Annotated in this window: 38 protein-coding genes and 3 pseudogenes; 24 read left to right on the top strand and 17 right to left on the bottom strand. The window is 45.4% G+C overall.

Annotation, left to right across the window (positions count from 1 at the left end):
- The 9 genes and pseudogenes from ACERC7_RS05945 to ACERC7_RS05905 all read right to left on the bottom strand — a co-directional run.
- Window positions 1–125, bottom strand: a pseudogene (locus ACERC7_RS05945) (sugar ABC transporter ATP-binding protein); the annotation flags it as partial.
- Between the two features lie 18 nt (window positions 126–143).
- Window positions 144–842, bottom strand: a complete 699-nt coding sequence (locus tag ACERC7_RS05940) for an N-acetylmannosamine-6-phosphate 2-epimerase (RefSeq protein ID WP_018368159.1) — start codon at window positions 840–842, stop codon at window positions 144–146.
- Between the two features lie 350 nt (window positions 843–1,192).
- Window positions 1,193–4,816, bottom strand: a complete 3,624-nt coding sequence (locus tag ACERC7_RS05935) for an alpha-N-acetylglucosaminidase (protein ID WP_373666402.1) — start codon at window positions 4,814–4,816, stop codon at window positions 1,193–1,195.
- Between the two features lie 140 nt (window positions 4,817–4,956).
- Window positions 4,957–5,199: a hypothetical protein gene (locus tag ACERC7_RS05930; protein ID WP_373666401.1), complete on the bottom strand. Its 243-nt coding sequence runs from the start codon at window positions 5,197–5,199 to the stop codon at window positions 4,957–4,959.
- Window positions 5,150–5,482 carry a hypothetical protein gene (locus ACERC7_RS05925; RefSeq protein WP_373666400.1) on the bottom strand — a complete coding sequence of 111 codons (333 nt, stop codon included), beginning with the start codon at window positions 5,480–5,482 and terminating at the stop codon, window positions 5,150–5,152. Before ACERC7_RS05925 ends, ACERC7_RS05930 begins: the two co-directional genes overlap by 50 nt.
- A 36-nt stretch (window positions 5,483–5,518) precedes the next feature.
- Window positions 5,519–5,785, bottom strand: coding sequence for a hypothetical protein (locus tag ACERC7_RS05920; protein WP_373660095.1), 267 nt, complete (start codon window positions 5,783–5,785; stop codon window positions 5,519–5,521).
- A 33-nt stretch (window positions 5,786–5,818) separates the two neighbouring features.
- A pseudogene (locus tag ACERC7_RS05915) lies at window positions 5,819–5,920 on the bottom strand (YSIRK-type signal peptide-containing protein); the annotation flags it as partial.
- A 243-nt stretch (window positions 5,921–6,163) separates the two neighbouring features.
- Window positions 6,164–6,823, bottom strand: coding sequence for a DUF1129 domain-containing protein (locus ACERC7_RS05910; protein ID WP_373658007.1), 660 nt, complete (start codon window positions 6,821–6,823; stop codon window positions 6,164–6,166).
- Window positions 6,824–6,930: 107 nt separating this feature from the next.
- Window positions 6,931–7,875 (bottom strand): magnesium transporter CorA family protein, encoded by a 945-nt coding sequence (locus tag ACERC7_RS05905; RefSeq protein WP_373660096.1) that lies wholly within the window; start codon window positions 7,873–7,875, stop codon window positions 6,931–6,933.
- A 125-nt stretch (window positions 7,876–8,000) separates the two neighbouring features.
- Between ACERC7_RS05905 and uvrA the strand changes: the two genes are divergently transcribed.
- The 14 genes from uvrA to ACERC7_RS05835 all read left to right on the top strand — a co-directional run bounded on the left by uvrA (window position 8,001) and on the right by ACERC7_RS05835 (window position 27,496).
- Entirely contained in the window at window positions 8,001–10,823 is a 2,823-nt protein-coding gene (uvrA, locus tag ACERC7_RS05900; RefSeq protein ID WP_373666399.1) for an excinuclease ABC subunit UvrA, read from the top strand.
- A gap of 85 nt (window positions 10,824–10,908) precedes the next feature.
- Complete coding sequence (locus tag ACERC7_RS05895; protein ID WP_373658004.1) at window positions 10,909–11,091, top strand: DUF1905 domain-containing protein; 183 nt, start codon at window positions 10,909–10,911, stop codon at window positions 11,089–11,091.
- Window positions 11,092–11,305: 214 nt separating this feature from the next.
- Window positions 11,306–13,324, top strand: coding sequence for an ATP-dependent DNA helicase RecG (recG, locus tag ACERC7_RS05890; RefSeq protein ID WP_373660098.1), 2,019 nt, complete (start codon window positions 11,306–11,308; stop codon window positions 13,322–13,324).
- 324 nt (window positions 13,325–13,648) lie between these two features.
- Window positions 13,649–15,196 (top strand): MFS transporter, encoded by a 1,548-nt coding sequence (locus ACERC7_RS05885; RefSeq protein WP_373658002.1) that lies wholly within the window; start codon window positions 13,649–13,651, stop codon window positions 15,194–15,196.
- A gap of 74 nt (window positions 15,197–15,270) precedes the next feature.
- The gene (locus ACERC7_RS05880) at window positions 15,271–16,293 is read left to right on the top strand and encodes a PfkB family carbohydrate kinase (RefSeq protein ID WP_373666398.1); all 1,023 of its coding nucleotides are present in this window, start codon (window positions 15,271–15,273) and stop codon (window positions 16,291–16,293) included.
- Window positions 16,294–16,304: 11 nt separating this feature from the next.
- Entirely contained in the window at window positions 16,305–18,116 is a 1,812-nt protein-coding gene (uidA, locus tag ACERC7_RS05875; RefSeq protein WP_373660102.1) for a beta-glucuronidase, read from the top strand.
- Between the two features lie 169 nt (window positions 18,117–18,285).
- A complete protein-coding gene (locus ACERC7_RS05870; RefSeq protein WP_373657998.1) occupies window positions 18,286–18,960 on the top strand; it encodes a FadR/GntR family transcriptional regulator in 675 nt (224 codons plus the stop codon).
- A gap of 266 nt (window positions 18,961–19,226) precedes the next feature.
- Entirely contained in the window at window positions 19,227–19,847 is a 621-nt protein-coding gene (eda, locus tag ACERC7_RS05865) for a bifunctional 4-hydroxy-2-oxoglutarate aldolase/2-dehydro-3-deoxy-phosphogluconate aldolase (RefSeq protein WP_373660104.1), read from the top strand.
- 1 nt (window position 19,848) lies between these two features.
- Window positions 19,849–21,249 (top strand): glucuronate isomerase, encoded by a 1,401-nt coding sequence (uxaC, locus tag ACERC7_RS05860; RefSeq protein WP_373666397.1) that lies wholly within the window; start codon window positions 19,849–19,851, stop codon window positions 21,247–21,249.
- 18 nt (window positions 21,250–21,267) lie between these two features.
- On the top strand, window positions 21,268–22,362 hold the full coding sequence (locus tag ACERC7_RS05855; RefSeq protein WP_373666396.1) for a mannonate dehydratase: 1,095 nt from the start codon (window positions 21,268–21,270) through the stop codon (window positions 22,360–22,362).
- A gap of 16 nt (window positions 22,363–22,378) precedes the next feature.
- Window positions 22,379–23,218: an SDR family oxidoreductase gene (locus tag ACERC7_RS05850; protein ID WP_373666395.1), complete on the top strand. Its 840-nt coding sequence runs from the start codon at window positions 22,379–22,381 to the stop codon at window positions 23,216–23,218.
- Window positions 23,219–23,335: 117 nt separating this feature from the next.
- A complete protein-coding gene (locus tag ACERC7_RS05845; RefSeq protein ID WP_373660110.1) occupies window positions 23,336–24,871 on the top strand; it encodes a beta-glucuronidase in 1,536 nt (511 codons plus the stop codon).
- Window positions 24,872–24,949: 78 nt separating this feature from the next.
- The gene (locus tag ACERC7_RS05840) at window positions 24,950–25,690 is read left to right on the top strand and encodes an HAD family hydrolase (RefSeq protein ID WP_373658011.1); all 741 of its coding nucleotides are present in this window, start codon (window positions 24,950–24,952) and stop codon (window positions 25,688–25,690) included.
- Between the two features lie 9 nt (window positions 25,691–25,699).
- Complete coding sequence (locus tag ACERC7_RS05835) at window positions 25,700–27,496, top strand: glycoside hydrolase family 3 protein (RefSeq protein WP_373660111.1); 1,797 nt, start codon at window positions 25,700–25,702, stop codon at window positions 27,494–27,496.
- A 445-nt stretch (window positions 27,497–27,941) separates the two neighbouring features.
- Here ACERC7_RS05835 and ACERC7_RS05830 read toward each other — a convergent pair whose 3' ends face one another.
- Together ACERC7_RS05830 and ACERC7_RS05825 are read right to left on the bottom strand one after the other, a co-directional pair.
- Complete coding sequence (locus ACERC7_RS05830) at window positions 27,942–28,904, bottom strand: LacI family DNA-binding transcriptional regulator (protein WP_373666394.1); 963 nt, start codon at window positions 28,902–28,904, stop codon at window positions 27,942–27,944.
- Window positions 28,904–30,343, bottom strand: a complete 1,440-nt coding sequence (locus tag ACERC7_RS05825; protein ID WP_373657992.1) for a sucrose-6-phosphate hydrolase — start codon at window positions 30,341–30,343, stop codon at window positions 28,904–28,906. Before ACERC7_RS05825 ends, ACERC7_RS05830 begins: the two co-directional genes overlap by 1 nt.
- A 191-nt stretch (window positions 30,344–30,534) precedes the next feature.
- On the opposite strand from ACERC7_RS05825, the gene ACERC7_RS05820 reads away from it, so the two are divergent.
- The 6 genes and pseudogenes from ACERC7_RS05820 to ACERC7_RS05795 form a co-directional block, all read left to right on the top strand.
- Complete coding sequence (locus ACERC7_RS05820) at window positions 30,535–32,412, top strand: glucose PTS transporter subunit IIA (protein WP_373666393.1); 1,878 nt, start codon at window positions 30,535–30,537, stop codon at window positions 32,410–32,412.
- A 178-nt stretch (window positions 32,413–32,590) separates the two neighbouring features.
- Window positions 32,591–33,481, top strand: a complete 891-nt coding sequence (gene scrK / locus ACERC7_RS05815; RefSeq protein ID WP_373666392.1) for a fructokinase ScrK — start codon at window positions 32,591–32,593, stop codon at window positions 33,479–33,481.
- 194 nt (window positions 33,482–33,675) lie between these two features.
- Window positions 33,676–34,632 (top strand): mannose-6-phosphate isomerase, class I, encoded by a 957-nt coding sequence (gene manA, locus ACERC7_RS05810; protein WP_373666391.1) that lies wholly within the window; start codon window positions 33,676–33,678, stop codon window positions 34,630–34,632.
- A 2-nt stretch (window positions 34,633–34,634) separates the two neighbouring features.
- Window positions 34,635–35,228 carry a DUF1361 domain-containing protein gene (locus tag ACERC7_RS05805; RefSeq protein ID WP_373657987.1) on the top strand — a complete coding sequence of 198 codons (594 nt, stop codon included), beginning with the start codon at window positions 34,635–34,637 and terminating at the stop codon, window positions 35,226–35,228.
- 113 nt (window positions 35,229–35,341) lie between these two features.
- Complete coding sequence (locus ACERC7_RS05800) at window positions 35,342–36,802, top strand: NCS2 family permease (RefSeq protein ID WP_373660115.1); 1,461 nt, start codon at window positions 35,342–35,344, stop codon at window positions 36,800–36,802.
- Between the two features lie 360 nt (window positions 36,803–37,162).
- Window positions 37,163–37,234, top strand: a pseudogene (locus tag ACERC7_RS05795) (IS3 family transposase); the annotation flags it as partial.
- Between the two features lie 92 nt (window positions 37,235–37,326).
- On the opposite strand, the gene ACERC7_RS05790 reads toward ACERC7_RS05795, so the two are convergent.
- The 6 genes from ACERC7_RS05790 to ACERC7_RS05765 form a co-directional block, all read right to left on the bottom strand.
- Entirely contained in the window at window positions 37,327–38,985 is a 1,659-nt protein-coding gene (locus tag ACERC7_RS05790) for a DAK2 domain-containing protein (protein ID WP_373666390.1), read from the bottom strand.
- Window positions 38,986–39,351: an Asp23/Gls24 family envelope stress response protein gene (locus tag ACERC7_RS05785; RefSeq protein WP_018368174.1), complete on the bottom strand. Its 366-nt coding sequence runs from the start codon at window positions 39,349–39,351 to the stop codon at window positions 38,986–38,988.
- Window positions 39,352–39,772: 421 nt separating this feature from the next.
- Complete coding sequence (locus tag ACERC7_RS05780; RefSeq protein ID WP_373657982.1) at window positions 39,773–40,951, bottom strand: glycosyltransferase family 4 protein; 1,179 nt, start codon at window positions 40,949–40,951, stop codon at window positions 39,773–39,775.
- Window positions 40,952–40,958: 7 nt separating this feature from the next.
- Window positions 40,959–41,672 carry an adaptor protein MecA gene (locus tag ACERC7_RS05775; RefSeq protein ID WP_373657981.1) on the bottom strand — a complete coding sequence of 238 codons (714 nt, stop codon included), beginning with the start codon at window positions 41,670–41,672 and terminating at the stop codon, window positions 40,959–40,961.
- A gap of 555 nt (window positions 41,673–42,227) precedes the next feature.
- Window positions 42,228–42,365: a 50S ribosomal protein L34 gene (rpmH, locus tag ACERC7_RS05770; protein ID WP_018368178.1), complete on the bottom strand. Its 138-nt coding sequence runs from the start codon at window positions 42,363–42,365 to the stop codon at window positions 42,228–42,230.
- A 789-nt stretch (window positions 42,366–43,154) separates the two neighbouring features.
- Entirely contained in the window at window positions 43,155–43,796 is a 642-nt protein-coding gene (locus ACERC7_RS05765; protein WP_373657980.1) for a hypothetical protein, read from the bottom strand.
- A 170-nt stretch (window positions 43,797–43,966) separates the two neighbouring features.
- Here ACERC7_RS05765 and ACERC7_RS05760 point away from each other — a divergent pair, with 170 nt between their 5' ends.
- The 4 genes from ACERC7_RS05760 to ACERC7_RS05745 all read left to right on the top strand — a co-directional run bounded on the left by ACERC7_RS05760 (window position 43,967) and on the right by ACERC7_RS05745 (window position 45,922).
- A complete protein-coding gene (locus ACERC7_RS05760) occupies window positions 43,967–44,380 on the top strand; it encodes a hypothetical protein (protein WP_105209103.1) in 414 nt (137 codons plus the stop codon).
- A 195-nt stretch (window positions 44,381–44,575) separates the two neighbouring features.
- A complete protein-coding gene (locus tag ACERC7_RS05755) occupies window positions 44,576–44,818 on the top strand; it encodes a hypothetical protein (protein WP_373666389.1) in 243 nt (80 codons plus the stop codon).
- A gap of 33 nt (window positions 44,819–44,851) precedes the next feature.
- On the top strand, window positions 44,852–45,439 hold the full coding sequence (locus ACERC7_RS05750; RefSeq protein WP_373666388.1) for a hypothetical protein: 588 nt from the start codon (window positions 44,852–44,854) through the stop codon (window positions 45,437–45,439).
- Window positions 45,440–45,451: 12 nt separating this feature from the next.
- The gene (locus ACERC7_RS05745; protein ID WP_373657977.1) at window positions 45,452–45,922 is read left to right on the top strand and encodes a hypothetical protein; all 471 of its coding nucleotides are present in this window, start codon (window positions 45,452–45,454) and stop codon (window positions 45,920–45,922) included.
- Window positions 45,923–46,214 lie beyond the last annotated feature (292 nt).

Raw genomic sequence — 46,214 nt, 5'->3', positions numbered from 1 at the left:
CAACCTGATGGTCCAACAAAGACGATGAACTCCTTGTCCTTGATGTCCAAATCAAAGTCCTCAACAGAGTAGAAGTCACTGTTTGGGTACTTCTTGTAAAGGCTGTTCAGTTTTAATGTTGTCATTAGAAACCTTCCTTTTTCTTATTTTAGTGCGGCGATAAAGCGCTCAGCAATTTCTTTTGGTCGAGTAATGGCACCGCCAACAACGATACCAGCAACACCTAGGTCTTTGACGGCTTTTGCTTCGTGAGGATAATGAATTTTACCTTCTGCGATAACATCTACCCCAGCTTCTGTCAACTGTTTCATCAACTCCAAATCCGGACCTGACTCTTGACGACTATAAGAGGTGTAGCCAGATAAGGTTGTCCCAACAAAGTCAACACCAGCTTCATATGCCGCCATACCTTCATCATAGGTTGAAATATCTGCCATCAACAGTTGACTTGGATATTTAGCCTTAATCTGACCAATAAATTCGCTAATTGTCAGCCCATCATAACGCTCACGTTTTGTGCAATCAAGGGCGATGACGGCAATACCTAGTTCGGCTAGCTCATCTACTTCTTTCATGGTTGCCGTGATAAAAGGTTCCTGTGGCGGATAGTCTCGCTTAATAATGCCAATAATCGGCAAGTCCGTTACCGCTTGAATTTCTTTGATATCACGGACGCTGTTAGCACGAATCCCAACAGCACCAGCTTGCTCAGCAGCCTTAGCGAGAAGCGGTATCACACCACCTGTTTCACTGTATAACGGCTCATGCGGTAAGGCTTGACAAGAAACGATGAGACCATCTTTGACTTGACCTAAAAATGCTTCTTTGGTCATTTGGCCCATAGACCTTGCCTCCTTTTCTAATCTATAACAACTTACGTTTACAAGTTTTATTATACATTATTCCCATTTTTTTGCAAGCGTTTTTTTTGTTTCGGTTTCATTTTCACGCTTCTGTATCTGCTTTCATAACCTTAAAACTACTTTCAGCACTCTGAAAATAGAATCAGTCTTCAAATAAAATAGGCTTTACTGTAGAGGACAGCATTAAACTCAAGCCGATGATTACGATTAAAATCTCACAAAATAAAAAGTAATGAGGACAAAAAACGCCCGATGTTCGGACGTTTCTTGGTTAGGATAGGCTTCTCTGAATAGGAGCAACAGATTAGCTTTTAACCATTTGATTAACCTTATCTGCGTGAGACTCTAGGTCTTTTTAAGCTAGTGGTTGCTAGCCCAAGAGCCGCGAGAAATGAAATAGTTCCCGTAACTGCAAGCCTTGAATCTTCTTCGCCAGTGTTTGGCAAAATGGCAGTTGGCTTGGCGACATTCGTCATCTGACTTAATGGTGCACTGGCAGATGACCTCATAACAGCTGTGATATTTTCAGAAATATTCACTAAGCGTTCAGATTCTAGATCGTTTGCCAATAAAGTTGTTGCGGTAACCTGTTGTTGAGGAGGGACAGTCGCTACTGGTTTGTAGACAATCCCATATTCACTGAAGTGATTAGCGGTGAAGACAACATAGCGCTGACCGTTTTGTTCGATTTCAGTAAATGGCAAGACCTCACGCTCATTGCTATTGGGCAAATAAACAACATGTGCAACAGATTTCTCGGCATCAATTGGAAGAGAGACCGTTGCTGGAAACTTCAGCTTGAGGATGTGACCATCTTTATCAAGCGTTTCGATATAGGCATCAACCTGTTCTTGCTCGGTAATCAGTTTGTTATAGTCAATCCGCTGCATCACACGGTCGAGATTGAGCACAGTGGTTAATGTGTAGTTCGTCAAGTCCTCTGGAACAGTTGACAATATGCTTCTAATGGCGCTGTAATCGGAAGCCTTGTAGGTTAATCGCTCCAGATAGCTTGTTAAATTGCTCTGCCAATCGTTAACAATCTCCTGCTCATGACGTTCCCGGTTGGGACTGATTGCCGCAAGCAATGCTTGAAGTGGCTGAGCGACTTCTTCTTTATATAAAGACAGGTTAGAAGGAACTCGCTCGAGGACCTTGTTCAGCTCTGCATAATCTGCCAATAGATAGTCCTCAGCTTTCAAGTGCCCCATAAGATTAAATTCAGCAAGAGCTGGACCAGCTGCATAAAAGGTACCTTTTCCAGTGATACCGTAGTAATCTATCTTAGCACTGCGAATCGCTCGTTTAACGGGAATTACAAAATCTTTTTCAGCAAGTGTCCCTGTGTGATTGCGGTAGCGGTCATAGACCACTGTTTCTCGTCCATCAAGTTCGGTGACTTTCACCACAAACTTAAAGGGACGACCAGCAGATTCAAACACCACATCAATCGTATCAACTAGGGCTGTTTCAGCTACTGGTACAGTAACTGTAGCTGGGTAAGCTCTTGTTCCCCAGTCCATTGTTTTCCAGAGATTGTCCTCATTATCATCGGTAATGTTGGTCAGCGGGAAACCATTGTCTGTATTTCCTTTATTGGTTGTTGGCGTTACCCCTTTGACAAGATTTACCCTTTCTTCACCAAGGGCATGACCGATAATCTCGATATCATTGAGACGTATAGGAGACGTCGTCTCCCGTGACGTCATTTTTAATCTAAACTTGCTGGCAATAGCTGTCGTCGTAAAGCTCTCGTTAGCATCCAGTTGGCGATTGTAGCGACGTTCCACTAATGTCCAATCGTTGAGGAAGGGATTGAACACTTCGACATCAATATCATATGGGAAGGTTGTGGCTAACTGCGGGAAGGCCAAGTTAATGCTATCCAGACGATAAGTGCCGTCTAAATCAACCTCTAACTGATGACGCCCGCCGCCTTTTGGTTGCCAAGTAAAGTCCGTTAAGCCATCGCTGAGCAGGCTTATTTTGCCTTCCGCTGTTTCAGAAGCTGTGACAAAGGTTTTACCCAGCACCAGATTACTTTTAGGAATAAGTTGTTCCCCTTGCCGTTTAATGGTTCTGTAAGAATGCTGGTTGAGCACTGTACGAGCTAAGCTACCGAGGCTTGTTGTATCTGGTTGAGTGACCAGATCGGCGGTGTCAGATTTGAGAGCTGTCCACCGTGATTCCCAACGGTACCAGTTGCTCTCAGCTTTGACATCCTCAAGTCGTTTGCTGGTGCCAGCTAACTCAGCTTGACGATTGCGAATCCAGATTTCCCAACGCTTTTTATAAAAGTCAGCCGTCAGTCCAGACCATTTCCGGTTAGAGTAATCTTTTAATGAACCAGAGCGCTCTGTCCCCCATGTGGTGACAATCGTTCTGGCATTGGCTTCAAACAGGTCGCTCGTCCAATCATCAGCATCAGGCAGCAGCTTACGAGCCATCAAAATCCAATTATCCAGCATGAATTTTTGCGTTGTTGCAGCCAGCTGGTCTGTCAAATCAATGGTTTTCAGAAATTCGCCAGCATAATGGTTGAATTTATTGAGGTTTCGTTCCTGTTTAGCCGCAATCATGCGGTCGTAGTATTCTTTAGCCCCATTGCTTAAAACTTGATTGGCTAATTCAGCGACATCATAGCGATAAGCGGCTGAATCTTTGAAGGTGTCGTAGCCTGATAGCATCAACTTCAGGGCTTGGTCGATCTTTTCACGGTCGTAGTAAATGCTACTATGTCCCCAAGTGGAAGCAGCTTTGAAGTTTTCCGTTGGTCGGGCATTGATAACGGACTCCGGTGCACCTTGATAATATTGTCCCTTATCGCGATAAGAGGTCTCTAACAAGAGTTTCCACGCTTCTTTAATCGGTGCATGGTCGCTGCCGATACGGCGCTCTGCGTATTTATCCAGCCATTGGTTGATGTCAATCGGCCCATCTGCCCAGTTAGTGTCAAATAATAACCCATAAACGACAGGATTGTTTTCCAATGCTTCAGCTGTCAGACCGATACCCACCATGTGCTTACGTTGCTTGAGCATTTTTAGGGGATCAACAGCAACTTTAGTGAGGTTCCCATCAGAGCCCATGCGTCCACCGAAGTTATGGAGAACGTTGTAAATCCAAGGCGTGCCATTATTCTCAAAAAGCCCATGCTCGTGCCGCATATCGGTCTGCAAGTCAAGAGCCAAAAGTTTAGACTTGTCCAAATCCAGCATTTGTGGCGCTTTTAGATTACCTTGCCACTGTTGCATAACCCAAATGGCTTGTGGGTCGTGTTCTAGCATTTTTTGCTGCACAGAGCGGTAAATCTGACGGACATCTAAGCCACCTGTATTGCCCCCTTCGTGGAATGGGTCAGTAGAATAATAATGTGATACTGAGCCGAAAACATTACGTTGCTTGGCATAGAAAACATCAGCTACCCGAGAGAAGAAATCCTCCTTACCTGCCTGGCGCTCCTCTTGCGTCAGATAGGTCTTGATAATTGATAGCCGAATAAAGCTCGGCCAGTGGTCTTTCGGTGTCAGGACAGCACCAGGATTTTTCTGAGCAAAGGTTTCAGGCACTTGACCAGCAAAGCCTTGAATAACAGGTTTGATGCCAAACGTCTGCATGCGGTCATGAATCCGACGCCCCAACTCCACCCTTTGGGCAAACCAGTTATCAGGCAGAGAACCTCCGATGCTATAAAGGTTTTGCATGTAGAACCAAGCATAGTAGGCAGGTCCTGGAATGTAATCCTTAATCTCTTGGTCACTGTAATTAAATTCCCTCAGGGTCTGGCGGAGAACTTCCTCTTGCCCAACGATGTCTAGCATGAGGTTAATACCATTCATAGCTGACCAGTCGAGAAGCTTCTCGTACTCATCCCAGTCCCAAAAGGCCATGGTGTAGGAGTAGGTCGTGTAGTTCAAGGCGTAACGGTGGTCAAAGTTAGCCTGCTTAATCACTGGACCTTCTACTGGTGTGACCTCGGAAAAAGCGGTGTTGGAGGCGAAAACAGGGTCATAATCAACCTTTGCATCAGGTAATAGTTAAAACCTGATGCAAAGGCGATCCCGTTATTGGCCTTGATGACAATACCGCCATCTTAGCGGTTATCAATTTCAAAAGTATCCTTATCATTGATGGCTTCTTTGAACTCAAAAGTGAACTTGTCCTGCCATTCTTGACCGATAACTCGCCCAACCAGCTCTCCCATTTGTTTGATGACCGTATCTTTGGCATAGGTCTTATCTTCTTCAAACCGATCCCATTTCTCTTTCCACTCGCTTTTTTCCCAATCAGTGACAGTGTTCTTTTGCTGGAATATGGTCAGAAACCTTGTGACCACGGATATCAAGCTCAGCTAAATTGGTGATAAAACGCTCAGAGTTATAAGCCATATTGACATGGATGTAAGCTGCACGCGTGTTTTCAAGGGCATAGGTCTCACCCTGAGCTGTCGCAGGAGTTTCGTCTACTTTAGCAGCGATGCGCTTGTAGTCGTTGCCATCTTCGGAGGCGTAAATGTAATAATTGCTGAATGAATTGTCAACTCTTGTTTTAACAGTAATCTTGGTCAGGTCGTATGTGCCGTCCAAGGTTAAATCCAAGACGCGATTATGGTCATACATGCCCTCATAGCTGTTTGGTTGACTGGGGACAGACTCTCAGACCGTGCTAGAGTTCCCGTCAAGAACTGCTTCAGGGCTGGTGTTATTACCAGATTTAGCGCTGATATTGGTGACGCCGACGGTAACTTCTGGACTGCTGGTTGGCTCAGCTGCTCGATCCATTACTATCGTCGGCTGACTGCTAGCATTGTCAGTCTGATTCGTCGGTTGAGCGGCTTCTTCTGCTTGCTCCGAAACCTTTGTAAGACTTGAAGCAGGTGTGTTCTCGATAGGCTGGACGACCTCCTTGACGACAGGTGCCATTTCTGGTTTAAGCTCTTCTGTCTCTGCCGCAGCGACCTGCGTACTGGTTAGGAAACTTAATCCGATAATGGCAGAGCAAACACCGACGGAAAATTTCCTAATGCTATAGCGGTTCTGTTTGTCAGATAAAAATATGGCTAACTCCTTTTGGTTGCGTTTTCAATATATTTATAGTATAGCTCAACGACTACAGAAAATCAACACTTATTAAGTAAAATTTAGTAAAAAGATGTTAAATTTACCATTGTTAGTTCAGTGTGAGTTAGCTATAAGTGACCTGTGGTTCTAACTGTCATAGATGCTTGGTTGAGTAGCAAACTTTTTGATGAAAATATAAAAAAACTCCCAGAAACTGAGAGTTTAGATGTCTTAGCCATCTTATTTTCCAGCAGGTGCCATAGCATTTTGAATATTATATTTGCGTTTGAGGTAATAGCGTGCGCCAAAACCGATAGCAGCAAGAACGAGCAAAACAGGCAGAGGAAGGGTAATGTTGATACTATCTGGCAATAGTGCTGTCGCCGAGCTGATGGTAATCCAAAGTGCCATCGAGGTAACTAAAATCAACAGACTCTTGAACATCGGCGGACGTTGGCTACGGTCGAGCCCCATGTAACGGTAGATGAAGTGGTAGTTGAGGTACATCGCAACCCCACCCAGCATCGCAAGAACCAGCAGAGACACTAGTTTGGTCGGCAGAGCTTCCTTGCTAAACAGCGTAGTCGCCGCATTCAAAAGAGCGATAACGGCAATCAAAAGTAAGGTCATGTCAAGCCACATGAGATAAGGATTGGTATTTTTTTCAGCGATGGCTGACTGGCTTATTTCCGGCTGACTAAAGCCAACTGCCCAAACCGTCGGAGCCCCCAGCAGATGACGAGCGGTCTCGCCTGTCTGTTGCGCCTCAATAATCGTTGGCAAAATGTCTTCCAGAATCGCTTTAATCTCATCGTCTGACTTACCATCTTTAATCAATTGCTTAGTAGCGATGTGGATAAATTCCTGATTTTTCTTAGTGAGTTGTTCGAGTTGTGACATGATTGTCCTTTCTAGTTTGGGATAAGTTAGGGAGTGGTCAATGGCAGAGCTGAGCTATTCTGATTTATAGAGCTACTGTTAGAAGCCTTGGCACAGAACATGTTTTTTTAGAACCATTTATTTTTGATAAAGTAGACAACAACGCTGAGGCTAAAGCCAAGCGAAATCAAGACAACAATCGTGAAAGCTTGTGGATACTGACTAAAGGGCATACCAGCTTCGCCGACGTTCATGCCGTAAGCTGAGAAAATCACCGTAGGGATATCTAAGGCAATCGTCATCAGCGCTAAGGTTTTCATAATGGTGTTCTGATTGTTGGAGATAATGGCTGCAGACGTCTCTGTCAGAGCTGATAAGACCGTCCCATAGATATCCGCCATCTCCAAGGCCTGCTGGGTCTCAATCAGGGTATCCTCTAGCAAATCTTCGTCTTCGGGGTACTTTTTCAGGCTACTACTATGAGACGATAGCTTTTTAACCACGCGCTCATTGAGTTTCAGGGAAGCCTTCAGGTAAACGACAGACTTTTCCAGCTCCATCATATCGATGACTTGCTCATTTCGGGTGGCACGTTCCAGATGGGCACTAATTCGGTCTGTTTGGCGGTCAATGCTGCGCAACGCTGTCAGAAAGAGCTCAGCATTGCGATAAAGCAGTTGAAAGACGAAACGCGTTTTCATAAAGGTGTAAAAATTCTTCACTCGCTTTTTGAGGAAATTATCAAAGAGAGATAAGGGCTCAAGACAAGTGGTAATAATAGCCTCCTTTGTAACAATGATGCCCAAAGGAATGGTGGCATAGTAATTTTTGTGATTACGCTCTTCCTGGGTCGGAACGTCAACGATAATCAAGGTATAGTTATCCTCGATAGCAACACGTGACGTTTCTTCCACATCGAGCGGTGCACGTAAGTCAGTGATGTCGATATTAAATTGCTCGGCTAATTTGACAGACTCTTCTTGTGAGGGGTTGACTAAATTAATCCAAGAGCCCGGCTGGAAAGTTTCAATTTCGTCAAACTGTCCAACGGATGATAAGAATATCTGTTTCATGATAGCCCTCCTTGATTAATGGTCATACCTTTCTATTATACACTAATTATGAAACTTTTGGGACGAAGTTGTTCTAAAAAATTTGGTATAATGGAAAGATAATGAAGAAAGACTGATAACTAACTATGCAAGATAAACTCATCGTTCGTGGGGCGCGTGCCCACAATTTGAAAGATATCACGGTGGAGATTCCTCGTGACAAACTGGTCGTGGTGACTGGTCTCTCCGGGTCTGGCAAGTCCAGTCTGGCCTTTGATACCATCTATGCCGAAGGGCAACGCCGTTATGTGGAGAGCCTGTCCGCCTACGCCAGACAGTTTTTGGGCAACATGGAAAAGCCTGATGTGGATAGCATCGAGGGGCTCAGCCCTGCCATTTCCATCGACCAAAAAACCACCAGTAAGAACCCACGCTCAACCGTAGGGACAGCGACGGAAATCAACGATTACCTGCGCCTGCTCTACGCGCGGGTCGGCAAGCCCTACTGCGTCAATGGGCACGGTGAGATTGCGGCCAGTTCAGTAGAGCAAATCGTGGATAAGGTTCTAGAGCTGCCCGAACGGACACGGATGCAGATTCTAGCGCCTGTCGTTCGGCGCAAGAAAGGCCAGCACAAACCCTTATTTGAAAAGATTGCCAAGGATGGCTATGTACGGGTGCGGGTCAATGGCGAGGTTTACGATGTGACTGAAGTGCCTGAACTGTCCAAGAGCAAGCTCCATCACATCGAGGTTGTGGTCGACCGTCTGGTCAATAAGGACAGCATTCGGTCGAGACTCTTTGATTCGATCGAGGCGGCCTTGCGACTGGCAGATGGTTACGTCATCATCGACACCATGGACGGCAACGAATTGCTCTTTTCTGAGCACTATGCCTGCCCTGTCTGCGAATTTACCGTGCCTGAGCTGGAGCCGCGACTCTTCTCTTTCAACGCACCGTTTGGTTCTTGTCCGACCTGCGATGGTCTGGGCATACGGCTTGAGGTCGATTTGGACTTGGTTATTCCTGACCCTAGCCTGACCCTGCGTGAGGGGGCGCTTGCACCTTGGAACCCGATTTCTTCTACTTACTACCCTCAAATGCTGGAGCAGGCCATGGGTCAGTTGGGGGTTGATATGGACAAGCCTTGGGCTGACCTGTCTGACACTGATAAGGAGTTGGTGCTCTACGGCTCTGGGGAGCAGGAGTTCCATTTCCACTACGAAAACGAGTTTGGCGGTATTCGTGACATCGACCTACCTTTTGAGGGCGTTGCGGTCAACATCAACCGCCGCTACCACGAGAGCACCAGTGACTATACGCGAAATGTCATGCGTTCCTATATGAACGAGCTGACCTGTGCGACCTGCCACGGCTACCGCCTCAATAGCCAAGCTCTGTCTGTTCGGGTCGGTGGTGAACAGGGAATCCATCTAGGGCAGTTGTCCGACCTGTCCATCGAAAAGCACCTGGCGGTTCTCAACGAGCTGGAACTAGGCGACAACGATGCCATCATTGCTAGACCCATCATCAAGGAAATCCATGATCGCCTGACCTTCCTCAACAACGTCGGGCTCAACTACCTAACCCTGTCTCGCTCCGCAGGCACCCTATCAGGAGGCGAGAGTCAGCGAATTCGCCTAGCGACCCAAATAGGCTCCAACCTATCTGGCGTCCTCTATGTGCTGGATGAGCCTTCTATCGGTCTCCATCAGCGGGACAACGACCGCCTGATTGACAGCTTGAAAAAGATGCGTGACCTAGGCAATACCCTGATTGTCGTGGAACACGACGAGGATACCATGATGGCGGCAGACTGGCTCATTGATGTGGGACCTGGTGCTGGTCAGTTTGGTGGCAAAATTGTCGCCTCTGGCACACCCAAACAAGTCGCCAAGGATAAACAGTCCATCACAGGCGCCTACTTGTCTGGTAAGAAGAACATTCCTGTCCCAACTGAACGACGAGCAGGCAACGGTCGCTTTATCGAGGTCATTGGCGCTACTGAGAACAATCTCAAAAACGTCTCTGCCAAGTTCCCGCTGGGCAAATTCATCGCCGTGACTGGGGTCTCAGGCTCTGGCAAATCAACCCTGATCAACAGTATCCTCAAAAAAGCCATTGCTCAAAAACTTTACAAAAACAGTGACAAACCTGGCAAGCACAAAGCAATCACTGGTATCGAGTACATCGAGCGGTTGATTGACATCGACCAGAGCCCTATTGGGCGGACACCGCGGTCAAACCCTGCGACCTATACCGGGGTCTTCGATGATATTCGTGACCTCTTTGCCCAGACCAACGAAGCCAAAATCCGTGGCTACAAAAAAGGGCGTTTCTCCTTTAATGTCAAAGGGGGACGTTGTGAGGCCTGCTCAGGCGATGGGATTATCAAGATTGAGATGCATTTCCTGCCAGACGTTTATGTGCCCTGCGAGGTCTGCCACGGTCGCCGCTACAATAGTGAGACGCTAGAAGTCCGTTACAAGGACAAGAACATCGCTGAAATTCTTGACATGACGGTCAACGATGCCTTGGAGTTCTTTGCGGCTATTCCCAAAATCGCTCGGAAAATCCAAACCATCAAGGATGTCGGTCTGGGCTATGTCACTCTAGGACAGCCAGCCACTACCCTATCAGGCGGTGAAGCCCAGCGGATGAAACTAGCCAGCGAGCTCCACAAGCGCTCCACAGGCAAGTCCTTCTATATTTTGGACGAGCCGACCACAGGCCTCCACACCGACGACATCGCTCGCCTCCTCAATGTCTTGGAACGCTTCGTCGACGATGGCAATACAGTACTGGTTATCGAGCATAATCTAGATGTCATCAAAACCGCTGACCATATCATCGACCTCGGGCCAGAAGGGGGGGACGGCGGTGGGCAAATCATTGCCACTGGCACACCAGAAGCCGTTGCAGCGGTGGAAGCTAGCTACACAGGCCAGTATTTAAAGGCGAAGCTCTAGTGAAGCTCCTATTACTGGATTAGGTTAATTTGCCTCTCCGCTACAAGCCAGGTAACAGCGCATGGACCTACTATCTTGAAATCCCTTGACCAAGCAACCGACCTTTGGCTGGGGCAAGGTTAAGGTCTATGGTTTGCTAGACGGCATCGAGCTACCCGAACGCTTCTTAGCTCCAAGAAAAGAGAATTTCCCTATCATCTCCATCAACAAGACCTTGCGTGAGGCGCTTCAAAAGACAGATGGTGATATGATTACCGTTACACTTTAGTATGATGGAAGATTAGAAGTCTACACAATCTGTCAGTCATTAAGTGAACTGATAACTACTGAAAAAATTGTGACAACAAAATCATAACCACTCGTCTAAAGAATGGTTATGGTTTTTATTATCTACTGAACATCCCCGTTCTCAATGTGGCAACGCGACACACTTCCAAATAATCAATCATCCTGCTGAAGACGTTTTATGTTATAATAGTCCCATGATAAGCTTACATGACAAGCTGGCTGTGCTCCCAGGCATCGGGCCTAAGTCAGCGGAAAAATTTGCCCAGCTGGGTCTAGTCACTATCGAGGATCTACTGGTTCACTACCCCTTTCGCTACGAGGATTTCAGCAGTCGTCAGGTCCTGGACTTGCTCGACGGCGAAAAGGCTGTGGTAGCAGGCGAGGTCGCCACACCTGCTCATGTTCAGTATTATGGGTTTAAGAAAAATAGGCTGAGCTTCAAACTGCGTCAGGGTGAGGTGGTTGTTGGGGTCAGCTTTTTTAACCAGCCTTACTTGCAGGAAAAGATTCAGGTTGGGCAGCAGGTCGCTATCTTTGGGAAATGGGATACCGCTAAAGGGCACTTGACAGGCATGAAGGTACTGGCACAGTTAAATGAGGACCTGCAACCAGTCTATCACACGACCCAAGGCGTCACCCAAACTAATCTGGTCAAGGCCATCACAGCTGCCATTGATTTGGGGTATCTGACGCTCTTACAAGAAAACCTCCCCCAGTACTTACTAGATAAATATCGCCTGCTCAGTCGACAAGAGGCCTGTTATGCCATGCATTTTCCAACTGATCTGGCCCATTATAAGCAGGCGTTACGACGGGTCAAGTTCGAGGAACTCCTCTATTTTCAGCTGGACTTGCAAGTTTTGAAGCATGAGAACAAACAGGAAACCAGTGGCCTAGCCTTGACCTACGATAAAAAGCGGTTGGACAAACAGGTGGCAGCTCTGCCATTTGCCCTAACCCCAGCCCAAGAAAAGAGCTTAACAGAAATTTTGGCGGATATGGCGTCAGGCAGGCACATGAACCGCCTCTTGCAGGGGGATGTGGGGAGCGGTAAGACCGTGGTGGCAGCGCTAGCCATGTATGCCGCGCTGACGGCCGGCTACCAGTCAGCGCTGATGGTGCCGACAGAGATTTTGGCGGAACAACATGTGGCAAGTCTGCGCCAGCTCTTGCCAGATGTCTCAATCGCTCTCTTGACCTCGGGAATGAAGGCTGCTGCTAAGCGTGCGACCCTAGCTGCCATTGCTGACGGAAGTGTCGATATGGTCGTTGGCACCCACGCTCTGATTCAAGAGGGCGTGACCTACCGCAAGCTGGGACTGGTCATTACCGACGAGCAGCATCGCTTTGGGGTTAAGCAACGGCGGATTTTTCGTGAAAAGGGGGATAATCCCGATGTCCTCATGATGACGGCAACGCCCATTCCAAGGACGTTAGCCATCACAGCCTTTGGGGACATGGATGTGTCCATCATCGACCAGTTGCCTGCTGGACGCAAACCCATCATCACCCGCTGGGTCAAACACAGCCAGTTGGAGCAGGTCTTGGGGTGGCTCAAGGGTGAGCTGTTAAAGGGGGCTCAGGCCTATGTGATTTCTCCTTTGATTGAGGAGAGTGAGAGCTTGGATTTGAAAAATGCCATCGTCCTGCACGAGGAACTATCTGCCTATTTTACGGATGTGACCGCGGTCGGGCTACTCCACGGTCGCCTGAAAAATGAAGAAAAAGATGCCATCATGCAGGACTTCAAATCTCAGAAGACATCGCTGTTAGTATCGACAACGGTCATCGAGGTTGGGGTCAATGTTCCTAATGCCACGGTCATGCTGATTATGGATGCGGACCGTTTCGGACTCAGCCAGCTTCATCAGCTCCGCGGTCGAGTTGGTCGTGGAAATAAACAATCTTATGCCATTTTAGTCGCTAATCCAAAGACTGATTTAGGCAAGGAACGCATGACCATTATGACCGAGACCACAGACGGCTTTGTTCTAGCAGAGACCGACCTCAAGATGCGAGGGTCTGGTGAGATTTTTGGCACCCGTCAATCAGGTCTTCCTGAGTTTAAGGTAGCTGATTTGGTCGAGGATTACCCCATCTTAGAAGAAGCCAGAAAGGTAGCCAGTCAGATAGTGTCTAACCCAGACTGGAAAACTCAACCAGAAAATGCTGTGCTCCTCCCTTATCTCAATAAAAAAGAACACTTTGACTGACGGAGGAAGACCTATCCTCTACCTCAGAAGAAGCCAGAGAAAAAATGATGACCTTGATTAACATCGGGTGATCATTTTTTTATTGAACAAATGGTGCTGGTGCTTAAATGGTTAGTGGCTCTTTTTCTGCTTGATCGAGTAGAAATTGGTATGATGTTTTGTAAAATAAATCTTTTTTCACACAAAAAACATCTTATGTATTTCAATAAAAAGCGATAATTTTAAATAAAAAACACAAAAACACTTGACAATTCATCAGATGAATGATAGAATGACCTTGTAAAAACGTTTCCACCATTTTATTTCAATAAAAGGAGGCTCGTCATGGGTCAACAAACTGTCGATAGAAGCGAGAACGTCGCTTACAACCGTGCTAAGTTGTGGCAAATCATTCTTTTTGCTGCTAACAATACCTCAACCAATATCTATCTGGTTGCCTTTAGTTTTGTTACTTATTTCTCTACTGGGATTTTAGGTTTGGCTGCTATTTTTGTCAGCCAACTCATGGGTTATATCCGTATTTTTGATGGGATTATCGACCCATCAATTGGGGTCTTAATTGATAAGACCGATACCAAATTTGGGAAATACCGTCCGATTTTGATTTTGGGTAATCTTATCACAGCCTTGTCTTTTATCTTTCTCTTCAATATCGATCACTTTGGCAAAGCTTTGACCATGCCACTCTTTATTGTAGCCCTGATTATTCATAAAATAGGCTACTCCATGCAACAAACTATTACCAAGGCAGGTCAGACAGCTTTGACCAATGACCCTAAACAGCGCCCGATTTTCAACATCGCAGACGGTGTCATGTCAGCTATTCTCTTCTCTGGCAGCCAGATTGTTGTGTCTGGGTACTTGATGAAGAAGCATGGGGGCTTTACCGATTCTTTCTTCAATGAACTCATGTGGGGTGTCATCATCATTTCGGCTATCCTAGGAGCTCTGGCTGTTGTCGGTATCTGGGAGAAGGATAATAAGAAATACTTTGGCCTCGGAGAAGAGAAAACTCAAAAGACCGAAATGAAAGATTATATCAAGGTCATCAAGGGCAACAAGCCCCTGCAGGTACTCTCCATCTCTGCTGCTTTAATTAAATTTAGCGCTCAGCTTTTTGGAGATGCGGTAGTGACCGTGATGCTTTTTGGGATTCTCTTTGGTGATTATGCCTTATCTGGTGTGATTTCAGGCTTGATGGTCATTCCAAACGTTTTAGTTACAACCTTTGCCGCTAGCGTTGCTCGTAAGAAAGGGTTGCGTCGAGCTTACATCATGTGTTTACAAGTTGGGATTGCTGCCCTTGCGGGTGTGGCTGGTTTACTCTTTGTAGCTGAACCTGGTAGTTTAAACCTTACTAGCTGGGGTGGGGTTAGTTTAGCCTTTGTTGTTCTCTACGCGCTTGGACGTTACTTTGCCTCAGCGCCGTCAGGTTTGGTATTGACCATGGGCGCTGATATTTCTGACTATGAAACCTCCGTCTCTGGGCGTTATGTGTCAGGGATGATTGGGACCATCTTCTCTTTCACAGATTCTATTGCATCATCCTTTGCTCCGATGGTGGTGGGCTGGGTGCTAGCTGCGGTTGGTTTTGCCAAAGAATACCCAACTGCTGAAACAGCTTTAACCTCTGATTTGAAATTAGCGACCATTGCACTCTTTGCTATCATTCCGATAGCAGTCTTGCTGGTGTCCCTCTTCTTGATGAAATTTTACAAACTTGACAATGAAGAAATGGCACGTGTCCAAGAGAAAATCCACGCCATGAAAGCAGCTAAAGATAATGAACGGGTACAAGACATTGCTAAAAACGTCCCATTATCTGATATGGACTATGTCGACCTATCACAGTACCCAGTAGACGAACCTTAAGGTTTCCTTACTAAAGCGGATTGGTTGTTGCCCATCCGTTTTAGTGCAATAAAAAGCAACTAGAAAGGACAACTATGAATGTTATTGGTTTAGGTGAGGTATTGTGGCGGATTTCGCCACCTGAGCACCTCATGTTCTCACAGACAACCCAATTACAGAGCCAGTTTGGAGGGGCAGAGCTCAATGTTCTGGGAGGGCTAGCTTCCCTTGGTTATAAGACTGAGTTCATCACTGTTTTACCTTATAATAGTGTTGGTCAAGCCTGCCAAAAATTTATCCAGAAACACGGCATTGGTTGTCGGTATCTGCTACATCAAGAGGGTCGTCTAGGACTGTATTTTTACGAACGTGGTTTTGGTGTTAGAAGGAGCCGTATTACCTATGATCGTTCAGGTTCTGCGTTTTCGCAGTCTAATTTTGAGCAGTATGACTGGGAGACAATTTTCAAGGAAGTTGATTGGTTCCATGTCTCAGGCATTACAGCAGCACTTAGTCCAACTTGTTATGACCTAACCTTAAAAGCGATGAAAACGGCTAAAAACCTTGGGATAGGGATTAGTTTTGACCTTAATTACCGTGAGCAGTTGTGGCCTTCTTTTGAAGAAGCTAGACAAGGTCTGACGCCCCTTGTTGAGTTAGCTGATATTTGTATCGGCTTGGAGCCAATCAGTTTACCAGATCAAGCTGGTCACGATGTCAAAGACAATCTTGGCCTGACGCGTCCTTATCAGGATTTGGACCTTGTAGCTAGAGTTGCTAATCAGTTGGTAGAACGTTACCAACTCAAAGCACTCGCTTTTACACAGAGGGAATTAATCAATAATTGCTACCACCTAAAAGGTTTTCTTTACCAAAATGGTCAACTCTTACAAACCCCGCTTGAAGAGACTGTTGCAATCGATCGTGTCGGGACTGGCGATGCCTTCACGACAGGTATTATTTTTGGTCACCTAGATGGTCGCAAGGAACAGTATTTGCTTGACACAGCTATGGCTTGTTTCCTTTACAAACATAGCGTTGAAGGAGATATTAATCTCCTTGGTCGACAAGAACTTGAGGGACTGCTCAGCCATCCCCAACAAGAAATCATAAGATAGGAGAAAATTATATGTTATACCCACTCTTGACCCCAACCCGTAGACTATTTGACCTCAATGGGCTTTGGCACTTTAAGCAGGGGGCTTACGCGCCGTCTGCTCAATCGCGACTGGCGGATGAGGTGGTTAGCGAGCTTATGGTCGTACCGTCCTCTTTCAATGATGTCTTGGTCGACAAGGACAAACGGCTCTTTATCGGAGACAACTGGTATGAGCGCGAGATGGCGTTGCCACCTTTGGCTGACCATGAGGAAGTGGTCTTGCGCTTTGGATCGGTGACCCATCAGGCCAAGGTCTACCTCAATGGGCAACTGGTAGCTGAGCACAAAGGCGGTTTTACTCCTTTTGAAGTGGTGGTGGCTCCTCAGTTTTTGACCGCTTCTCCCCTCAAAATCACGGTTTGTGCCAATAATATTTTGGACTACACCACACTTCCTGTGGGCAACTACATCGAGAAAGCTCTGCCTGATGGTGGCATTAAACAGGTGGTTAAGGAAAACTTTGATTTCTTTAACTACGCAGGGATTCACCGACCTGTCAAGCTCTACACTCGACCAAAACAGCATATTGAGGATATTACTGTCAACTATGTTTTGTCAGAAGATTTATCAGAGGCTCGTATCCGTGTGGCAGTGGCCCAAAGCAGTCAGTTAGAAGCGCGTGTTAGCCTACTTGACGAGCAAGGACGGCTGGTGGCGCAGGGACAAGCTGACCAAAAGTTAACACTGTCTCCAGTGCAACTCTGGCAACCGCTTGATGCTTACCTCTACACCTGCCGTGTGGAACTACTGGATGGGGCAACCGTCGTCGATTGCTACGATGAGCCTTTTGGTCTCCGTAAGGTTGAGGTTAAGGATGCCCAGTTTCTCATCAATAACCACCCCTTTTATTTCAAGGGCTTTGGTAAACATGAGGATACCTATATCAACGGTCGGGGGCTCAATGAAGCTGCTAACCTGATGGACTTGAATTTGCTCAAATCCATCGGTGCCAATTCCTTCCGCACCTCTCATTACCCTTATTCTGAGGAGATGATGCGCTTGGCGGATCGTATGGGAATCGTGGTTATCGATGAAGTGCCTGCGGTTGGGCTCTTCCAGAATTTTACCGCAGCCTTGGATTTGTTAGGCGATAAGGAAACATCTGATAACACCTGGTCAGTCATGAAGACCAAGGAGGCGCATGAAGCGGTCATTCGTGAACTGGTCCAGCGGGATAAGAACCATGCCTGTGTGGTCATGTGGGTGGTTGCTAATGAGCCGTCCTCTCATGAAGCAGGGGCGCGTGAATACTTTGCACCGCTTATCCAGCTCTACCGTGACTTAGACCCTCAAAAACGCCCAGTAACTCTGGTCAATATCATGATGGCTCTGCCAGATAAGGATTTGGTCACGGATTTGCTGGACGTTATCTGCCTCAACCGCTACTATGGCTGGTACAAGGACCATGCTGAATTAGAAGATGCCAAGATAAACCTGAAAGAGGAGTTAGAGCACTGGCATCGCCTTTACCCAGACAAGCCAATCATGTTTACCGAGTACGGTGCAGATACCCTACCTGGCTACCACTCACTCTGGGATATTCCGTATACGGAGGAGTACCAGTGTGACTACTACGCTGCTAACCATGAGGTCTTTGACATCCTACCTTACTTTGTCGGAGAGCAGGTCTGGAACTTTGCTGATTTTGAGACCAATGTCAGTCTCATTCGCATCAAGGGCAACCACAAGGGTCTCTTTAGTCGTAACCGTGACCCTAAACAAGTGGTGCGCTTGTTTAAGGAACGTTGGGCGGCAATCCCTAATTTTGGCTATAAATCATAAAGCGTTAGGCACCTGCACGTTGATGTAGGTGTCTTTCACTATGTGCGGTCAAATGGAGAGGGCAACAAATCAGTAAATGATATAGCTTACTGTAAATTGGAGAGAAATTTTACTCGTATAAGTTGACAGAACGGGTGGGCTTGCTATAATAAAGAGAAGAGGAGGACACATGAAGAAAAGTCATCAACCCTTGGCAGACCAGGCAGCTCAACGGCTGGAAGCCTATATCAAAGAACAGCAATTTGAACCAGGCACGCGCCTGCCCAATGAATACGATTTGGGCGCCTTGTTGCAGGTTGGTCGCAGTACCATTCGTGAGGCCGTTCGTCGGCTGGCTGCCCGCAATATTTTAGAAGTCAGACAGGGATCGGGTACCTATATCAGCAGCAAGAAAGGAGTGGCTGACGATCCGCTTGGATTTGCCTTTATCAAAGATACAGCTAAATTAACCCACGACTTATTTGAAATCCGTTTGCTCTTAGAGCCTCGTGTGGCTGCTAAGGCCGCGCTCAACGCGACGGAAGAGGATTGTCAGGAGCTGGAAGACTTGATTGCAGCCATTGAAGCCTCTTATGATAACCAAACGACCGACCATGTCCAGCTAGACGTGGCTTTACATCGTCGTCTGGCTAAAATGAGTGGCAATCTGGCCTTGGATAGTCTTTTACCGGTTATCCATCAGTCCATCACCCTGATTAACCATAATTTTGCTACAAAAGAGTTACAAGATGATAGCCGTCTGGCCCACCGAAAAATTCTTGAAGCGGTCAAGAGCAAGGACAGCATCCAAGCTCATGATGCTATGCTACGGCATATCCTAGCTGTCAGCGCTGGTTTTGAATAGCGAGTTTCTGAAACAAAACTTTTCTCAGTTCAAAAAACAGAGGTTCATACTTCTTAATGCAGAAAGCAATGGTAGCAAATCCGTTGCTTTTTTGAGATAGTCAGGGGAACTCTTGTCCCATCCCTTCTCTCGAATCATCATATGAATTTAACTTTTTTGCTCCTGTTTCAAATAAAAATAAGTTTTTTCCTTGACAAATCATCTGATGAATGATAGGATAAAATTAGGTAAACGTTTTTATAATCAGCTAATCGAAAGGAGTTAACATGCTAGAACGGCTAAAAACCAACTATGCTTTTGCAGTGATTCGCGGGAAATCATCAGATGATGCTTTGGAGATTTCTCGCCATGCCATCGCAGGAGGGATTAAAAATATCGAAATCACCTACACCACACCAGAGGCCAGTCAGGTCATTGCAACCCTGCTTGACGAGTATGCAGGTGACGAGACCGTGGTCATCGGGGCTGGGACGGTCATGACAGATGATCTGGCGCGTGAGACGTTGGTGGCAGGAGCAAAGTTTCTGGTCAGTCCACATTTTTCCGCCAGTATCCAGCGCCTTGCCCAGGAGGCTGGTAGGCTCTATTTCCCAGGTTGTGCGACAGCCACAGAGATTGTGGCAGCGATGGAGGTCGGTTGTGAGATCATCAAGCTATTCCCTGGCGGCAGTTTAGGGCCTGCTTTTATCAAGGATATTCACGGACCGCTACCACAGGTAGAGCTTATGCCATCGGGCGGGGTGTCAATTGACAATGTCGCCAGCTGGAAGGCAGCCGGTGCTTGTGCGGTTGGTGTTGGCTCTGCCTTGAGTGCCAAGGTGGAGACTGAGGGCTACGCCAGTGTGACAACTTTTGCCCAAGCCTTTATGGCAGCAGTGGAGGGATAAGATGACTTTTAATGATATGGACTTTATGTTGACGACGGCAAGCGCCAAACACCTGTACAGCTTTGCCAAGGACATGTCAATCTACGATTTCCATTGCCACCTGGATCCGCAGGCGATTTTTGAGGATAAGCCCTACCACAACATCGTTGACCTCTGGTTGGCTGGTGACCATTACAAGTGGCGTCTCATGCGGACAAATGGCATAGCGGAGGACTTGATCACTGGTGAAGCCCCAAAATCGGAGAAATTCCGAGCATGGATTGAAACCGTCAGCAGGGCTTTCGGGAACCCGCTCTACCATTGGAGCCATCTGGAGTTGAAAACCGTTTTTGGGATTGATGAGGTCATCAAGGCTGAGAACTGGAAGAGCCTATATGACCGACTGAACAACATCCTAGCAGGTGGCGCCATCAGCCCTCGGTCGCTCCTACGCTTAGCCAAAGTCAAGTTTGTTGGCACAACTGACCATCCCTTAGATGACCTCGTCTGGCATGAGAAAATTGCAGCAGATGAGACCATTGATATGGTGGTAGCGCCGACCTTCCGTCCAGATGAGGTTTTTGTGGCTCATGCCAATTTTGCCAACTTTATTGACCGTCTGGCGATCAAGACAGGCCGTACTATCACAGGTTTTGCAGATGTAGTCGCTGCAATGGAAGACCGAATCGCCTACTTTGTGGCGCATGGTTGTCAGGCGTCAGACATCAGCTTTGGGGCAGTGCAGTACCTGGCGACTGAACCAGAACAGTTGGACGAGATTTTGACCAAGGCGCTAGCTGGTCAACCCCTGACAGAAGAAGACAAGGCCTACTGGCAATCAGGCATCTATCTGGCACTCTGCAAACTCTATCACCAGTACGGTTTAGTGACCCAAGTTCATTTTGGAGCTGTTCGTAACAGCCATAGCCGTCTCTCTGGTCAGCTGGGACCTGATAGCGGATTTGATTCTATGGGTGACCAGATTGATCTGGCCGATCACCTCAACCGCTTCCTCGATGCCCTAGCTAGCAGCGACCAGCTACCTAAAATGGTCTGGTACACTCTTAATCCGAGTTACAATGTACTTTTGGCCAATACGCTGGCCAATTTCCAAGCGAATTCGGCTGGTCAGCGTAGTCAGTTACAGTTTGGAGCAGGTTGGTGGTTCAATGACACCAAGACTGGCATGATAGATCAGATGACCCATTATGCAGAGCAGGGTCTCTTGGCCAACTTTATTGGGATGTTAACTGATTCACGGAGCTTCATGTCCTTCCAGCGGCATGATTATTTCCGCCGTATCCTCTGCAGTTTTATCGGTGACTGGGTTGAGGCAGAAGAAATCCCAAATGATGATGACCTGCTCAAGCCTTTTATCGAAGGTATTTGCTACCATAACGCTCAGCTATTTTTCAACAATTAACCCCTAAGGAGACAAGTCATGAAAATGTCCTTTCGTTGGTACGGGAAAAAGGATCCCGTTACCCTAGAAGAAATTAAAGCAATCCCTGGGATGCAAGGAATTGTCACAGCTGTTTATGATGTGCCTGTTGGTCAAGCCTGGCCTCTGGAGAACATTCTAGAGTTGAAAAGACAGGTGGAGGCTGCTGGCCTTGAGATTACCGTGATTGAGTCCATCCCGGTCCATGAAGACATCAAACAGGGCAAGCCCAACCGTGATGAGTTGATTGAAAACTACAAGACCTCAATTAAAAACGTTGGAGCAGCAGGGATTCCAGTGGTCTGCTACAACTTTATGCCCGTTTTTGACTGGACGCGATCAGACCTTCATCACCCACTACCAGACGGCACCACCTCGTTAGCCTTTCTCAAGGCTGACTTAGCAGGGGTTGACCCTGTGGCAGATGACCTTAACCTGCCAGGTTGGGACTCGTCCTATTCTAAGGAGGAGATGAAGGCCATCATTGAGAATTATCGTGAAAACATTAGTGAAGAAGACCTCTGGGAGAACTTGGAATACTTCATCAAGGCCATCATGCCAACGGCTGAGGCGGCTGGTGTCAAAATGGCCATTCATCCTGATGATCCTCCATATGGTATCTTTGGTTTGCCACGCATCATCACAGGTCTCAAGTCTGTGGAGCGTTTCCTCGACCTCTACGATTCGCCAAACAATGGCATCACCATGTGTGTCGGCTCTTACGCGTCTGACCCAGCTAACGATGTGCTAGCCATCCACGAATACGCCCTCAAGCGCAATCGGATTAACTTTATGCACACCCGTAACGTGACCGCAGGCGATTGGGGCTTCCAAGAGACCGCTCACCTGTCCTCGGCTGGTGACATTGACATGAACGCGGTCATCAAGCTCTTGGTTGATTACAACTGGCAAGGGGCGCTACGTCCTGACCATGGGCGTCGCATCTGGGGTGACCAGGCCAAGACCCCTGGTTACGGCCTCTACGATCGTGCCTTGGGAGCGGCTTATTTCAATGGTCTCTACGAGGCCAACATGCGAGCGGCTGGAAAAACCCCTGATTTTGGCATCAAGACCAAAACAGTCAGAGATAACTAGAAAGGAAAAAATTAATATGACAAAGGTGATTTCGTTTCAGGATAAGGTTGTGGTGATTACAGGTGCAGGGGGTGTGCTCTGCGGTTCGATGGCTAAGGCCTTTGCCGAGGCAGGAGCTAAGGTTGCTCTGCTGGACCTCAACCAAGAGGCTGCCCAAGTTTTTGAGGATGCTATTGTGGCTGATGGCGGTGTGGCCAAGGCGTACAAGGCCAATGTCCTTGAAAAAGACAGTTTAGAAGAGGTGCGTGAGGCAGTGTTGGCAGACCTTGGCCCTTGCGACATCCTCATCAACGGGGCCGGAGGTAATAATCCACGCGCCACAACCGATAATGAGTTTCATACTCTTGACCTGCCAGAGAGGACCAAGTCCTTCTTTGACCTTGACAAGGCTGGGATTGAATTTGTCTTCAACCTCAACTATCTGGGGACGCTTCTGCCGACGCAGGTTTTTGCCCCAGACATGGTCGGTCGACAAGGGGCAAATATTATTAACATCTCCAGTATGAATGCCTATACCCCTCTGACCAAAATCCCTGCCTACTCAGGGGCTAAATCAGCAATTTCAAACTTTACCCAGTGGCTGGCGGTTCATTTTTCTCAGGTGGGTATCCGTTGCAATGCTATCGCTCCAGGCTTCTTGGTAACCAACCAAAACCGCGGCTTGCTCTTCAACGAAGATGGCACGCCATCTGCCCGTGCAGAGAAAATCTTGCGCAACACACCTATGGGTCGCTTTGGTGAAGCTGAAGAGTTAATCGGTGGCATCTTCTTCCTGGCTGATGAGAACCTATCTAGCTTTGTCAACGGCGTTGTCTTGCCGATTGATGGTGGCTTCTCTGCCTATTCAGGTGTGTAATGGTTATAAGACTGGTATAAGATCACAGGTTAGCTGGAGTAGCCCCTACCCTTCTGTCAATCTAGCAGGGTGGGATTGACCAGCTAACCTTAATCCCTATAAGAAAGGATGACAGGCATGGTGCACTTACATTTACAAACAGACGGCTTACAACCCCTTCATGAGACCAATCCCCTCTTGGTTTCTTACAATATTGAGTTTGCTGAGGTGACGGGTGGGACCTTTTGGAAGGCTTATTCGCCAGAGGAAATCGCAGGGACTAAGGACTTCTATGTAGAACCGATAGGCGAAGGCATTACAGCCATGTACAAGGATTTGATGCAGTATTATGATCCGATTGACCTGTCCAATGAGAAGCTCCGCTATTTGGCCAAAGAACTGGGCGAAGCCTGGATTCGGGTGTCGGGAACTTGGGCGACCAAGACCTATTATGATTTTGATGGCAGAGCTGGTGGTCAAGTGCCTGATGGCTATCTCAACCTCCTGACTAAGGAGCAGTGGATCGGTGTCTTGGACTTTGTCAAGGCGGTTGGGGGACACCTCATGGTGTCTTTGGCCAACTGTCCTGGGCTGCATTCGGCGGAGGAGCCCTGGAATCCCGAGCAATCTAAGCAGCTCTTTGCCCTCAGTCAACGCTATGGAGTGCCGATTGAAGCGGTAGAATTTACTAATGAGCCGAACATGATGGAGGAGACGGGTTTTCCAAAAGGCTATACCGCAGCCCATTATCGTAGGGACCATGACCTTTTCTTTGCCTGGTTAGGTGAGCATTACCCAGACTGTCTCAGGGTGGGGCCAAGTACTACAGGTGGGGATAACATCGTCTTTGGTAAGCCTGATACGACAGGTACGGGTGGTGTTGAGCAACTGGTCGGTGAGGTGGCCAACTGTGAGGATCTCTTGGAAGGGACCAAAGAAGGCTTGGACGTCTTTTCTTACCACTACTACAATGGGGTGTCCGAACGTCTAGCGCCAGTCCTGCCAAGTGGTCATTGGTCAGCTGAGGAGGCTTTGTCAGAGGAGTATCTGGCGGTGTCTGGGAATTTCTGTCAGACCTACTTGCCGCTGCGAGACCGCTTTGTGCCTGGAGCGGAGATGTGGGTGACGGAGTCGGGGGATGCTGGCGGCGGTGGCAATACCTGGGCATCGACTTATCTGGATGTCCCACGGACCCTCAATGAATTGGGAACCTTTGCTAGTTTGACCAAGGGGGTTATTTTCCACAATACCTTGGCGGCTTCTGATTATGGTTTCTTAGAACGGGTGGTCTTTACCCCACGGCCAAATTACTTTGCTGTGCTCCTTTGGAACCGCCTGATGGGGCAGCAGGTCTTTGCCAGTGGTGAACCTATTCGAGAGGGGGCGCATGTCTTTGTCCATTCTCGTCAAGATGGCAAGGGAGGTTATGCTTATCTGGTCATCAACAATTCAGAGACGAGCGCAACACGGGTAACCCTGCCAACATCGGCGGACCTTTACCTGATCGCCCCTACTGAAGGCAAGCGTCGTTCGGCTGTCATGACCTTGAACGGTCAGAGCTTGCAGTTGACCAGTGCTGGCACTTTACCAGACCTCCCAGCTGTTAGACAGGCTGCTGGGGACTTGGACTTGCCTCCTGCCAGCTGTGCCTTTATTTTGCTGGATGCAGACTAGGCTAATCATGTGAACAAGGAGGATACTGTGACAACACGAGCAACCTATCTTTTCTGTGTGGATTCAGATGGCTGTGCCATGGATACTATGACTTACAAGCACGAGCTTTTCTTTGGTCCGCTGATCACGAAACATTTTCCGATTGCAGACCCAGATGCTTTTCAAACAGACTGGGAGAAACTCAATCTCTATTCCCGTACCCGTGGGGTCAACCGCTTTACGGGTCTGGTCATGTCCTTGCAAGCGGCTGGGGTGACAGGTATTGATCGCTTGGTGGATTGGGCTAAGACGACTGATTCGCTGTCCAACGCCTCCTTAGAGGCGGCAATTGCTGAGCAGGACAGCCAGGATTTGCAGGCAGCCCTGGATTGGTCTAATGATGTTAACACCCACATCAAAGCCTATGAGGGTGAGGCGTTAGCCTTTCCGAATGCCAGAGAAGGACTTAAAAAACTCAGTCAGTTAGGCGAGGTCTATGTGGTTAGCTCTGCCAATCGCGAAGCGGTCGAAGAAGAATGGAGCGACCAAGGGCTTCTGGAGTTTGTGACGGACCTCTACTGCCAAGACCGCGGCAAAAAAGAAGATGTCCTCGCTCAGCTCCTGACCAGGGTGGAGAAACCAGACCATTTGCTGATGATTGGAGACTCCCCAGGCGATTGTCAGGCGGCCGAGCAAAATGGTGTGGCTTTCTATCCGATTATCGTCGGGGATGAGGCCCAGTCTTGGTCAGACTTGTTAGAGCATGAAGCGGATAACGTTATCGCAGGTTGTTATGATGAAGCAAGCTATAAGAGCCGCTTCTGGGAGAATTTAGATTAAGGAGAATTTATGACACATCTTGTTGATTTAACCAAAACGCCTTACAACTTGGATAAGGCGGCCATTGCTTGGGTGGAAGAGACCATCGCTGGCATGACCTTAGATGAAAAAATCGGTCAACTCTTTGTCAATATGGGAGCCAGCCGTAGCGAGGACTACCTGACAGAAGTCTTGGATACTTATAAGATTGCTGCAGTTCGCTACAATAAGGGAACAGCCGCAGAAGTCTGGGAGCAAAATTACATTTTGCAAACCAAGTCTAAGATTCCGCTCCTCATCGCTGCCAATACAGAAGCTGGTGGTGATGGGGCCGTGACAGACGGGACAAAGGTCGGTGACGAAATCAAAATCGCAGCGACCAACGACCCTCGCTATGCTTATGACATGGGCAAAATTGCTGGGATTGAGGCCTCAGCTGTCGGCTGCAATGCCTCCTTTGCCCCAATCATGGATTTGACCCGAAACTGGCGCAATCCCATCATTGCTAACCGTACCTGGGGGGCTGATGTGGATCAGACCATCGAGCTCTCCAGGGCCTACATGACAGGGATTATGGAACAGGGCATTCTGCCCTTTGCCAAGCATTTCCCAGGGGACGGGATTGATGAGCGTGACCATCACCTCTCCTATGCAGCCAACCCCATGACCAAGTCTGAGTGGATGGAGAGTTTTGGACGGATTTATAAGGAAATGACTGACGCAGGGTTACCAGGGGTGATGGCTGGTCACATTCACCTGCCAAATGTTGAAAAAGAACTGCACCCAGAGCGTGAGCTGGATGACATGTTGCCTGCTTCTCTCAATAAGACGCTGTTGGATGAGCTCCTGCGCGGCGAATTGGGTTATAACGGTGCAATCGTGACCGATGCCTCTCACATGATTGGGATGACAGCATCCATGCCCCGTCGAGAGCTTTTGCCGACGGCTATCGAGGCAGGGTGTGACCTTTTCCTCTTCTTCAATGACCCTGATGAAGACATCGCTTGGATGAAAGAGGGGTATGAGAAGGGGATTCTGACAGACGAACGCCTGCATGATGCCCTGCGTCGGACGCTGGGACTCAAGGCCAAACTGGGCCTTCATACCTTCGAAGGACGCCGTGAAGACATCCTGTTGCCAAAAGAGGAGGCTCTGTCTCGCATTCATACGGCAGAAGCGCAAGCCATTTCAGATGAGGTAGCAGACAAGGCCATTACCCTCGTTAAGGCCAAGCAACAAGGGATCTTCCCTGTGACGCCAGAGCGCTACAAGCGAATTCTAATTGTCAATGTTGAGGGCTACAAGGGTGGCTTTGGAGCTATGATTAACGCTGGGAAAAAGCGAGCATCTGACAAGGTCAAAGAACTCTTAGAGGCCAGAGGGCACGAGGTTGCCATCTGGGAGTCCACCGAAGAGCGAATCATGAAACTGCCTCCTGAGGAGCGCGGAGCAGCCATTGCCAATGTCTATGCTCAGAAACAACCGATTGCCAATCTGACCGACCACTATGACCTCATCATTAACTTGGTCGATGTCAACTCAGGAGGTACAACCCAGCGCATCATCTGGCCAGCAGCCAAGGGGACGCCAGACCAACCTTTTTATGTGCACGAAGTGCCAACCATCGTCATCTCTGTTCAGCATGCCTTTGCCCTAGCAGATATGCCACAGGTCGGTACTTACATCAATACCTACGACAGTATGGACAACACCATGACAGCCCTAGTAGCGAAATTGGCTGGTGAGTCAGAATTCACAGGCATGTCACCTGTTGATGCTTTCTGTGGCTTGCTTGACACCCAGATTTGGCGGAATCCGAAGAGCTGACGAACCATTAACGAAACTAGCGAGGCATATGCCGAGAGTACAAACACCAGCTAGACCGAATCAGATTTCTGAAGTGAATCATAGAACTCTAGACGATACCGTCTAGCCAACATTATTCTCGCCCACAAAATAAAAAAATAAGGCAGATATAAAGCCCTTGCTAGGAGTATCATCTTAGCAAGGGCTTTATCGTTATTGAGTTAGTAGGTGTAGTAGTCGAAGAATAACATCAGCTGTATTCAGCGTACTCTCTAATCAGAGATTAGTCAACTGGTGTCCTCTACATCAAGAACATTAAGAGCAAGAAATCCTATGAGAGTAGAAAACCTAAGACTTTTCTACTCTCATAGAGAAAAAAGAGTTTTTTTACTTATACGCATCAAGTAACCGAGATAAGACAAATTGAAGCACCCGAGTGCTAACTTGTCTCTTAAACGTTTTACTTTCAAACACTTCCCCCAGTTAGGAGAGTAATCGGCAAGATATACTCACGATTAGTTTGTTGCTTATCAATTTTTTTCGTGAGGACATCAACCAAAAGCTCTGCTATTTCCCGCAGGGGTTGCTTAATGGTCGTCAACTCGGGATGATAGGTCTCGATAAAGTGTGTGCCATCATAGCCGATGATTTTCAGTTGCTCAGGGATCTGTAAGCCCAGCTGGCGAGCAGTGCTCATGGTCAAAAGTGCTGTCAGATCATCAGAAACAAAGACCCCATCCGGCTGGTGTTGTGTCAAGCAAGATTTGATTTCCATGGTTTTACGAATGGGAGAAAAGTCTGTCGGGATATTGACGACAGGAGCTTGAGGCAAAATAGACTGAAAACCTTGACGTCGTAGGCCTGTTGGTGAGTCCGAATTATCATTACCAGCAATCATCATGATGCGTTGACAGCCAGAGCGGTGCAAGGTCATAGCAGCCGTAATCCCGCCAGCAAAGTTATCCGATGAAATCACCGTAATATCAGGAGCTAGGTTACGGTCGAATGAAACGATAGGAGCTTCCACTCGCTGGTAGTCGTCAATTCCCAAGTTATGGCTAGATGAGATAATACCGTCGACTTGGTTGGCTGCCAGCATCTCTAGATACTCTCGTTCCTTGTCAGGGTCATTTTGGCTGTTGCAGATGATGACCTTGTAGCCTTTTTTGAAGAGTTCAATCTCAAGGTATTCAATCAGTTCGGCGTAAAAAACGTTGGAAATCTTTGGGAAAATCAGACCGATGAGCTTGGCTGATTTGCCCTGCAAGCTCCGCGCCAGATTGTTAGGCTTGTAGCCCAGTTCTTTCATGGCTTCCTGAACCTTTTGAATCGTCTTCTCAGACAGGTAGCCTTTTTTATTGATGACCCGAGAGACGGTGGTCGGACTGACCCCAGCCAGTTCCGCCACGTCGGTAAGTTTTGCAACCATTATTTCGCTAATTCAAAGTAGCTACCAGTTACCTGCCCAGACAAAAGCGCAATGCCGGTCTGCTCAGCCGTTGGAAAGACCCGACTGGTAAAGACTTTTTCTCCTTTATTGATAAAAATTTCCACGATGGACTTGTCCACAAAGACATTGAGCGTCACTGCACCAGCAGCCACTTGGCAGCTCCTCGTTGTGCCAAAGTCAGTCGCAAAGGGGACCCCCACCTGACTGCGATCCAGTTCTATGATACCATTTTCCGTGTCCACTGTCAGGCGCAAACCATTCCCCTCACGATCAGCAAAGAGCAGGAGCTCGCTCACTTGCCCAGGAGCGCAGCTAAGCTCCAGCTCGTAGCTGTTTTGGGTCAATGGCAGAGCAGAGAAAACCTGTTCGCTTCGTCTCAGGCTAGTGATGGCTGGAACAGGGTACTGGTAGAGCTTGCCGTCTTTGATGGATAGCTCCTTAACCAAACTCATGGCACCCTGATAGCCATAGTCGTCAGTTGGGTAGTCCACATCAGGCAGACCAATCCAGCTGACAATCAGCGCCCGCCCGTCAGGCGTGTTAAACCCTTGAGTGGCATAGCACTCAAAGCCCTCATCAAGGTTGATGATAGTGCTTGGATTGGTCAGACGGGCTGCTTCAGCATCAAAAGTTTGACCGATGACATAGGTGTTAGGGTAGATGTTTTGGTAGTCCAGCTCTGCCTTGTCCAGACCTTGCGGGCTGTAGAGGAGAACAGGCTGTCCATCAACAAAGACCAGATTAGGGCATTCAATCATGTACTCACTCCCTCTTCCACCGAAGTCTAGGTTACCCACTTCAGACCATTTGGTCACGTCACGATCTTCAGCCTTGTAGAGCTTGATAAAGCCTTGTTTATCATGGTTTTGAGCGCCGACGATGGCATAAAATTCATTCTCGTATTCAAAAATCTGTGGATCACGAAAATGCTCAGTCGCATCACTAGCTGGCGCAATCAGCACCTCGGCGATTTTCTCGATTTGTCCCGTCTGATCCATCCAAGCGCCGACCTGCAAGGGTGTCCGCACCCAATTCTCATCGCGGACATTGCCCGTATAGAAGATAAAGAGTTTCCCATCTATCTCATAGGCTGAACCTGAATAAGCACCGTGGCTGTCCAGTGGCGTGTCTGGGTAGATGACTGTGCCGGTCTCCGTGAAGCGAACCAAATCTTCGCTCTCCGTATGCACCCAGGACTTGAGCCCATGAGCAGGACCGTAGGGCCAGCTCTGGTAAAAGAGGGTAAACTTCCCATTAAAGTAAGAAAAACCGTTGGGGTCATTGAGCATTCCTGATGTGGGCTCGATATGGTAACCTGCTCGCCATGGAGAACTGGCTGTCTTGTCTTGAATATCAGTCAGTTCTTTTTCTGTCCAATCCTCGTAGCGCTTATAGCGTATCTCTGTCGGTAAATTCATGTTCAAACCTTTCTAGTCAGTTATCGTCACTATATATAGTAAACGTTTGCGACTGAAAAATCAAGGATTTTTAGTAAAAATAAAAAATTTCTGCAAAACGCTTGACATATTTTAGAAAGGTGATAAAATAAAAGGGTAACGAAAACCAAAAACGTTTTCAGAACGAAAAAATTTTAAGGAGACATCTTGCAATGGATAACAAACAAATTGCAAAAGAAGTGATCGAGGCTCTGGGTGGTCGCGAGAACATCAAGAGCGTTGCCCACTGTGCAACTCGTCTGCGTGTCATGGTCGTTGATGAAGCGAAAATTGACAAAGAAAAAGCAGAAAACATCGACAAGGTTAAAGGCGCTTTCTTTAACTCAGATCAGTACCAGCTGATTTTCGGTACAGGTACTGTTAACAAAATTTACGATGAAGTCGTTGGCCTTGGCTTGCCAACCGCAACAACTGGTGAGCAAAAAGCGGAAGCTGCTGCGCAAGGCAACTGGTTCCAACGTGCTATCCGTACCTTTGGTGACGTCTTTGTCCCAATCATTCCAGCTATCGTAGCGACTGGTTTGTTCATGGGTCTGCGTGGACTCTTGGCTGCCTTGAACATGCCACTTGAAGGCGATCTCTTGGTTTACTCACAAATCTTAACAGACACGGCCTTCATCATCTTGCCAGCTCTCGTTGTTTGGTCAACTTTCCGTGTATTTGGTGGAAACCAAACCATCGGTCTCGTTCTTGGTTCAATGTTGATTGCTGGTCAACTCCCTAACGCTTGGGCGGTTGCTTCAGGCGGTGATGTGGAAGCCATGAAATTCTTCGGCTTCATCCCAGTTGTTGGTTTGCAAGGTTCTGTTTTGCCAGCCTTCGTGATTGGTGTGGTCGGTGCTAAGTTTGAAAAAGCTGTCCGCAAGGTTGTCCCAGAAGCCCTTGACCTCTTGGTAACGCCATTCATCACCCTTCTTGTGATGTCTATCCTGGGCTTGTTTGTCATCGGTCCAGTCTTCCACGTGGTAGAAGAATACATCTTGGCTGCGACTAAGGCTCTGCTTGCTTTGCCATTTGGTCTTGGCGGTCTGATTATCGGTGGTACGCAACAAATCATCGTGGTCTCAGGTGTACACCACATCTTCAACTTGCTTGAAATCCAACTCTTGGCTGACTCTGGCCTCAACCCATTCAACGCTATCATCACAGCAGCTATGACGGCTCAAGGTGCGGCAACTGTTGCGGTTGGTGTGAAAACAAAAGACGCGAAACTGAAAGCTCTTGCTTTCCCAGCAGCTCTTGCAGCCTTCTTGGGTATTACTGAGCCTGCTATCTTCGGTGTTAACTTGCGTTACCGTAAACCATTCTTCTTGTCACTCGGTGCAGGTGCGCTAGGTGGTATGTTGGCTTCTATCCTTGGTTTGGCTGGTACAGGTTCAGGTGTCACCATCATCCCTGGTACTACCCTCTACCTGGGTAATGGTCAGTTGTTCCAATACCTCCTTATGGTAGCTGTTTCATTTGCACTTGGATTTGCCTTCACTTACTTCTTTGGTTTTGAAGATGAGGCTGCTGTAAAAAAGCCTAGTCCTTCAGTTGCACCAGTACAAGCACCCGCAGCTGAAGTGACCTCTAAAGATGAGGTGCTTGTTAGCCCACTTGCTGGGCAAGCGGTAACTCTTGCAACTGTTAATGACCCAGTCTTTTCTAGCGGTGCTATGGGGCAAGGAATTGCCATCAAACCTAGTGCTAATACCGTTTACGCTCCAGCTGATGGAACGGTTTCTGTGGCCTTTGAAACTGGGCATGCCTACGGTATCCAGTCTGACAAGGGTGCTGATATCCTGATTCACATCGGTATCGATACCGTGTCAATGGCTGGTGATGGTTTTGAGCCTAAGGTTAAAGCAGGTCAAACCATTAAGGCTGGTGATGTCATCGCTACCTTTGATTCTGCGAAAATTGCAGCGGCAGGTCTTGATGACACAACCATGATTATCATCACAAACACAGATGCCTATGCCCAAGTGACCCCACTTGCAGACGGTACAGTGACTGTTGGTCAAGACTTGATTGCCTTGAGCAACTAATATTCCCAAGGCTAGGCATTGTCCTAGCCTTGCTTGTTAGACTAGAGACTGTTTTAGAACAAGTAAACAGCACCGTCAACGCTCTGATAGTCAGATCAGAGATGGCGCCAATACTTGTCCTAAAGTGAGCGTCTCTGTTCTGACAAGAACATATTCTTCAGAGATAGAAAGGAAGACGATGACAACAAAACTTTACGGTAGTCTGGAAGCTGGTGGCACCAAGTTTATCTGTGCTGTCGGCAACAGCGATTTTGACGTGGTGGCTAAAACCCAGTTCCCAACGACCACTCCTGATGAGACCATTGCCCAAGTGATTGCCTTTTTTGAACAATTTGAGGCATTAGAGGCTATTGCGGTGGGGTCTTTTGGTCCTATTGATATTGATGAAAACTCACCGACCTACGGTTACGTGACAACAACTCCAAAATCACATTGGTCTAATGCCGATATGATTGGTCCTATGAAAAAGGCTCTTAATGTACCGATTTACTTTACGACGGATGTTAACTCGTCTGCTTATGGCGAAGTTATTTCCCGCGATGGCGTCGAAAACTTGGTCTACTACACGATCGGCACAGGCATTGGCGCTGGGGCTTACATGAATGGACAGTTCATCGGTGGTATTGGGCATACCGAGATGGGACACACCTATATGGCTATCCATCCAGAGGAAGGCGAATTTGAAGGGATTTGCCCATTTCACAAAAACTGCCTCGAAGGGTTGGCAGCCGGTCCATCTCTTGAGGCCAGAACCGGTAGCCGTGGGGAACACATCCCACTAGATAGTGATGTTTGGGATAAACAAGCCTATTACATTGCCCAAGCTGCCATTCAGGCAACCATGATGTTCCGCCCAGAGGTTATCGTCTTCGGTGGTAGCGTCATGGCTCAAGACCACATGCTCAAACGCGTGCGGGATTACTTTAGCCAGCTCCTCAACGGCTACCTGCCAGTACCTGCGGTTGAGGATTATATCGTGACCCCGATTGTGCCAGAAAACGGCTCTGCAATCATCGGAAACTTCGCCTTGGCGATGAACATTGCTCCCGAAGCCGAGGGCGCCATCTAAGATCCAAAAACAGATTCGATCTATGGTCGGTCTGTTTTTCTTTTGGAAGATTGCAGAGCGACCTAATGAGTAGACAAGTCTAATTTAGAGTAACATCTGGTACCGGGTCGTCGCTCTGCTATTGCCCAAAAGGGTCAGACTTTCCAAATGCCTCAAAATATGCTACAATCAAGAAAATCATTCAAGGAGTTATTATGCCACAACCATTATTTTTTAAGTCCGTCTTGCAGGAAAAAATCTGGGGTGGTCATCGCTTACGCGATGTATTTGGCTATACCTTGCCAAATGATAAGATTGGCGAATATTGGGCAATTTCCGCTCATCCCAATGGTGTATCAGTTGTCTCAAACGGTGCCTTAGCTGGACAAGCGCTGGACACCCTTTATGCCGAGCGCCCCGATCTTTTTGGTTACCCAAAAAGCCCAGTCTTTCCCCTCTTAACTAAAATTTTAGATGCCAATGACTGGTTAAGTGTTCAGGTTCATCCTAACGATGCCTATGGTCTGGCACATGAAGGTGAGCTTGGCAAAACAGAGTGCTGGTATGTGATCGCAGCAGACGAAGGTGCAGAGATTATCTACGGACATGAAGCGACCAGCTGTGAGGAATTAGCTGAACGTATCGAGGCAGGCGATTGGGATAAGCTGCTGACACATGTCCCTGTCAAAGCTGGAGATTTTTTTGATGTGCCAGCAGGAACCATTCATGCGATTGGGAAAGGGATTATGATTCTGGAGACCCAGCAGTCAAGCGATACCACCTATCGGGTCTACGATTTCGACCGACGTGATGATGCAGGTCATTTACGCGAACTTCACTTGTCCAAGTCGATTGACGTGGCAACGATTGGAAAGCCCCTCAACACGACACCAGCTCGCTTGGAGCTTGAGCACCTCACGACAACGGTTTTTGTCAGCAACAGCTTTTTTACCGTTTACAAGTGGGACATTACAGGTGAAGTCAAGATGACTCAAACAGCGCCTTACCTCCTTATCAGTGTTTTAGACGGTGATGGTCAGTTAAAAATTGAGGACACGATTTATCAACTGACAAAAGGAGACCATTTCATTTTGCCAAATGATGTGACGGCTTGGGCATTTGACGGAGATATGACACTGATCGCCAGCCATGTCAATGAGAAAGAGGACTAAAAATGCTTCGAAAATTAGTTGTGATTCATCTCTGCTTTCTGGCTTTGGCAGCAAGTATGCTCTACATTAACTTTACAGGTCCCAACCTGACGTGGAACATGGGCTTGTCACTCATCGCTCTGAACTGTTCGGCAGTTGCTACCAGTACAAGCAAGTGGTATGTTCGCCTGCCCTTTCTGCTCGCTTGGTTCTTCTTCTTTCCAAATACCTTTTATATGCTGACGGATATTGTTCACATGCACTTTACCTCAACCGTGCTTTGGGAGCGCTCTAGCATGATTCTCTTTATGCTCTATGTGCCTAGTATCTTGCTGGGAGTCTTCTCAGGGGTACTAAGCGTACGCTATGCCTTTGAGAGCTTAAAAATTCGACAACCTTATCTGAGGTGGGGTTTGATTGTCATTTTGTCTAGTGTGTCCAGCTTTGCCATTCATATCGGACGTTACGCTAGGCTCAATTCTTGGGATATTTTGACCCGTCCAAAGCTGGTCATCGATGAAATGCTAGCAGTTGTCAGCCGTGAAGCTCTGCCATTTATCATCGGATTTACCTTTATCCAAATTATGGTGCTAATTTTCATGGAAGACGACAGGTAAAAAGCGAACGATACACAAAAAATAACAAAAAAACCTTGAAAAAGGTTTTTTCTTGCGTTATAATAAAAACTCCCTTTTAGGAAAATATACGATTTTAAGGAGTTCTGTTGAACATGGATAAGTTTTTCAAGCTCAAAGAGCATGGAACGAATACAACAACTGAAATCATGGCAGGGATTACAACATTTTTTGCTATGTCTTATATTTTGTTCGTCAACCCTAGTGTCTTGAGTGCCGCTGGTATGCCATCTCAAGCGGTCTTTTTGGCGACAATTATTGCCTCTGCGGTATCTACCTTGATTATGGGACTCTTTGCCAATGTGCCTTACGCTTTGGCTCCAGGGATGGGTCTAAACGCCTTTTTCACCTATACGGTCGTCTTTGGGCTTGGTTTTACCTGGCAAGAAGCCTTGGCAATGGTCTTTATTTGTGGCTTGTTTAATGTTTTTATCACAGTAACAAAGGTTCGTAAGAGTATCATTAAATCAATTCCGCTAGGTCTTCAACATGCCATCGGCGGTGGTATCGGTGTCTTTATCGCCTATCTTGGATTCAAAAACGCTAATCTGATTACTTTCTTGACCTCAGGGAGCGATATTATCACGGTTAATGGCGTTGCACCTGCTGAAGCAACTGCCGCAACCTTTGAAAATGGTGTCTATTCAGTTCTAGCTGGTGGAGGGGTTGTGCCTTCTATTACGACTTTCACTGAACCCAGTGTTTTATTGGCAGTCTTCGGTTTGATGCTGACAGCTATCCTTGTCGTCAAAAATGTCCGCGGAGCGATTTTAATCGGTATCGTGGCAACTACCCTCTTGGGTATTCCTTTTGGTGTCGTTGATTTTTCAGCCATCAATCTAGCGGAAAATAGCCTTGCGGATGCTTTTGCTGAACTTGGCACAACAACCTTTGCAGCCTTTGACGGTATGGGCTCACTCTTCAGTGACCCAGCTAAGCTCCCAACGGTTCTCATGACGATTTTTGCCTTTAGTCTGTCAGATACCTTTGACACCTTGGGAACCTTTATCGGAACTGGTCGCAAGACAGGTATCTTCTCTGAAGAGGATGAACGTGCCCTTGAAACCAGTTCGGGGTTCAACTCTAAGATGGATAAAGCCCTCTTTGCAGATGCCATCGGAACCTCTATCGGTGCGATTTTCGGCACATCAAACACAACAACTTATGTCGAGTCTGCTGCAGGTATTGCGGCTGGTGGTCGAACAGGCTTGACAGCGGTGATGACAGCTGCTTTGTTTGTTCTATCAACTTTACTGGCTCCTGTTGCAGGTCTTGTCCCAGCTGCAGCAACCGCACCTGCCTTGATCATCGTTGGGGTCATGATGGTGTCGTCCTTCCTTGATGTCGAATGGAATAACTTTGAGGAAGCTCTTCCAGCCTTCTTTGCAGCTGTTTTCATGGCCATGAGTTTCAGCATTTCTTATGGGATTGCAGCAGCCTTTATCCTTCACTGCCTAGTCAAGATTGTCACCGGCAAAGCCAAAGATGTTCACCCAATCCTGTGGGGTGCAACTACCCTCTTTATCCTGAACTTTATCATCTTGACCAAGTTGTAAGTGACTCTTCCACACAGTTAATTAGAGATACGAAAAAGCCCAAATCGGGCTTTTTTCATCTCTTAAGCCTAACATCTGAGAAATAAAACGCCAGATTTCTTTTACACTCAGTTTATAGAAGACTCTCTTTACTCACGCCTATCATTTGTCAGTATTTTCTCATTCAGAACCGACTGTGCCAATCCTAGTCCCACTCCAGAAATTAAGTCTTTAATTAAGAGTTCACATTAACCAACATCACTTATCCTTTATCGAGACACTACTATAAAATCTTCGAGAAACTGGTGAACTGACGTCTTAAACTAATCTGTAAATCCGTTTTCCATCTCCGTTTGTGTACAACTGAATAAGCCATTACAAAACAATAAACGCATTAAGACAAAACTAAAAGGACTTAGTCCTGTGCAATACAGAACCAAATCCTTTCAATAATATTTCTTGTCCAACTTTTGGAGTGAAGTTCACGTTCGTCCCAACCTCGCTTTGTAGTTCTATAATCTTCCAAACAAGATTGGAGCTTTGAGCTATTCAACACTGAACAAGTACGGATAAACAGGTTGGTCTCCCTGATGGATCTCAACTTCTATATCCTCATACTTTTCTTCCAGATAAGTTGCCAAATCTTCTGCCACCTCTTGGTCGCCTTCTTCACCGATGTAGATCATTGCAATTTCGCTATCCTCATCAATCATCTGATCAAAGGTCGCACGCAGTGCTTCTTCCATGTCTGGTGTGGATACCAGAATCTTACCATCAACCATACCCAGAATATCATTTTCATGAATATCCAAGCCATCAATTGTTGTATCGCGTACTGCCAAAGTGACGCTACCGCTAGTCACAGTTGATAAGCTATCCGTCATTGCAGCCTGATTTGTTTCCAAGCTAGCTTCTGGGTTAAAGGCCAACAGACTGGTGAAGCCTTGTGAAACAGTTCGAGTTTCAACAACAACTGCTGGGATGTCAACAACATCTGCCGCTGATTGGGCGGCCATAAAAATATTTTTGTTGTTTGGTAGGATAATCACCTGTTTTGCGTTGACTGCTTCTATAGCTTTGACAATATCCTCTGTCGATGGGTTCATGGTTTGACCACCTGAGATAATATAGTCTACACCTTGTGAAGTGAAAATATCTGCCAAACCCTGACCTGCAACTACTGCGATAATACCATAGTCTTTCTTCGGTGCAGCTGGAGCGGTTGACTTTTGTAATTCAGCAGAATGCTGCTCACGCATGTTGTCAACTTTAACTTTAACCAACATACCGTATTTGAGACCTTCTTGCATAACGAGACCTGGGTCTTCTGTGTGCACATGAACTTTGACAATTTCATCATCATTGATAACAAGAAGCGAATCGCCCAGTGTGCTCAAGTAGCCCTGAAACTCCTCGTAGTTAAACTCTTTAACGTAAGTCGGTCCTTGTCCCAGAGCGACCATAATCTCTGTACAGTAACCAAAGGTGATGTCCTCAGTTGCAACGTGACCAGCTACAGATTTATGATGCTCGGCATTGATCATGCTTCCCATATTAGCTGGGGTCGGTTTGAAGTCCTCTGAGGCGACATAGTCACCTGTAAGAGCAGCTAGGAAACCTTCATAGATGTAAACGAGACCTTGACCGCCTGAGTCAACGACGCCAACTTCTTTGAGCACTGGCAAGAGGTCTGGTGTTTTAGCTAGAGCACGCTTAGCACCTTCAACGGTTGCACGCATCACTTCGACAGCATCATCTGTTTGCTCTGCTTTCTTTAGAGCCGCTGTAGCAGCACCTCTTGAAACCGTTAAAATCGTTCCCTCAACAGGCTTCATCACAGCCTTATAAGCAACCTCAACACCATTCTGAAAGGCGTGTGCCAAATCCTTACCATCAAGCTCGGTCTTATCTTTGATTGATTGTGCAAAGCCACGGAAAAGCTGGGAGGTAATCACCCCAGAGTTTCCACGTGCGCCCATGAGGAGGCCCTTGGATAAAATTTGTCCAACTTGTCCAACCGTTGAGGCTGGTTTGTCTGCAACTTCTTTAGCACCATTATCCATGGTCATTCCCATGTTTGTCCCTGTGTCACCATCTGGAACTGGAAAGACGTTTAAGGAGTTGACATACTCCACCTGGTTACCCAAGCGAGTACTAGCTGCTTGCACCATATCTTGCAATACACTTGTTGTAATCTTAGTCACTTAGTTATCTCCTGCTACCTTAATGTTTTGAACATAGATGTTAACAGCGTTGACCTTAATGCCCAGCTGATTTTCCAACGCAAATTGCACCCGTTCCTGAATGTTTTTTGCTACCTCGCTGATTTTAACGCCATAGCTAAGAACGGTATAGACATCTACACTTATGCCTTCTTCAATGGATTTTACCACAACACCTTTGGCGTAATTTTCACGGCGCAAAAGTGCTTGTACATTATCCTTCAGAGCAGCACGACTAGCCATGCCAACCACCCCAAAAATCTCTGTGGTTGCTCCGCCAACAACCGTCGCAATCACATCATCTGACAGTTCAATTTGACCGTCTTTGGTATTGATTTTTACAGTCATCACCATTACCTTTTTCTATCATATTTTGCTATAAGCAAGTCGCATACTCATCTAAACGAAGTGACTCAACATTTTTTAGAAGAAATCACATCATTTTTAACAAGTAGCCAGCGAAACATCCAGCACTGCTAAATGTTCCTATCATCTCATTATAGCACAAGATGACTAAAATCACCAACCATAACTTTTTGATAGGCTAAGGTATCATTCGTAGTATCCTTGTTTTTTTTATACTCATACCAGAGGCGATAATGTTGGTTTTCCGTCAATAGAATAAATCCGTTTATCTTCTGGCACTTAATGCCAATAAAAAATCAACCATAAAGCCCTCACTAGGATTACACACCTAATGAGGGCTGGGCTTAGTTTTCGTATCTGCTGAGTGATGGCAACCCCAGCCTGGGTGTTTGTTCTAGCATCTCTATGGTTTCTTATTTTGACGTTGGCGTTTTTGATGTTTCCTCATGGCTAGCTGTTCTTGTCTAAAATCACTATTGCCGATAAAACGTAACGTTGTCATCAAAGGGGTGCGGTTTTGCCCTAAGATTCGTAAGTTCTCAACCAGCAACTCAACCCCTAATAAGACGCCAAACATGAGTAAAATCCCGCCAAATCGGCTGGAAACATTCAACAAGAGGGAGGCTATTGAAAACAGGAGGGTCAGTCCATAGACGACTAAGACTGCTCCACGATGGGTAAAGCCAAGCACTAACAAACGGTGATGTAGATGCATGCGGTCTGGCTCATAGAATTTTTTGCCCGACAACTGACGGCGAATAATCGCCAGCGCTGTATCAATAATCGGCACACCTAAAATCAAAACCGGTGACACGACAGCAACTGCTGTTGCATTCTTCAACCCCTGCAAGGACAGTACAGCAATCATGAAGCCGATAAACAGGGCACCTGTATCACCCAGATAAATGATGGCCGGGTGATAGTTGTAAGGAAAGAAACCAATAATGGCTGCAATCAGAATAAAGATGGTTAGGGTAAGGTACAAATCACTCTCAAAGAGGAAAAAGTTTGAGACCAAACCGAGCGTCGTTAAGGTAATCATTGACACCCCAGACACTAAGCCATCTAGACCATCTAAAAAGTTGATTGCATTTGTAATGCCAACAATCCAAAAAATGGTTAAAATGAAGGTCAGCCACGGCTCAAACTGCAATAGAGGACCACCAAAAGGAATTTTGAAGCTGTCAAAGCGAAAATCAGTTAAGTGATAAACCAGAATCGCAGCCACAACAATTCCTAACATTTTGTAAATCGCCTTAATTTCATAAATATCATCTATAAAACCTGTTATACCGATAACAAGACCGCCCAAGACAACAGGAAAAATGTAGTCAACATAGGAGGCAAAGCCCTCTTTGATGGGCAAAACCAAGGGCATCAAGAGCAGCGTTGACACCACAAAGGCAAAAATAATGGCTAATCCACCACTGCTTGGCATGGGTTTTTTATTGATACGTCTCGCATTAGGCTGATCAGTTGCACCTACACGCAGGGCTAGGAAACGGACGAGCGGCGTAGCGATTAAGGATAGGAGCAAGGTAGCGATAAGAACGAGGACATATTCTATAGAAAATGATACCATATGATTCTTAGCCCCTTATACTTGCTAACTCTGCGAGGACGTCGCCTTCCCTAAGCGATATTGCGTGCTCCCTCAAGTAAGCTCTAGTCTCAGAGGCTTCAGTCGCATGTTCTAACAATCTCGCATAAATCTGGTGTGGATAAGCTTCTGGCCGGTTTTTGACGTAAATCAATACCGTCAGGCGATACGTGCCTTGAAATTTATATAATTCAGCCGCTTCAACAGGATAGTCAACCATTTTCGCAAATGCGATAACATCTGACAGCTGTTCAAATGACAAGACATAGTGCGTAAAATCTGAAATAATTCCCAGCTCGTCAGCCTCTTCCATGTCTTGTTCCTCAGCTTGAGCTAATCGCTGCAGGGCTTCCGAGTCTCCATTTTCGGAAACTTTTTGCTCGATTTTCTTGAAAATTTCTTCAGGTGTCAGATGAGCTAAATCTTCAAAATTAGACAAATCGGCCATCGAGAAATCTGTCGCAACTTCAGACATGGTGACAAAAATATTCACCTTATCCGGCTTTGGTGTCACCCGAAAACTGAGCATGCCACTTTGCTTAAAGGCATCAGGCAAATCAACTTCTTCTAGCATGGCATAGAAAAATTCTTCCGTTCTTTCTTGCGGCATGATAAAATCAGTTAGTTCCAAGCCCCTATCTTCTAAATCTTTTATACTAATCGTAATTTTAAACGTTGTTTCACTGATTTGCTTTGCTTTCATTTTTCACCTCGCAATCACATCGTCCCTATAGTATACCATATTTTAAGCTAAAAGTCATTTTTAGGATGACAATGCTAAGTACGCATGCAATCCTGACCTCTTTTAGCTTTCTTTTTATTGCCAACATGGAGCTGAGCGGTCCGTTCGACAGTTAGCGTCGCTCATGCTGGTCACTAACAAGTCCATATTACCAAGCCTAGTCTCTTTTATAACTGTTCATCAGCGACTTAGCAATTAACTCTGAGATGAGACATCTTGCTGTTGTCTCATTCGCATGCCACATCATATCCCCGCTCGTCCAGTATTCAAGATGTCACCACCATTTTTATGATTGTCAATTTTAGGGTATTTTTCAAAGAAAAACCATTTAATGCTTAAAACTGCTGGCAGAGCTAGAGATAAAACTACCGGGCTAACATCGTTATCATCACTCGCATAAGCTGTCACTACATCGGATAAAAATAGCTAGTTACCTGAAGTTCACTTTATATTTTTTGACTTAAATTCTTCCATCAAAAAACCACCGAACTCGAGTTTTCGGTGGTTTCATCTGTCTTATGCTACCGCTAGAACTTTGCGGCCTTTGCGACGACGAGCTGCTAAGACACGACGTCCATTTTTAGTAGACATACGGTTACGGAAACCGTGTTTACGTGCACGACGGATTTTACTTGGTTGAAAAGTACGTTTCACGATGAATACCTCCTCTAGAATTTTCGTATTCGTTTAGCCGGCTATTGTGATATCAGTTACTAAACATACCTAAATAGTCTACCGTAAAAATCTATTCTTGTCAAGAGAAGTTCTCTATTTTTCACGCCATAAGCCTGAAAAATTTCTTGGGCTATTTTTGTTCCTTGATGTTTTCGAATACTCAGATTCGTTATGTGCTTATAGCATTTAATATTGTTTCCTAATCATTCTGCTAAATAATTATTTCAGAAATAAACACTGTTAATACACCCCCACAGGGGTGATTACAAAGCTGAGTCCTATTACAGTTGGAGAGATTGCCTGCCGATAACTATAAAATTAAATGGTGTGAATTTGGTGTGAAAAGTGGTGTGAACTTTGCTAAAAAAACATTAAAAAACGCCTGATGGTGTGAACCAAAAGGCGTTTGAAACGTTGATATATCGCTGATATTAACGTTTTGAGAATTGTGAAGCTTTACGAGCTTTCTTAAGACCTGGTTTGGCTAATCCAATATCTAAACTAGCTCATATTCCTTTATTTAAGCTATTTGGGGTCTAAATTTTCTTACAAACTTTTAATGAATTTCAAATAGTTTTATCTAAATAGGGCAATTTTACCATAAAATTAAGATAATACGAGTCAGGTATATCAATAATTTGCCCTATTTCCTAAACTGATATGAGTAAATTCAAATACCATCTCTACTCTCAAAAGTAAGGATGGTATTTTAAGTTTTTATTGCGTGACTCCCTTCACACTAAAAAAGGTAAAAGATAAGTTAGTGTATTATTTTGTATTTTTCGCTCCACCATTATGACTATTTGGTCGAACAAACTTAATATTCTTATTATCCTTTATAAACGGTATAGCCACATGATTACCTACAACTTTTTCCATTTGTATAGCAATATCATCATCTGTATTTTGATCAGAGATAATAGGAAGTATAATCATACGTTCATAAAACTTATTCAGGTTTAGAGATAGGATATTTAACAATTCTTTAGCTTTCATTTTGGGTGAAGATTCCAAAGTTTTTTCTATTATATACTCAAGGTATTCAATTGACACACCTTTTTCAAAATATATTTTATTTGCCCAGTCACCGTCTATACTAGATTTTCCAACTTCAATAATATCACCGAAAGAACTAATACCAATAAATACAAAATTAATATTAGAACCATTCGAAGATTCTAACCCAGTTATGTCAGAAAGCTCTTTATTCGTAAAAGCCGTCTTAATATTTCCTCTTATTCCGTTAGGTCCAGTTTTTTCTACCTCATCCCATGCTTCTTTATAAATTGTACAGGAAAAAATTTTATTTTTATCAATATATTCCAATGAATCACTTTCCTTTAAACGTTCAATCAATGCTTCTGAAGTTTTCGCAGAACTCCATATTTGTTGTAATTTATTATCAGACATATATTCTACCACCTTTTAATTATTTTATACTTTTTCCCAATCAGTATAGAAAAAAAACAGTTAGATTACAAGCACTTTTATGATATAATTATAGTAAAAATAATATCTACTTTCACTGTAAATATTAAAAGCCTAAAAATATCTTTTATTAAAACTTGAGAGGAGGAACTATGACTTCAATAACATTTTTAGATAAGCCAAATATCCTAGTTTTTAAAATCAAAGATGATAGCGTAGTAGCTTATAATACTCTTCTAGACTATTCAGAATCTGATTTTGTTTTTCCAGTTCTAGATAAATGGGTTGAGGGAGGTAATGATTTTGAATATATTTTTAGCAATGATGTTCTCGTGATTCCTGACCCTCGTTCTCTTCCAAATCATGAAGAATATAAAGCATACTTTAGTACAGATATGCTGTCAACTTCCACTAATGGTGAATGGTTCGCCTGTTTTGGAATCAGTCAAAAAAATGAAGGGGCAATAATTGCTGGAAATATTCAATTAGACCAGTTGCTTCATCTTAAAAAACATTTTACAATTAAGAATCATAAAAACCAATATCTCCAAATAAAATATCTATAAGATCTTGTTTAAGCACTTCATTCTAAATGAAATGCTATTTTTATATATTGAAAATTGCTTTTTTCATTACAACACATTATTTACTATAGAAAAAAGAAAAAAATTTTTTATTTTTTTAAAAAATAATTGAAATCTACTAAATTTGTGGTATAGTATATGTATAGTGGTGTTAACACATTTTTCAGGAGGATTCCTATGGAAAACAAAAAAATTATTAAATGGCTTAAGTACTGCGATAGTCAAAATATCAAACCGTGGTTATGGGATTTCAAGAATTGTTATTCTGATGATTTATCAACAAATAATCTTTGTAACATTCTAAAATACAAGTCTTATGAATTAAAAAAAACAACTGAATTTTGTGTTACAGGAAAAAGTGGTGAATATGCTGATTGCGATAAAGAAGCATTCTACTTATATCAAATGTTAGGTTGGTAAAATTCAGTAAAAGACATTATTAGAGGGGAAGCGATGAATTCCTTTATTACAACTTTTAACGAAGCTATAAAAGATAGTTCTGATTATGGCACTTTATCAAAAGTATTAGGAATAAAAGAAAAAGAACGCCATATTTCATATTCTACCCTCTATCAAAGTCAAAACTATCTAATGTTTGATAACATTCAAAATAATTTAGATGATTTCCAAAAGTTTGCAACCTTAACCCATACAATTGGAAATTTTACTGTCCTTCCCAGCTGGATGAACACAGGTCGATATTATTTTTCTAGGGACTATTGGGATATAACTTTACTGTCATTACAAGAATGGTTAAATATTTTGTCTCCTGACGCATGGACCAATTTTGTTGAAACATACTACTTACAACCTTACGTTAATACCGAATACAATGTAGAATTATTTTGGGAAGGTCACGATAAAAAAATCCTTCCAAAAAAAGAAAATTATCCAGTTTTTCTTAAAAAAGTCAATGAGCGGATCGAAGAACGTGGCAAGTATATGATTAAACAAATTTGTAATAAACTAAATAAAACAGATTTCAACTTCTATACAGATCTTGAAACAATGGATAGAATTAAATTCTCAAACGAACTTTAGAAAGGAAAATGTATGACTAGGGTATATAAGAGTGTCCGCCTTGCATACGAAGCAAAGGTATGGATAGATGAACTGATTCAAGAAAAAGAACGTAAAATTCAAGAACTAAATAAAGTGGATTTTCTAGAAAAACTTGAAAAAACACTTCTTACCAATCACTACAATGAATTGAATGGTCTTTCATTTAACATCATTCTGAAAGCCTCTATAGGAAGTGTCATAGAAGAATCCTATCGAAATACTAGACACTATCCAATTGACAAATGGCAAAAGCTACGCCAACAGATGGAAGCAGACGTAAAAAATGTTAATCCTAACTTAGAAACCACAGTTACCTCCCGTATTTATTTAGACGAGGATGTACTTGCTGGACTTGATGATTTTCGCTATAATCTGATGAAAGAAGACGGTGCTATTAGACTACCTCGGCTTAGCTATATTATCAAACTTGTTGTATATTCCTACTGGAAAGAACAACACTAATCTAAGCAGTTCAGCTGTTTAGATTTTTATCTCCCTAAAATGTATAGTTGTTGTACTACTTATATCGTTTCAAAAGAAAGAAATAACCTATGTTTAAATTAAAGCAAGTTGCTGACTTAACAAGAAATTACATTATTTCAAGTAACCGATTAAAAGTAACTCATTGGTCTGAATCGGTTACACTAAACTAGACAGAATTTATAAAGTGTTCTACACTAAAGAAAACAGGAGAACTCTATGTCTAGAAAAATCCGTCGTCAATTTAGTGATGACTTTAAGCAACAAATTGTTG

Origin of the sequence: Streptococcus sp. E17BB, from assembly GCF_041807725.1 — a bacterium.
Classification (GTDB): Bacteria; Bacillota; Bacilli; order Lactobacillales; family Streptococcaceae; genus Streptococcus; species Streptococcus entericus.
Note: the sequence above shows the minus strand (reverse complement) of the source record. Positions and strands in the feature narration are given on the sequence as shown.

What these genes read in the sequence shown, in the direction of transcription:
- ACERC7_RS05750 (WP_373666388.1), top strand. Translation starts at nt 44,852, where the DNA reads ATGAATTCCTTTATTACAACTTTTAACGAAGCTATAAAAGATAGTTCT.
- ACERC7_RS05835 (WP_373660111.1), top strand. Translation starts at nt 25,700, where the DNA reads ATGACACATCTTGTTGATTTAACCAAAACGCCTTACAACTTGGATAAG.
- ACERC7_RS05920 (WP_373660095.1), bottom strand. Translation starts at nt 5,785, where the DNA reads ATGGCACCTGTCGTCAAGGAGGTCGTCCAGCCTATCGAGAACACACCT.
- ACERC7_RS05870 (WP_373657998.1), top strand. Translation starts at nt 18,286, where the DNA reads ATGAAGAAAAGTCATCAACCCTTGGCAGACCAGGCAGCTCAACGGCTG.
- ACERC7_RS05785 (WP_018368174.1), bottom strand. Translation starts at nt 39,351, where the DNA reads ATGACTGTAAAAATCAATACCAAAGACGGTCAAATTGAACTGTCAGAT.
- ACERC7_RS05800 (WP_373660115.1), top strand. Translation starts at nt 35,342, where the DNA reads ATGGATAAGTTTTTCAAGCTCAAAGAGCATGGAACGAATACAACAACT.
- ACERC7_RS05775 (WP_373657981.1), bottom strand. Translation starts at nt 41,672, where the DNA reads ATGAAAGCAAAGCAAATCAGTGAAACAACGTTTAAAATTACGATTAGT.
- ACERC7_RS05840 (WP_373658011.1), top strand. Translation starts at nt 24,950, where the DNA reads ATGGATACTATGACTTACAAGCACGAGCTTTTCTTTGGTCCGCTGATC.
- recG (WP_373660098.1), top strand. Translation starts at nt 11,306, where the DNA reads ATGATAAGCTTACATGACAAGCTGGCTGTGCTCCCAGGCATCGGGCCT.
- ACERC7_RS05940 (WP_018368159.1), bottom strand. Translation starts at nt 842, where the DNA reads ATGGGCCAAATGACCAAAGAAGCATTTTTAGGTCAAGTCAAAGATGGT.
- eda (WP_373660104.1), top strand. Translation starts at nt 19,227, where the DNA reads ATGCTAGAACGGCTAAAAACCAACTATGCTTTTGCAGTGATTCGCGGG.
- ACERC7_RS05760 (WP_105209103.1), top strand. Translation starts at nt 43,967, where the DNA reads ATGACTTCAATAACATTTTTAGATAAGCCAAATATCCTAGTTTTTAAA.
- ACERC7_RS05855 (WP_373666396.1), top strand. Translation starts at nt 21,268, where the DNA reads ATGAAAATGTCCTTTCGTTGGTACGGGAAAAAGGATCCCGTTACCCTA.
- ACERC7_RS05880 (WP_373666398.1), top strand. Translation starts at nt 15,271, where the DNA reads ATGAATGTTATTGGTTTAGGTGAGGTATTGTGGCGGATTTCGCCACCT.
- ACERC7_RS05845 (WP_373660110.1), top strand. Translation starts at nt 23,336, where the DNA reads ATGGTGCACTTACATTTACAAACAGACGGCTTACAACCCCTTCATGAG.
- ACERC7_RS05830 (WP_373666394.1), bottom strand. Translation starts at nt 28,904, where the DNA reads ATGGTTGCAAAACTTACCGACGTGGCGGAACTGGCTGGGGTCAGTCCG.
- ACERC7_RS05850 (WP_373666395.1), top strand. Translation starts at nt 22,379, where the DNA reads ATGACAAAGGTGATTTCGTTTCAGGATAAGGTTGTGGTGATTACAGGT.
- ACERC7_RS05925 (WP_373666400.1), bottom strand. Translation starts at nt 5,482, where the DNA reads ATGTATGACCATAATCGCGTCTTGGATTTAACCTTGGACGGCACATAC.
- uidA (WP_373660102.1), top strand. Translation starts at nt 16,305, where the DNA reads ATGTTATACCCACTCTTGACCCCAACCCGTAGACTATTTGACCTCAAT.
- manA (WP_373666391.1), top strand. Translation starts at nt 33,676, where the DNA reads ATGCCACAACCATTATTTTTTAAGTCCGTCTTGCAGGAAAAAATCTGG.
- ACERC7_RS05765 (WP_373657980.1), bottom strand. Translation starts at nt 43,796, where the DNA reads ATGTCTGATAATAAATTACAACAAATATGGAGTTCTGCGAAAACTTCA.
- uxaC (WP_373666397.1), top strand. Translation starts at nt 19,849, where the DNA reads ATGACTTTTAATGATATGGACTTTATGTTGACGACGGCAAGCGCCAAA.
- ACERC7_RS05885 (WP_373658002.1), top strand. Translation starts at nt 13,649, where the DNA reads ATGGGTCAACAAACTGTCGATAGAAGCGAGAACGTCGCTTACAACCGT.
- ACERC7_RS05910 (WP_373658007.1), bottom strand. Translation starts at nt 6,823, where the DNA reads ATGTCACAACTCGAACAACTCACTAAGAAAAATCAGGAATTTATCCAC.
- ACERC7_RS05905 (WP_373660096.1), bottom strand. Translation starts at nt 7,875, where the DNA reads ATGAAACAGATATTCTTATCATCCGTTGGACAGTTTGACGAAATTGAA.
- scrK (WP_373666392.1), top strand. Translation starts at nt 32,591, where the DNA reads ATGACAACAAAACTTTACGGTAGTCTGGAAGCTGGTGGCACCAAGTTT.
- ACERC7_RS05755 (WP_373666389.1), top strand. Translation starts at nt 44,576, where the DNA reads ATGGAAAACAAAAAAATTATTAAATGGCTTAAGTACTGCGATAGTCAA.
- ACERC7_RS05745 (WP_373657977.1), top strand. Translation starts at nt 45,452, where the DNA reads ATGACTAGGGTATATAAGAGTGTCCGCCTTGCATACGAAGCAAAGGTA.
- ACERC7_RS05805 (WP_373657987.1), top strand. Translation starts at nt 34,635, where the DNA reads ATGCTTCGAAAATTAGTTGTGATTCATCTCTGCTTTCTGGCTTTGGCA.
- ACERC7_RS05780 (WP_373657982.1), bottom strand. Translation starts at nt 40,951, where the DNA reads ATGGTATCATTTTCTATAGAATATGTCCTCGTTCTTATCGCTACCTTG.
- uvrA (WP_373666399.1), top strand. Translation starts at nt 8,001, where the DNA reads ATGCAAGATAAACTCATCGTTCGTGGGGCGCGTGCCCACAATTTGAAA.
- ACERC7_RS05825 (WP_373657992.1), bottom strand. Translation starts at nt 30,343, where the DNA reads ATGAATTTACCGACAGAGATACGCTATAAGCGCTACGAGGATTGGACA.
- ACERC7_RS05820 (WP_373666393.1), top strand. Translation starts at nt 30,535, where the DNA reads ATGGATAACAAACAAATTGCAAAAGAAGTGATCGAGGCTCTGGGTGGT.